This is a genomic window from Marinobacter profundi (assembly GCF_002744715.1).
Taxonomy (GTDB): domain Bacteria; phylum Pseudomonadota; class Gammaproteobacteria; order Pseudomonadales; family Oleiphilaceae; genus Marinobacter; species Marinobacter profundi.
The window spans coordinates 403,700-459,664 of the sequence record NZ_KZ319367.1 but is presented as its reverse complement, the minus strand read 5'-3'; the positions used below and the strand labels follow the sequence as shown (position 1 = coordinate 459,664).

General features: G+C 59.3%; 56 protein-coding genes and 1 tRNA gene (2 of these 57 only partly in view). 31 read left to right on the top strand and 26 right to left on the bottom strand.

Translation table 11 applies throughout. The features are described from left to right. The 4 genes from tgt to CLH61_RS02035 form a co-directional block, all read right to left on the bottom strand. Positions 1-985, bottom strand: partial view of a tRNA guanosine(34) transglycosylase Tgt gene (gene tgt / locus CLH61_RS02050; protein WP_099613223.1) — the 5' portion only. It extends 134 nt beyond the left edge of the window; the window shows 985 of its 1,119 coding nt (coding positions 1-985); the start codon lies at positions 983-985; its stop codon lies off the left edge, out of view. Positions 986-999: 14 nt separating this feature from the next. Further along, complete coding sequence (queA, locus tag CLH61_RS02045) at positions 1,000-2,076, bottom strand: tRNA preQ1(34) S-adenosylmethionine ribosyltransferase-isomerase QueA (RefSeq protein ID WP_099613032.1); 1,077 nt, start codon at positions 2,074-2,076, stop codon at positions 1,000-1,002. A 41-nt stretch (positions 2,077-2,117) separates the two neighbouring features. After that, positions 2,118-2,204 (bottom strand) — tRNA-Leu (locus CLH61_RS02040). Between the two features lie 116 nt (positions 2,205-2,320). After that, positions 2,321-2,893, bottom strand: coding sequence for a nitroreductase family protein (locus tag CLH61_RS02035; protein WP_099613031.1), 573 nt, complete (start codon positions 2,891-2,893; stop codon positions 2,321-2,323). A 143-nt stretch (positions 2,894-3,036) separates the two neighbouring features. Here CLH61_RS02035 and CLH61_RS02030 point away from each other — a divergent pair, with 143 nt between their 5' ends. Both CLH61_RS02030 and CLH61_RS02025 read left to right on the top strand, forming a co-directional pair. After that, entirely contained in the window at positions 3,037-3,348 is a 312-nt protein-coding gene (locus tag CLH61_RS02030; RefSeq protein WP_099613030.1) for an Mpo1-like protein, read from the top strand. 4 nt (positions 3,349-3,352) lie between these two features. Then, the gene (locus CLH61_RS02025) at positions 3,353-4,762 is read left to right on the top strand and encodes an adenylate/guanylate cyclase domain-containing protein (RefSeq protein WP_099613029.1); all 1,410 of its coding nucleotides are present in this window, start codon (positions 3,353-3,355) and stop codon (positions 4,760-4,762) included. Positions 4,763-4,847: 85 nt separating this feature from the next. Here CLH61_RS02025 and queF read toward each other — a convergent pair whose 3' ends face one another. From queF to CLH61_RS02010, 3 genes are read right to left on the bottom strand one after another with little or no spacing between them, the layout of a single operon-like run. After that, on the bottom strand, positions 4,848-5,672 hold the full coding sequence (queF, locus tag CLH61_RS02020; RefSeq protein WP_099613028.1) for an NADPH-dependent 7-cyano-7-deazaguanine reductase QueF: 825 nt from the start codon (positions 5,670-5,672) through the stop codon (positions 4,848-4,850). Between the two features lie 14 nt (positions 5,673-5,686). Beyond that, positions 5,687-6,460 (bottom strand): ABC transporter permease, encoded by a 774-nt coding sequence (locus CLH61_RS02015; protein ID WP_099613027.1) that lies wholly within the window; start codon positions 6,458-6,460, stop codon positions 5,687-5,689. Then, positions 6,457-7,419 (bottom strand): ABC transporter ATP-binding protein, encoded by a 963-nt coding sequence (locus CLH61_RS02010; RefSeq protein WP_099613026.1) that lies wholly within the window; start codon positions 7,417-7,419, stop codon positions 6,457-6,459. Before CLH61_RS02010 ends, CLH61_RS02015 begins: the two co-directional genes overlap by 4 nt. A 286-nt stretch (positions 7,420-7,705) precedes the next feature. Between CLH61_RS02010 and CLH61_RS02005 the strand changes: the two genes are divergently transcribed. After that, positions 7,706-8,812 carry an organic solvent ABC transporter permease gene (locus tag CLH61_RS02005; protein ID WP_099613222.1) on the top strand — a complete coding sequence of 369 codons (1,107 nt, stop codon included), beginning with the start codon at positions 7,706-7,708 and terminating at the stop codon, positions 8,810-8,812. Between the two features lie 27 nt (positions 8,813-8,839). Here CLH61_RS02005 and CLH61_RS02000 read toward each other — a convergent pair whose 3' ends face one another. After that, complete coding sequence (locus CLH61_RS02000) at positions 8,840-10,144, bottom strand: cyclic di-GMP phosphodiesterase (RefSeq protein ID WP_099613025.1); 1,305 nt, start codon at positions 10,142-10,144, stop codon at positions 8,840-8,842. A gap of 180 nt (positions 10,145-10,324) precedes the next feature. Next, positions 10,325-10,930: a hypothetical protein gene (locus CLH61_RS01995; RefSeq protein ID WP_228152498.1), complete on the bottom strand. Its 606-nt coding sequence runs from the start codon at positions 10,928-10,930 to the stop codon at positions 10,325-10,327. 272 nt (positions 10,931-11,202) lie between these two features. On the opposite strand from CLH61_RS01995, the gene CLH61_RS01990 reads away from it, so the two are divergent. Both CLH61_RS01990 and CLH61_RS01985 read left to right on the top strand, forming a co-directional pair. Then, positions 11,203-12,216: a Fe(3+) ABC transporter substrate-binding protein gene (locus tag CLH61_RS01990; protein ID WP_099613023.1), complete on the top strand. Its 1,014-nt coding sequence runs from the start codon at positions 11,203-11,205 to the stop codon at positions 12,214-12,216. Between the two features lie 106 nt (positions 12,217-12,322). After that, positions 12,323-14,014, top strand: coding sequence for an ABC transporter permease (locus tag CLH61_RS01985; RefSeq protein WP_099613022.1), 1,692 nt, complete (start codon positions 12,323-12,325; stop codon positions 14,012-14,014). A 48-nt stretch (positions 14,015-14,062) separates the two neighbouring features. Here CLH61_RS01985 and CLH61_RS01980 read toward each other — a convergent pair whose 3' ends face one another. Next, positions 14,063-14,545 (bottom strand): YiiD C-terminal domain-containing protein, encoded by a 483-nt coding sequence (locus tag CLH61_RS01980; RefSeq protein ID WP_099613021.1) that lies wholly within the window; start codon positions 14,543-14,545, stop codon positions 14,063-14,065. A gap of 179 nt (positions 14,546-14,724) precedes the next feature. After that, positions 14,725-16,392 carry an AMP-binding protein gene (locus tag CLH61_RS01975; RefSeq protein ID WP_099613020.1) on the bottom strand — a complete coding sequence of 556 codons (1,668 nt, stop codon included), beginning with the start codon at positions 16,390-16,392 and terminating at the stop codon, positions 14,725-14,727. Positions 16,393-16,678: 286 nt separating this feature from the next. Between CLH61_RS01975 and CLH61_RS01970 the strand changes: the two genes are divergently transcribed. The 3 genes from CLH61_RS01970 (at position 16,679) to CLH61_RS01960 (ending at position 19,426) form a co-directional block, all read left to right on the top strand. Beyond that, a complete protein-coding gene (locus CLH61_RS01970) occupies positions 16,679-17,653 on the top strand; it encodes an ABC transporter substrate-binding protein (RefSeq protein ID WP_099613019.1) in 975 nt (324 codons plus the stop codon). A 63-nt stretch (positions 17,654-17,716) separates the two neighbouring features. Next, positions 17,717-18,619: an ABC transporter permease gene (locus CLH61_RS01965; protein ID WP_099613018.1), complete on the top strand. Its 903-nt coding sequence runs from the start codon at positions 17,717-17,719 to the stop codon at positions 18,617-18,619. Between the two features lie 12 nt (positions 18,620-18,631). Continuing rightward, the gene (locus CLH61_RS01960; RefSeq protein WP_099613017.1) at positions 18,632-19,426 is read left to right on the top strand and encodes an ABC transporter ATP-binding protein; all 795 of its coding nucleotides are present in this window, start codon (positions 18,632-18,634) and stop codon (positions 19,424-19,426) included. Between the two features lie 60 nt (positions 19,427-19,486). Here CLH61_RS01960 and CLH61_RS01955 read toward each other — a convergent pair whose 3' ends face one another. After that, positions 19,487-20,299, bottom strand: a complete 813-nt coding sequence (locus CLH61_RS01955; protein WP_099613016.1) for a DUF6160 family protein — start codon at positions 20,297-20,299, stop codon at positions 19,487-19,489. Between the two features lie 615 nt (positions 20,300-20,914). On the opposite strand from CLH61_RS01955, the gene CLH61_RS01950 reads away from it, so the two are divergent. From CLH61_RS01950 to CLH61_RS01935, 3 genes are all read left to right on the top strand, one after another. Continuing rightward, positions 20,915-23,053 carry an adenosylcobalamin-dependent ribonucleoside-diphosphate reductase gene (locus tag CLH61_RS01950; protein ID WP_099613015.1) on the top strand — a complete coding sequence of 713 codons (2,139 nt, stop codon included), beginning with the start codon at positions 20,915-20,917 and terminating at the stop codon, positions 23,051-23,053. Between the two features lie 29 nt (positions 23,054-23,082). Then, positions 23,083-23,778 carry a TSCPD domain-containing protein gene (locus CLH61_RS01945; RefSeq protein WP_099613014.1) on the top strand — a complete coding sequence of 232 codons (696 nt, stop codon included), beginning with the start codon at positions 23,083-23,085 and terminating at the stop codon, positions 23,776-23,778. A gap of 797 nt (positions 23,779-24,575) precedes the next feature. Then, a complete protein-coding gene (locus tag CLH61_RS01935) occupies positions 24,576-25,115 on the top strand; it encodes a CPBP family glutamic-type intramembrane protease (RefSeq protein ID WP_099613012.1) in 540 nt (179 codons plus the stop codon). An 87-nt stretch (positions 25,116-25,202) separates the two neighbouring features. Here CLH61_RS01935 and CLH61_RS01930 read toward each other — a convergent pair whose 3' ends face one another. Further along, a complete protein-coding gene (locus tag CLH61_RS01930) occupies positions 25,203-25,526 on the bottom strand; it encodes a thioredoxin family protein (protein ID WP_099613011.1) in 324 nt (107 codons plus the stop codon). Between the two features lie 218 nt (positions 25,527-25,744). Between CLH61_RS01930 and CLH61_RS01925 the strand changes: the two genes are divergently transcribed. Then, entirely contained in the window at positions 25,745-26,179 is a 435-nt protein-coding gene (locus CLH61_RS01925; protein ID WP_099613010.1) for a GFA family protein, read from the top strand. Between the two features lie 97 nt (positions 26,180-26,276). Here the strand turns inward: CLH61_RS01925 and CLH61_RS01920 are convergent, their stop codons facing one another. After that, on the bottom strand, positions 26,277-27,923 hold the full coding sequence (locus CLH61_RS01920; protein ID WP_099613009.1) for a pyridoxamine 5'-phosphate oxidase family protein: 1,647 nt from the start codon (positions 27,921-27,923) through the stop codon (positions 26,277-26,279). 18 nt (positions 27,924-27,941) lie between these two features. Further along, positions 27,942-28,349: a VOC family protein gene (locus CLH61_RS01915; protein ID WP_099613008.1), complete on the bottom strand. Its 408-nt coding sequence runs from the start codon at positions 28,347-28,349 to the stop codon at positions 27,942-27,944. A 113-nt stretch (positions 28,350-28,462) separates the two neighbouring features. Here CLH61_RS01915 and CLH61_RS01910 point away from each other — a divergent pair, with 113 nt between their 5' ends. Together CLH61_RS01910 and CLH61_RS01905 are read left to right on the top strand one after the other, a co-directional pair. Then, entirely contained in the window at positions 28,463-29,362 is a 900-nt protein-coding gene (locus CLH61_RS01910; protein ID WP_099613007.1) for a LysR family transcriptional regulator, read from the top strand. 94 nt (positions 29,363-29,456) lie between these two features. Beyond that, entirely contained in the window at positions 29,457-29,846 is a 390-nt protein-coding gene (locus CLH61_RS01905) for a septal ring lytic transglycosylase RlpA family protein (protein WP_099613006.1), read from the top strand. Between the two features lie 63 nt (positions 29,847-29,909). On the opposite strand, the gene CLH61_RS01900 is transcribed toward CLH61_RS01905, so the two are convergent. After that, positions 29,910-30,260 (bottom strand): DMT family protein, encoded by a 351-nt coding sequence (locus tag CLH61_RS01900; protein WP_099613005.1) that lies wholly within the window; start codon positions 30,258-30,260, stop codon positions 29,910-29,912. 229 nt (positions 30,261-30,489) lie between these two features. After that, the gene (locus CLH61_RS01895; RefSeq protein WP_099613004.1) at positions 30,490-30,813 is read right to left on the bottom strand and encodes a thioredoxin family protein; all 324 of its coding nucleotides are present in this window, start codon (positions 30,811-30,813) and stop codon (positions 30,490-30,492) included. A 94-nt stretch (positions 30,814-30,907) separates the two neighbouring features. Here CLH61_RS01895 and CLH61_RS01890 point away from each other — a divergent pair, with 94 nt between their 5' ends. The 11 genes from CLH61_RS01890 (at position 30,908) to CLH61_RS01840 (ending at position 37,705) form a co-directional block, all read left to right on the top strand. Continuing rightward, positions 30,908-31,174, top strand: coding sequence for a DksA/TraR family C4-type zinc finger protein (locus tag CLH61_RS01890; RefSeq protein ID WP_099613003.1), 267 nt, complete (start codon positions 30,908-30,910; stop codon positions 31,172-31,174). A gap of 401 nt (positions 31,175-31,575) precedes the next feature. Continuing rightward, on the top strand, positions 31,576-31,908 hold the full coding sequence (locus CLH61_RS01885) for a YnfA family protein (RefSeq protein WP_211289046.1): 333 nt from the start codon (positions 31,576-31,578) through the stop codon (positions 31,906-31,908). Positions 31,909-32,000: 92 nt separating this feature from the next. Beyond that, positions 32,001-32,669: a dihydrofolate reductase family protein gene (locus tag CLH61_RS01880; RefSeq protein WP_099613001.1), complete on the top strand. Its 669-nt coding sequence runs from the start codon at positions 32,001-32,003 to the stop codon at positions 32,667-32,669. 4 nt (positions 32,670-32,673) lie between these two features. After that, complete coding sequence (locus tag CLH61_RS01875) at positions 32,674-33,156, top strand: VOC family protein (protein WP_099613000.1); 483 nt, start codon at positions 32,674-32,676, stop codon at positions 33,154-33,156. A 146-nt stretch (positions 33,157-33,302) separates the two neighbouring features. Beyond that, a complete protein-coding gene (locus CLH61_RS01870; RefSeq protein ID WP_099612999.1) occupies positions 33,303-33,761 on the top strand; it encodes a carboxymuconolactone decarboxylase family protein in 459 nt (152 codons plus the stop codon). 46 nt (positions 33,762-33,807) lie between these two features. Continuing rightward, positions 33,808-34,737 carry a sigma-70 family RNA polymerase sigma factor gene (locus CLH61_RS01865; protein WP_099612998.1) on the top strand — a complete coding sequence of 310 codons (930 nt, stop codon included), beginning with the start codon at positions 33,808-33,810 and terminating at the stop codon, positions 34,735-34,737. Continuing rightward, on the top strand, positions 34,730-35,143 hold the full coding sequence (locus CLH61_RS01860; RefSeq protein WP_099612997.1) for a PaaI family thioesterase: 414 nt from the start codon (positions 34,730-34,732) through the stop codon (positions 35,141-35,143). Before CLH61_RS01865 ends, CLH61_RS01860 begins: the two co-directional genes overlap by 8 nt. A 184-nt stretch (positions 35,144-35,327) precedes the next feature. Beyond that, positions 35,328-35,615, top strand: coding sequence for a hypothetical protein (locus CLH61_RS01855; protein WP_228152497.1), 288 nt, complete (start codon positions 35,328-35,330; stop codon positions 35,613-35,615). Further along, complete coding sequence (locus CLH61_RS01850) at positions 35,612-36,304, top strand: aspartate/glutamate racemase family protein (protein WP_099612996.1); 693 nt, start codon at positions 35,612-35,614, stop codon at positions 36,302-36,304. The genes CLH61_RS01855 and CLH61_RS01850 overlap by 4 nt, the downstream gene beginning before the upstream one ends. A 13-nt stretch (positions 36,305-36,317) precedes the next feature. After that, on the top strand, positions 36,318-37,067 hold the full coding sequence (locus tag CLH61_RS01845; protein ID WP_099612995.1) for an SGNH/GDSL hydrolase family protein: 750 nt from the start codon (positions 36,318-36,320) through the stop codon (positions 37,065-37,067). 35 nt (positions 37,068-37,102) lie between these two features. After that, positions 37,103-37,705, top strand: coding sequence for a class I SAM-dependent DNA methyltransferase (locus CLH61_RS01840; RefSeq protein ID WP_099612994.1), 603 nt, complete (start codon positions 37,103-37,105; stop codon positions 37,703-37,705). A gap of 67 nt (positions 37,706-37,772) precedes the next feature. On the opposite strand, the gene CLH61_RS01835 is transcribed toward CLH61_RS01840, so the two are convergent. Next, complete coding sequence (locus tag CLH61_RS01835; RefSeq protein ID WP_099612993.1) at positions 37,773-38,684, bottom strand: pirin family protein; 912 nt, start codon at positions 38,682-38,684, stop codon at positions 37,773-37,775. Between the two features lie 206 nt (positions 38,685-38,890). Here CLH61_RS01835 and CLH61_RS01830 point away from each other — a divergent pair, with 206 nt between their 5' ends. Further along, complete coding sequence (locus CLH61_RS01830; RefSeq protein WP_099612992.1) at positions 38,891-39,922, top strand: threonine aldolase family protein; 1,032 nt, start codon at positions 38,891-38,893, stop codon at positions 39,920-39,922. A gap of 54 nt (positions 39,923-39,976) precedes the next feature. Continuing rightward, on the top strand, positions 39,977-40,765 hold the full coding sequence (locus tag CLH61_RS01825; protein ID WP_099612991.1) for an alpha/beta fold hydrolase: 789 nt from the start codon (positions 39,977-39,979) through the stop codon (positions 40,763-40,765). 36 nt (positions 40,766-40,801) lie between these two features. On the opposite strand, the gene CLH61_RS01820 is transcribed toward CLH61_RS01825, so the two are convergent. Continuing rightward, on the bottom strand, positions 40,802-42,856 hold the full coding sequence (locus tag CLH61_RS01820; RefSeq protein WP_099612990.1) for a dehydrogenase: 2,055 nt from the start codon (positions 42,854-42,856) through the stop codon (positions 40,802-40,804). A 170-nt stretch (positions 42,857-43,026) separates the two neighbouring features. Between CLH61_RS01820 and CLH61_RS01815 the strand changes: the two genes are divergently transcribed. After that, positions 43,027-44,040, top strand: a complete 1,014-nt coding sequence (locus tag CLH61_RS01815; protein ID WP_099612989.1) for a class I fructose-bisphosphate aldolase — start codon at positions 43,027-43,029, stop codon at positions 44,038-44,040. Between the two features lie 43 nt (positions 44,041-44,083). On the opposite strand, the gene CLH61_RS01810 is transcribed toward CLH61_RS01815, so the two are convergent. The 7 genes from CLH61_RS01810 to CLH61_RS01780 form a co-directional block, all read right to left on the bottom strand. Then, positions 44,084-45,061, bottom strand: a complete 978-nt coding sequence (locus CLH61_RS01810) for an MBL fold metallo-hydrolase (protein WP_099612988.1) — start codon at positions 45,059-45,061, stop codon at positions 44,084-44,086. A gap of 133 nt (positions 45,062-45,194) precedes the next feature. Further along, a complete protein-coding gene (locus CLH61_RS01805; protein ID WP_099612987.1) occupies positions 45,195-46,160 on the bottom strand; it encodes a tRNA dihydrouridine synthase in 966 nt (321 codons plus the stop codon). Positions 46,161-46,295: 135 nt separating this feature from the next. Further along, positions 46,296-48,467: a catalase/peroxidase HPI gene (gene katG / locus CLH61_RS01800; RefSeq protein ID WP_099612986.1), complete on the bottom strand. Its 2,172-nt coding sequence runs from the start codon at positions 48,465-48,467 to the stop codon at positions 46,296-46,298. 540 nt (positions 48,468-49,007) lie between these two features. Then, on the bottom strand, positions 49,008-50,900 hold the full coding sequence (gene htpG, locus CLH61_RS01795; RefSeq protein WP_099612985.1) for a molecular chaperone HtpG: 1,893 nt from the start codon (positions 50,898-50,900) through the stop codon (positions 49,008-49,010). Between the two features lie 197 nt (positions 50,901-51,097). Then, positions 51,098-51,532: a PaaI family thioesterase gene (locus tag CLH61_RS01790; protein WP_099612984.1), complete on the bottom strand. Its 435-nt coding sequence runs from the start codon at positions 51,530-51,532 to the stop codon at positions 51,098-51,100. Further along, positions 51,529-51,999 (bottom strand): PaaI family thioesterase, encoded by a 471-nt coding sequence (locus CLH61_RS01785; protein WP_099612983.1) that lies wholly within the window; start codon positions 51,997-51,999, stop codon positions 51,529-51,531. Before CLH61_RS01785 ends, CLH61_RS01790 begins: the two co-directional genes overlap by 4 nt. Before the next feature lie 73 nt (positions 52,000-52,072). Then, the gene (locus tag CLH61_RS01780; protein WP_099612982.1) at positions 52,073-52,792 is read right to left on the bottom strand and encodes a DUF599 domain-containing protein; all 720 of its coding nucleotides are present in this window, start codon (positions 52,790-52,792) and stop codon (positions 52,073-52,075) included. Positions 52,793-52,947: 155 nt separating this feature from the next. Here CLH61_RS01780 and CLH61_RS01775 point away from each other — a divergent pair, with 155 nt between their 5' ends. The 3 genes from CLH61_RS01775 to CLH61_RS01765 all read left to right on the top strand — a co-directional run. Then, on the top strand, positions 52,948-54,225 hold the full coding sequence (locus CLH61_RS01775) for a M48 family metalloprotease (protein ID WP_228152496.1): 1,278 nt from the start codon (positions 52,948-52,950) through the stop codon (positions 54,223-54,225). A gap of 211 nt (positions 54,226-54,436) precedes the next feature. Next, positions 54,437-54,982: a hypothetical protein gene (locus tag CLH61_RS01770; RefSeq protein ID WP_099612981.1), complete on the top strand. Its 546-nt coding sequence runs from the start codon at positions 54,437-54,439 to the stop codon at positions 54,980-54,982. Beyond that, positions 54,982-55,965, top strand: the 5' portion of a protein-coding gene (locus CLH61_RS01765; RefSeq protein ID WP_099612980.1) for an iron-containing alcohol dehydrogenase. It continues 204 nt past the right edge of the window; the window shows 984 of its 1,188 coding nt (coding positions 1-984); its start codon is at positions 54,982-54,984; the stop codon falls past the right edge of the window. The genes CLH61_RS01770 and CLH61_RS01765 overlap by 1 nt, the downstream gene beginning before the upstream one ends.

Genomic DNA, 55,965 nt, shown 5'->3' with positions numbered 1-55,965 from the left:
TATTGAGCTGGGCGCCGAGCATTTCACCACACTTGTCGAGGTGGTGCAGATAACTGCGGGAGAAATGCTGGCAGGTATAACAGTCACAGCGATCATCCAGCGGGCCGGTGTCGTGTCGGTTACGGGCATTGCGGATCTTGACGATGCCGGTGGAGGTAAACAGGTAGCCGTTGCGCGCATTGCGGGTGGGCATCACGCAGTCAAACATATCCACACCACGACGCACAGCCTCCACAATATCCTCCGGGCGGCCAACGCCCATCAGGTAGCGGGGACGGTCTTCCGGCATTTTCGGCGGCAGAAAGTCAAGAATCCGAATCATGTCTTCCTTGGGCTCGCCAACTGACAGGCCGCCGATGGCGTAGCCGTCGAAGCCTATACCGGTCAGCCCTTCAAGGGACCGTTCACGCAAATCGGGGTACATACCGCCCTGCACGATACCGAACAGCGCCGCAGGGTTATCACCGTGGGCCGCTTTGCTGCGCTCAGCCCAGCGCAGGGATAGCTCCATCGATTCCCGCGCCTGCTTTTCGGTGGCAGGGTACGGCGTGCATTCGTCAAAGATCATCACAATGTCAGACCCCAGGTCGCGCTGGACCCGCATTGCGATCTCGGGGTTCAGCTCGACCGGCGAACCATCCACCGGCGAACGGAAGGTGACCCCGGATTCGGTGATCTTGCGCATCTCGCCCAGGCTGAACACCTGGAAGCCGCCGGAATCCGTGAGGATCGGGCCCTGCCACTGGGTAAAGTCGTGCAGGTCGCCATGGGCCTTGACGACTTCAGTGCCCGGCCGGAGCATCAGGTGGAAGGTATTCCCAAGGATGATTTCGGCGCCTATGGCCTCGATATCCCGGGGCAACATACCCTTGACCGTGCCATAGGTGCCGACCGGCATGAACGCCGGGGTTTCCACAGTGCCACGGGGAAAGGTCAGCCGGCCACGACGAGCGCGCCCGTCTTCCCCCAGCTTCTCAAACGACATAAAACAGGATTTGCTCACTTGGATTCTCCCGGACCCATATGCCCCCTCAGGGCGCCGAGACTCGGCTCCTGACCGGTAACAAACATTGCATCGCCATAACTGAAAAAGCGGTATCGCTCTGTCACTGCCTCGGCGTAGGCTGACATCACATTCTGATAACCGGCAAACGCGCTGACCAGCATGATCAGCGTAGATTCCGGCAAATGGAAATTGGTTACCATCGCATCCACGGTCTGAAACCGGTAACCGGGACTGATAAAGATATCGGTCTCGCCACGGAAGGGCCGCAGCACTCCGCCCCGACTGGCAGATTCCAGCGAGCGCACCGAGGTGGTGCCAACCGCAACGACCCGTCCGCCCCGGGCACGAGTCCGGTTAACCGCCTCCACAGTAGCTTCCGGCACGTCCACCACTTCACTGTGCATGACATGGTCTTCGATCCGCTCCACCCGCACCGGCTGGAACGTTCCCGCGCCGACATGCAGGGTAACAAATGCCGACTCCACCCCCTGCTCCGCCAGCCGCGCCAGCATTTCCTCATCGAAGTGCAGCCCGGCCGTGGGGGCGGCAACCGCACCCGCTTCCTTGGCGTACACGGTCTGATAGCGCTCGCGGTCCGTCGACTCGTCCGGACGATCGACATAGGGGGGAAGCGGCATGTGGCCGATCGCTTCGAGCAACTCGAGGGCCCTACGCTCACCTTCGCAGCGCAGGCAGAACAGCTCCCCTTTGCGACCGTCCATCACCAGCGCCGAGCCATCCTCCAGAAGGATGCGCTGCCCGGGCTTGGGAGATTTGGAAGCACGCACATGAGCAAGCAGTTCATGTTCACCGGTCAGCCGTTCAACCAGAATCTCGACCTGGCCACCGGTTTCCTTGCGGCCGAACAGGCGCGCGGGAATAACCCGGGTATTATTGAATACCAGCAGGTCGCCGGGCTGAAGCAGGCCGGGAAGGTCCTGGAAACTGCCATGGTGGATATTGCCGGTAAGGCCATCAAGGGCCAGCAAGCGGGACGCACTGCGTTTTTCCAGCGGATAGCGGGCGATCAATTCGTCCGGCAGGTCGAAGTGGAAATCTGAGACATTCATGGGCAGGGGGATTCACTGACGCCGCCGGAACGGCCTGTAAATGGTAGCGGTGGGCGGACTCGAACCGCCACGGGTTTTACCCCAACGGATTTTGAATCCGTCGTGTCTACCAATTTCACCACACCGCCATTTGAACCTGAAACTTCACCACCCCGGCATCGGAGAGTTCGGGGATTATACTGACCTGAATAATGAAAGCAATACGAACGCACCCCGCATCCAGGCATTCAAATACCTTCCCGGCTCAGCCGGCGTCGTCCGCCGGCCAACGGGCCACAAAGGACTCCAGCTCAGGCCGTGGCACCTCGGGCTTTTCCGAGACCACTGACCCGACATAGAGAAAGCCGGCAATCGATTCGTGATCAGCCAGACCCAACCCTTCACTTACGCGCCGATCCCGGGCAATCTCGCCGGTGCGCCAGATACCGCCATATCCGGCAGATTGCAGCGCCAGCAGCAGGTAACCCATTCCCACAGCCGCAGACATCTCCTGCTCTACCTGCGGTACCTTGGGGTGCGGCCGGGGCGATACGATACCAACGATCACCATCGGGGCACGCTGTGGCATCCGCTGCAACTTCTCCCGATCCTGCGCAAGGGTGGTACTGCCCTGGTCAGCCGTTGCCGCAAACAACTTGCCGAGCGACTCAAGGCCCTTGCCCTCAATGACCAGATAGCGCCATGGCCTCAACAGCGCATGATCCGGCGCCCGTGCGGCGCAGCGAAACGCCTCCTCCAACACGTCCGGGCTGGGAGCCGGCTCCTGCAGACGGGGCTCGGAGGAACGCTTGAGGATGGCATCAATTACCGTTGTCATAGCTATCTGTCCAGATTGAGTACAGGGACCACGTGACCGCCGGGCAGACCTGCGGTTGGGAATTGTGGCGGCTGAGCTTTGCTGTTAACCTTTGGATCTGACCGAGTCTACCTTAAAACTAAAAATTATCCGGTAGAAGCACAATGACCACAGAGCGCACCTTCCGTAGTTTTTCGGAATTCTACCCGTACTACCTCGAAGAGCACAGTGATCCCGTTTGCCGCAGGCTACACTACACCGGCAGTCTGCTGGTCATTGTCATTGCGGTCTTCGCCCTGCTCACCCGCCAGTATGCATACCTCTGGCTGTTACCGGTGACAGGCTACGGTTTCGCCTGGCTGGGCCATTACGGTTTCGAGAAGAACCGCCCCGCTACATTCAAGTATCCGTTCTACAGCCTGATGGGTGACTGGGTAATGCTTAAAGACATGCTGACAGGCCGGATCCGTTTCTGATTCCATGAGTGCAACCTTGAACGTAGGCAAATCAGCAGTCATCGATGCCAGCCAACCGGTGGCCATTCCTCCGCTGCCCGATTACAGCGGACGACTTCTCGGCTACACCGCCGCAGCGGTCATGATTGGCGTCGGCATCCTTGAAAACGTCTTCGCAAACTGGATGTACTGGCTGATTGCCGGCGCCCTGGTCTGGCCTCACATCACCTACGTCCTGACCCGGAAAACCTTCCTCAACCGCGTGCAGCGGATTCGCCAGCACATGCTCCTGGTCGACTGCGCTATCGGCGGCATGTTCATCGGGCTGTTGGGGCTCGTTGCAGTACCGTCGGTATCGGTCGCCCTGATGCTGATGTTCAGCTGCCTTATTGTTGGCGGCATCAAACAATGGACTTTCGGCGTGTTGCTGATGGTCATTTCGCTGATCATCGCCATAGGAATCCAGGGGCCGGCAGAGTCCTTCCAGTCCCCCTTGCTCACCAGCATCACCGCCATGGCGGCGACCGGCCTCTACATCTGCGTGACGGCATTCTATTCCCATCAACAGGCCCGCACCCTGCTGATGGCCAAAACCCAGATCCAGAATCAGCGGGAGCAGTCCATTGCGCTGTCCCACAAGCTGTCAAAGTACCTGTCGCCACAGGTCTGGCAATCGATCTTCACTGGCGAGCGGGACGTCCGGCTGGAGACCCAGCGCAAGAAGCTGGCGATCTTCTTCTCCGACATCAAGGGCTTTACCGAGCTGTCCGAGGAGATGGAGCCGGAAGCACTGACCGAACTGCTCAACCACTACTTTGACGAAATGTCGGCGGTCGCCCTCAAATACGGCGGCACCATCGACAAATTCGTGGGCGACTCCATCATGATTTTCTTTGGTGACCCAACCACCAAGGGGCAGCGGGAAGACGCCTTCGCCTGCGTCTCCATGGCCATCGAGATGCGCAAGCACATGAAGATCATGCGCCAGAAATGGCGAAGCCAGGGCATCAAGACGCCCCTGGAAATCCGCATGGGGATCAGTACCGGCTACACCACGGTGGGCAACTTCGGTGCCGAGAACCGGATGGACTACACCATCATCGGCAAGGAAGTGAACCTGGCGAGCCGCCTGGAGTCCCTTGCGGACGCCGGAGAAATCCTGGTGTCCTACGAAACCTTCTCGCTGATCAAAGACCGCATCATGTGCCGTGACAAGGGCGAGATCACCGTGAAAGGCTTCGGCAAGCCGGTGGCGATTTATGAAGTGGTGGATTTCCGGCGGGACATGGGCCCCAACCGGAGCTTCCTGGAGCACGAGCACAGCGGTTTTGCAATGTACCTGGACTCGGACAAGGTGACCGAGAAGGAACGCCGCTCGATTCTCCAGGCCCTGGAAGAAGCTGCCGACCGGCTGCGCAACGAAGACGACCTGTAGTACTCACAGCGGCATTCGCCTGCAGCACTCCCCTGACCAACCTCGCGACTCCAGCTCTTGCGCCGCCTGATGACGCTGGCCACCCTCATTGGCGGATCAGCCGCAGGCTGGGGGCAACCCCTGCGCGGGTACTGCGCCAGGGATTGATGTCCAGTCCGCCACGGCGGGTGTAGCGGGCACAGACCGTGAGCTCCGAGGGCTGACAACGGGCCATCAGATCGGTAAACAGGGTTTCCACACAGTGCTCATGGAAGTCCTGCTTCTGGCGAAAGCCAACGATGTACTTGAGCAGCCCGCTGCGGGACAGTTCAGGGCCGGTGTATTCGACGGTGACCGTGCCCCAGTCCGGCTGACCGGTTACCGGGCAATTGCTCTTGAGCAGATGCGAACAGAGTTTTTCCGACACCACCCGGGCACCACCTTCGATCGTCAGCGCCTCCGGGCAATAGTCATAACGCACGTCCGCCACAGGCTCATCGTCAATCAGCTCGAAGCCTTCCGGCCGGCCATGGGCCACACCGGACTCATCAACACTGTGCAACGCCACAGAAACTGCCGCGCCGGCTGCGCTCGACAAGTCCCGCTCGATCAACCCCACCAGCTGCGCCGACGATGAACAGGTCATCTGGTTCAGGGAGTTCAGATAGAGTTTGAGGGATTTGGACTCAATCAGTGATGCCGAAGCCGCCGGAATGCGGATTTCCGCCCAGGCCACGGCCGGAACCCCTCCCGGGCGCAACCAGGATACTTCCCAGGCCTGCCACAGGTCTTCTCCGAACCAGGGCCAGCGGCCATCAGCGAGGCCAATGCGTCGCCGGTTATCGTCCCGGGGAACCGGGAACAGCAGCTCCGGGTTGTATTGATCGGGGTATTCGCTGGATTTGCCCAGCGGCGCTTTATCAAGAGCCATAATCAGGTCCGCAATCAGTGACGGATGCCCTTGCCCCGGGCCAGCAAACGCAGGGCAACGGCAGCAAGCAGCACGATGAACACCAGGATCATTCCCAGTGCCACATAAACATTGACGTCCGACACGCCCAGAATGCCGTAGCGGAACGCATTGACCATATACAGGATGGGGTTAACCATCGAAACACCCTGCCAGAACTCCGGCAGCAGCTGAATCGAATAAAACACCCCGCCAAGATAGGTCAGCGGAGTCAGCACAAAGGTCGGAACGATGGAAATATCATCAAACTTGGTGGCCAGCATGGCGTTGATGAAGCCACCTATGGCAAACAGCGCCGACGTCAGGAACACCGTGACCACTACCACACCGAGGTGATGGATCTCCAGGCGGGTGAAGGCCAGGGACAGCAGTGTGACGATAACGCCGATGCCCAGGCCTCGGGCCATGCCGCCGGTGACATAGCCGGCCAGAATCACCCAATTGGGAATTGGCGACACCAGCAGCTCCTCGATGCTGCGCTGGAACTTCATCGAGAAGAACGACGACACCACGTTGGCGTAGGAGCTGGTGATCACCGACATCATGATCAGCCCCGGCACAATGAACGACATATAATCGAAGCCGCCCATCTGCCCGATACGGGAACCGATCAGGTTACCGAAAATAATAAAGTAGAGTGTCATGGTCACCGCCGGCGGCAGCAGTGTCTGCGGCCAGATTCGCGTAAAACGGCGAATTTCCCGGATGACAATGGTGTTGAAGGCGGTCAGGATCGCGGACGTTTTCATGCGCTGGCCCCCTTAGCGCCGGCCGCAGCGCTCTTGTTAGCCACCGCGTTTTCTTCCACCATGCGGATAAACAACTCCTCAAGCCGGTTGGCCTTGGTTCTCATACTCACCACCCGGATGCCAAGACCCTCAAGTTCGATAAAGACCCGATTCAGGCTCTGTCCCTTTTCCACGTCCACTTCCAGCGCACCCTCGTCATCCAGCCGGGTGACAAAACCGTCCAGCCCGGGAGCCCCCTCAAGAGGCTCTGCAGTGTCAAGCACGAAGGTTTCCACATGCAACTGCTGCAGCAATTCCCGTTTGCTGGTATTCCGCAGGATCAGGCCGTGGTCGATGATCGCAATATTGCGACACAGGGCCTCAGCCTCCTCCAGGTAGTGGGTGGTGAGGATAATGGTGGTGCCCTCACGATTGATCTCTTCCAGGAATGCCCACATCGAGCGCCGCAGCTCGATATCCACACCTGCGGTCGGTTCGTCCAGGATCAGCAAACGGGGTTCATGAACCAGCGCGCGGGCAATCATCAGCCTTCGCTTCATGCCGCCGGAAAGCATCCGCGCCGGCGTGTCCCGCTTGTCCCATAGGCCCAGTTTGCGGAGATACTTCTCCGCGGAAACCCGGGCCTGGCGCAGCGGAATCCCGTAATAGCCGGCCTGGGTGGTGACGATGTCGAAGACCTTTTCAAACTGGTTGAAGTTGAACTCCTGGGGGACCACACCGAGGTTCACCTTGGCGGCAGAGAGGTCGGTGTCAATGTCGTGGCCGAACACCTTTACGGTACCCGCACTCTTGTTTACCAGGGAGCAGACGATGCCCAGCGTGGTGGACTTGCCGGCGCCATTCGGTCCCAGGAGCGCAAAGAAGTCCCCTTCCCTGACTGTCAGGTCGATACCTTTGAGGGCCTGAAACCCGTCACCGTAGGTCTTGGTCAGACCTGCAATCTCCAATGCGTTGGACATAGCGATTCCTGCAAAGCATCACACCCGGCCGATGCGGCCAGGCGCGATAGATACATCAGTTGAATAAAGCGTAGAGCGTTATAAGGTTGTGCCGGATTCGCCTTTTTCAAGGGCCAAGGCATCCCGGGCGCTACGACCCGGCAGACCACCCCCCGCAAATCACCAAACTGCGACCGGTATCCCGATATGGCGGCATCCCCAAACCTATAATGCGGTTACAACAATTTACAAATTCAGCCCGGGCAGCGCAGTCCGAGGCGACCAACCGGGGATGGTACACCGCAGCATGAAATTCGCTCAGCTCATCTTGTTATCCGCCATTATTCCGCTGTCCGGATGCCTCGACTCCGGCAATTCTGGCACCAATGATGCCAGCGTTGGCCTGGTCACCCCTTCCGGCATCAGCGGCCTCAGCTATACGACGGCCAGCCAGCAAGGTACCACAACCGCAGACGGCAGCTATCGGTATTATCCCGGTGAGCAGCTCCGGCTGATGGCCGGCGACCTGGTTATTGCCGACGGCATTCCCGCCCGCGACGTGATCACGCCACTGGAGTTCATTGAAACCGTACGCTCCCGCCTGGGCACCCCCGGTATCGATGACGAAGGCCTGCTGACCCACCGAATCACAGAGCAGGATCTGCTGAACAACGTCCCCCTGATGAACATGACCCGGTTCCTGCTCTCACTGAACTGGGAAGATAATACCCGGGATGGCCGTGGCATCGAAGTACGCCAGCGGGTTATCGACCAGCTCAACGCCCGCCTGCCATACCTGAGTAGTCCCGTGGATTTCATGGCCGGCGAGACCACCTTTACCGCGGAAGGCGACACCCCCTCCCCGGCAAACCAGCTGCTGGCAGGAATCTGCTTCTACCCGGAGGACCACCGGTTGTGTGGCGAACCACCCAGCCAGGAGGAAATTGACCTGGCCCCGATCAAGCCTGCCGAGGACGCCCTGCGAGACCCCGACATCCTGTACCAGGACGACCTGCAGAATCTTCGCGACCAGATCCTGGCTGCCCGACGCACAGTTGGCGAAGTCAGCCAGCAGGATGCCCGCGAGTATCTGGCCCGGGAGCTCGACCTCGCCACCACGGGCCTTGCCAACCGCTATTATCTGGACGTGCACACTGCCAGCCACCCCGCCACCGACACAGCCATCAAGACGTTCAACATCCGGGCAATTGGCGGCACCCCTGAGCTGGAGGGGCTTGAAGCCATCAGTACGCGACCGCTGGACGTCCAGGTTCATGCCTGGGACCGCCAGTCGGCAACTGTCGATTATTTCGTTGCGGGGGCACCCGGAGCCGAATCGGAAATCCTCGTTAATTTTCGTCCGGCGGGCAGCTATCGGTGGGTAAGAAAATCACTGCGGGTTCTGGTTCGCTGACCGGAACCCGCGCAGAGTGGCCGGCGGTCAGGCGCCGACCAGCTTGGACAGACTCCAGCGCGACTCTGCACCAGTCACGTCGTAACGCTCCGGATCCAGATCCACCTCACCACTGGGCAGACAACCATTAATGTGGAGCGCTTCCTCGGGGGCACGGCCCTCATTGTAGCTGGCGAGGTTGATAATGGTGGCGGTCTTCAGCGGGCGATGCTGCTGATCGGTCATTACCATCACTTTCGGCCACAACCGGCGCTTCGGTGAGTGGGACACAATCACGCCACGCTGGCCATCGTTGAGTTCAACCAGCGTGCCGGTGGGATAGATACCGATCGCCTGGATAAAGTTCTCCACCAGATCTTCCTGGAACTCGATGTTGCGCATGTCGAACAGCCGTCCCACCGCCTGTGCCGGGGTCAGCGGCACCATGCCCTCGCGGGGCTCGATCATGGTTTCATAACACTCCACCAGGCCGGCGATGCGAGCCAGTAACGGGATCCGGTCGCCACGGATCTTCTGCGGGAAACCGGTTCCGTTATGGCGTTCACGGTGATTCTGGACAATGCCCAGCACCACCCGCGATATGCCACTGCCTTCGAGAAGCGCAACGCCCCGGTCGACGTAGGACTGGTAGAGCGCATAGTCTTCCGCAACGAGCGTCTGCTCGTTACGCAGCAATTCTTCTGGCAACTGGGCCTTACCGATGTGGGCCAGCATACAGCCCATCCCGAGGTGATTCAGCAACCCCTCGTTCAGGCCCAGGTGGCGACCGCACACCAGCCCCCACACTGCGGAGTTGAGCGCGTGCCAGTAGGTGTAGTTATCGTGTTTACGGGTGCGGGCAAGCCACAACATGGCGTCCTGATTGCGGATCACACTGGCCGTCATCAGGCGGACAACGCCGATCAGCGGCTGGACGTCCGGAATATGACCGGCACGTACACTGGCCAGCACGCCTTCCAGGGCCACCTCGGCATCACGGATCAGTGGCGCGGCCGACTTGAGTTCTTTCTTCAGGGTGGTTTCGGTCTGATAACTGACCGGCTCTTTGATATGCAAAGGCGGCAACTGCACCACTTCGGCATCCTGACGCCGGGATGGCCGGCGCGTGAATGCTGCCAGCTTGCTGTGCTCAAACGAGGAGGTGTCGCGGGTTTCGGCAACATCAATCTTTACCCATTTACAATGGGAGCTGACCGCCCGGACGTCGTCCTGGGTGCGAATATAGAAACCCTGAATAGGAAACGGAGTCTGATGCCAGGGCCTGTCCAGATCCGACACAAACATGCCGATCTCCAGATCCTGCGAAGCCACTTTCTTCTGTTGGACACCCATGAAACACCTCAAAAATCCTATTACGAGATATTGCCTATTGTGCCCGAGCCCCGGCCAGTGTCCATTACATTTTTGCAGCGCAAAGTAACCCGAATGCTACGTTATGTTACTGAAAGGTTGCGAAGGCAATCTTTTGTACCGCCGTGACACCAATCACATTATTGCAGCATCACGGCGCCGTCAGGAATGCTTGCACAGTACGTCATCCAGCTCTGGCAAGCGGTCGGCAGCGGAACCCCGCTCTACCCTGCGCACCGGGACCTGATAGGGCACCACCGAGGGCCGGACGTAGTCGGTATTGACCGCCTTGTCACCCTCGCCCTGCCGGGTACTCACTGGCTCGCAGTAAACCTGCAACTCCACCACGCCACGCAGGCCGGTAATACGCCCGTGGTCACCCGGGTTGATCGCCATACACATTACTTCCGCAGCTGCCGGCTGATTGGTGCCGGCAAGCCGGTCCATACGGGGCTCGGCACAGGCACCAATGTCTCCGCCGCAGGCCCGCGCCTCATCCTGCGAACTGTCGGAGAGGCGCCATACCCGCTCACTGCACTGGGTTTCCACCTTTATCGTGCTCGCTTTGTCATCGGCGAACCACCAGCCAGGATATTCAGCGGTTTGCCAGCTTATCCGCACCTGGCGCGCTTCTCCCGCCGAGTTCTCCGCCGGGAACATCGCAAAATGACTGTAATAGGAAGCACAACCCTGCATTCCAGACACCAGCATCAGCATCAAGCCGGTCCTCCGGATACGCCGGCCATACCCTTCGCCTGCCCTGATCATTCGTCCCCTGCACTCACGCCCGCAATCCTGTCAGAAATCATCGGTTCGCTAACTGCTGCCACCGTTGCCCAAACGGCCCATTGTCGCGCGGGACCCGCCGCCAAACCGCCTATCACTCCGCAAACCGGCAAAGCCGGCCACGGGCAAGCGCAGAAATTTTCTCCAGGTGTATTGACACTGCGACCAACAGAAATGAGAATGGTTGGCGTTTAATACATCGAACCATTCAGGTTACGGTTAACACATCTGAATCCGGTAAAGGACACACTGCTATGCGAATGAAACTGGCCGCAACTGCCGCAATGGCCCTGTCAGTCATGCCCCTGGCCGCCAACGCCGAAGGTGAGGTTAATATCTATTCCTACCGCCAGGCCTACCTGCTGGAACCGCTGCTTGATGCCTTTACCGAAGAAACCGGTATCAAGACCAACGTGGTATTCGCCAAAGACGGTCTGGCCGAGCGCCTTGAGCGCGAAGGTCGTAACAGCCCGGCAGACCTGGTAATGACCACCGACATCTCCCGCATCAACGAACTGGTCGAGCGGGACCTGGTCCAGGCCGTGGATAATGACGTCCTTGAACAGAACATTCCCGCCAATCTCCGCCATCCAGACGGCAAGTGGTTCGCACTCACCACCCGTGCCCGCCTGATCTTTACCTCCATCGACCGGGTTGAAGAAGGTGAGATCACCACTTACGAAGACCTGGCCGACCCAAAATGGAACGACCGCATCTGCACCCGCAGCGGCAAGCACCCCTACAACATCGCACTGATTTCCTCGATGATTGCCCATCACGGCGAGGAGAAAACCGAAGAGTGGCTGCGTGGTGTAAAAGACAATCTGGCCCGTAAGCCCCAGGGTGGCGACCGCGACCAGATCAAGGCGATTGCCGAAGGCGTATGCGACGTAGCTATCGGCAACAGCTACTACTATGGCAACATGCTGGCCGACGACAACCAGCGTCCGGCCGCCGAAGCGGTGCGCCTGGTATTCCCGAACGCAGGGGATCGCGGCACGCACATCAACATCAGTGGCGCAGCCCTGACCAAGAGTGCGCCGAACCAGCAGGAAGCCATCAAGCTGCTGGAATTCCTGTCCCGGGAGAAGGCCCAGCAGATCTATGCCGAAGCCAACACCGAATACCCGGCCAACCCGGCGGTCAAACCATCCGGCATAGTTGCCGAGTGGGGAGAGATCAACCCGGATTCGCTGTCGTTGCAGGAAATCGCTGAAAATCGCAACGCAGCGGTCAAGATGGTCGACCGGGTCGACTACGACAACTAAGATGTTGCCCCGATCCAGGATAAGCAACTGATTATGACCCGGGTCATTGCGACCCGGGTTTTGTGTTATCAGAATTGCAGCTTTTCAAACCGACAACAGGACGAGCATGGCCCAGGTAGCATTAACCGGCAACGAGCCTCGGGTGGAACAACCCACGCTGACCAGACGACCCTCCAAACGCTGGTACATCGCCGCCGCCCTGATTACCGCCATTGTCGCCCTGCCGGTTCTTTCGGTGCTTTACCTCGCCCTGTTTCCCGATGAGAACATCTGGCCTCACCTGCTGGAGACCACGCTCCCGCGGTATCTGATCACCACCCTGCAACTGATGGCGGGGGTCGCCATCATTACCCTTGGCATCGGGCTTGCCACGGCCTGGGCTGTCACCATGTGCGAATTCCCCGGGCGGAAGTTCTTCGAGTGGGCCATGCTGTTGCCGTTTGCAGTGCCGGCCTACGTGATTGCCTATGTCTACACCAGCCTGCTCGACTATGCCGGCCCAGTGCAGAAAGCCCTGCGGGAATGGTTCGGCTGGTCCAGCGCACGGGATTACTGGTTCCCGGAGATCCGCAGCCTCGAAGGTGCCACCCTGATGATCGGCCTGGTACTTTATCCCTATGTCTACCTGCTGGCCCGCGCCGCCTTCCTTGAGCAGTCTCCGTCGCTGTTCTCGGTCAGCCGCAGCCTGGGCCACTCGGCACTGAGCACCTTCTTCCGGGTGGTATTGCCCATTGCCCGCCCTGCCATAGCGGTGGGGCTGTCACTGGTTCTGATGGAGACCCTCAACGACTTCGGAACCGTAGACTTCTTCGCGGTCCAGACCCTTACTGCCGGACTCTTCGACACCTGGATGAACCTGGGCAATCTCGGGGGCGCTGCCCAGATTGCCACGACAATGCTGGCGTTCGTCGTCATTCTGGTAACCCTCGAGCGGTATTCCCGACGCCGTCAGGAACAGTTCGCCGCACGCGATAACCGCGACCCCATCCGGCGCTTTACCATGTCATTCCCGCGCCAGATGGTCTGCGTGGTGGTCTGCGCCATTCCAGTCGTCCTCGGCTTCGTAGTGCCTGCGCTCACCCTCGGCACCTACGCCCTGGAATACTTCGAGGAGAGCTGGAATAACGAATTCTTCCGCAATACCATCAACAGCCTGTTCCTGTCGGGAACCGCCGCGCTGACCACCCTGCTGGTTGGTATCACCCTGGCCTACAGCCGCCGCCTGCACAACACCCGCGGCATGCAGGTCTTGATGCGTCTTTCCAGCCTGGGTTACGCCATGCCGGGGGCAGTGCTAGCCGTAGGGGTCATCATTCCGCTGGCAGGGTTCGATAACTGGCTGGACAGCCTGATGCGGGATTACTTCAATGTGAGCACCGGGCTGTTGCTCAGCGGTACCGCGTTCGCCATGGTGTTCGCCTACACCGTGCGCTTCCTGGCGGTGTCGGCAGGCAGCGTGGAAAGCGCCTTGCAGAAGATCACCCCGAGCATGGACATGGCCTCCCGGTCCCTCGGGCACACCCCGGGCCAGACACTGGCCAGGATTCACCTGCCCATGCTGCGTGGCACACTGCTTACGGCGGCACTGGTGGTGTTTGTTGATTGCATGAAGGAACTGCCGGCGACGCTGATTCTGCGACCATTCAATTTCGACACCCTGGCCACCTATGTGTACCAGTTTGCCTCCGACGAGAAGCTTGCCCACAGCGCCCTGCCGGCACTGATCATCGTGCTGGCCGGCATCATTCCGATCATCCTGATGAGCCGCTCCATCGCCAGCTCCCGTACGTTTACCTGAAGCAACGGCCGCCCGGCGGACAGCGGAGGGCTGAACTGCTACCTGATGCTAGCGGATCGTAGTGCGCGCATCCTGAACCACAAACCGCCCCTCAAACGTCGCAGCAGGTGCCCGCACCGGCGACATGGTGGGTGAGCCACAGTAAACCTCGGAACGCAGGTTGAGCCGACCCTTGCCATGGCGGGCCAGGCTCTTGCGGAAGCGGGCCATATCGTCGGCACAGGGCAGCCGGCAGACCGCGTAGAAGTCGTCATCGACCGGTTCAAGGTATTCCATACTACCGATCTGGACCACCACGCTGCCTTCCAGCCCCCAGTCTTCAAGCGCCAGCTCTACCAATCCCCACGCCGCCACCACCGCAACCGCATACACGCTCCCGCCGAAACCGGTTCCCTGGTGATTGTGGTTGGGCTCCAGCGGTGCATTGACTACCAGCTGCTCGCCGTCGTAGGCAAACAGCCGGACCCCCAGACTGTTGGTCAAGGGAATCGACTCGTTGATCCGTTTCTGAAAACGCGCCAGTTGGGACATGATTCCTCCTTCTTTACCTATCCAGTTTAGGCCCGCCCATACACTTTCCCTATGCGACTTATGTCGGCTTTTTGCATCCATCTGTAGCGCCGGACCGGCACCGGATCACAACGGCAAAGGGCCCACCGAGGCGGGCCCTTTGAGGCACTTTCAGGAACAGGAAAGCTGGGATGATCAGACTACTGCCAGATCACCGGCTGACGGCGGGCGTACCACTCATCCACCTTGCTCTGGTAGGCGTCTTCCACCACATTCCGCTTGAGCTTCAGGGTGGGCGTCAGGAAGCTGTTCTCAATGGACCATTCGTCACTGACCACGGTAATGAAAGCCAGTTGCTCGTGGGGGTCCACCGCTTTGTTCACCTCACTGATCAGGTCTTTGAAGCTGGCTTCCAGGGATTTGCGGAATGCTTCGTCAGCCATCTTCGGCCGCACTTCTTCGCCCAGCATGACCAGGGCATGAGGCTGGGTCTGATTAGCCCCCGACACGCACACCATTTCGATGGCACCGTGGGACATCAGGCGGTTTTCGATGGGTGCCGGCGCAATGTACTTGCCTTTGCTGGTCTTGAAAATTTCCTTGATCCGGCCCGTCAGCTTGAGGCGACCCATCTCATCCAGCTCACCCTTGTCGCCGGTTTTGAGGAAGCCATCCTCGGTAAAGGTCTCGCGGGTTTTCTCCTCATCCTTGTAGTAGCCCATCATGGTCGCGGGACTCTTCACCAGCACTTCGCCCTGCTCGCTGATCTTCACCGCCACACCCGGCAGCGCCTCACCAACATAGCCGATGCGCGTACGGCCCGGCTTGTTCATGTGGGAATAGGCAAAGTTCTCGGACATGCCATAGCCTTCCAGCAACTCCAGGCCAAGGTTGCGGTACCAGGCCAGCACATCGCTGGACAACGGTGCCGAGCCACTGCCCGCCAGCTTGACCTTGTCGAGCCCCAGGCCCTTCAGCACCTTCTTCTTGATCAGCTTGTTGAGCACCGGGATTTTCAGCAGACGGTCCAGTTTTTCCTTGGGCACCTTCTGCAGCACACCGTGCTGGAATTTCACCCACAGGCGCGGCACCGAGAGGAACAGCGTCGGCCGCGCCCGCTGCAGGTCCTGTACGAAGGTGTCCAGCGATTCGGCAAAAAACAGCTGGAAACCTGCGTACAGTGAGCCCAGCTCAACAAAGGTCCGCTCAAACACGTGGGACAGCGGCAGGTAGGACAGCATCCGCTCACCGGGCCCCACGTTCAGGCCGCGAATACCGCCATCCGCTGCAAACGCCATGTTGGCAAAGCTCAGCATCACGCCCTTGGGACGGCCAGTGCTACCGGAGGTATACACGATGGTGGCCAGCTCTTCCGGGTCCCGCGGCGGGTTGCCTTCGAGGGGCGGATAGCGGGCAATGATGTCATCCCAGGTCTCATAGTCGTTGGGCGGGCTCAGCGGATAGGACACACAACGCAGGGAATCCGGCACCCCCGGCTTCATCATGTCCCAGTCATCAAGCTTGCCGACAAACAGCAATTCGCAGCCACTGTGTTCGAGTATGTAGCTTACGGTATCGGCATTGAGCGTCGGGTACAGCGGGACGGAAACGTGTCCGGCCATCCAGATGGCCCAGTCCGACATGATCCACTGCGCACAGTTCTTGGAAATGATGCCGATCCGGCTGCCCGCCGGCAGGTCGAGGGATTTCAGGTAGGAGGCCATCCGGCGCGCCTCCCCCACTGCCCGGCGCCAGGTGTATTCAGCCACCTTGTCACCACCCATCGGCTGGGTCATGTAGATCTGCTCCGCCTTTGCCGATTCCCAGTGGTAGAGCATTTCAAGGGGTTGTCTGAGCTTGTTGTCCATGGACTGTCCTTGCTTTGTGATTATTGTGGCTTCATTCGACTTTAGTAGCGTATTTCACCATACCCGGGGCCGTCAAAATGTGACGCAAATTAAACTCTTTCCGGCTCTTGGAGCTATTGACGCAAAAACCCGGAAAATGGTTCGCTCAGGCAGCATTTCGGGCACGCAATGGTGGTTTTTCAGCACCAAAGCCCACACCCTGTGATAAACTCCCGCTCCTTGAATTACCGATATCCTCGAGACATTTCAAAACCAGCTAACCCAATAGATTCAGGGAGACCGGCGTATGGCCAAGCAAACTCTGCGTACGATGTTCGGCGCGATGCTGCTGGCAGCTGTGGGACTTACCCAGGCAGCTGACCAGAAAACCGTTGCTATTACCCAGATCGTAGAACACCCCGCCCTGGATGCCGTCTACCAGGGCGTCCGCGATGAACTGGCAGAACGTGGTTATAAGGAAGGCGAAAACCTGAAGATCATGCACGAGAGTGCCCAGGGTAATTCGGCCATCGCGTCCCAGATTGCCCGCAAGTTCGTGGGCGAGAACCCGGATGTCATCGTTGCCATCGCCACGCCTTCCGCCCAGACCGTGGCCGCTGCAGCCCGCAACCTGCCGGTGGTGTTCTCCGCCGTGACCGACCCGGTCGCCGCCAAGCTGGTTGCCAGCCTCGAAGCCCCGGGCGGCAACATTTCCGGTGTAACCGACATGCTGCCACTGGATCGCCACATCGACCTGCTGCAGCGCCTGGTGCCGGATGCCAAGCGCATTGGCACCGTCTATAACCCCGGCGAAGCCAATTCGGTCGCCCTGGTCGAACTGCTTGAACAGAGCCTGGCCAAGCGCGGCATGGAACTGGTCAGGGGCGCGGCAACCAAAACCTCCGAGGTGCTGGGCGCTGCCCGCTCCCTGGTCGGCAAGGCCGATGCCATCTACCTGACCACCGATAACACCGTCATCAGTGCCGCCGAAGCGGTGGTGTCGGTCGGCGAGCGTGCCAAGATCCCGGTGTTTGCGGCCGATACCGCAACCGTCAGCCGCGGCGCAGTCGCAGCTCTCGGCTTCGACTACTACGATCTCGGCCGCCAAACCGGTGCGATGGTCGCGCGCATCCTCGAAGGCGCCAACCCCGGTGACATGCCGGTGGAGTCCATCGACACACTGGACCTCTTCGTCAACCCCGCAGCAGCCGAGAGAATGGGAATCTCCCTGTCTGAAGACGTGATCAGCGAAGCCGAGGAAGTCGTAAACAGCGACAAATAACCCGAACCTACCGGCGGGATTTCACAAGAATCCCGCCGGTACCCTGACAGCGAAATCTATCCCATGCTCAGTGAAATTGCTCTTTACGGTGCCATCGAGACCGGCCTGATCTACGGTCTTGTTGCCTTCGGCATCTATCTTTCCTTCCGTGTTCTTGATTTCCCGGACCTGACCGTCGATGGCAGTTTTCCGCTAGGTGCGGCGGTAGCGGCCGTCCTGATTATCGAGGGCGTCAACCCCTGGCTGGCGACCGGTGCCGCAATTCTGGCCGGCATGGCCGCCGGTGCGGTAACTGCCCTGCTCAACGTGAAGCTCAATATTCTCAATCTGCTGGCTTCCATCCTCACCATGATCGCGCTCTATTCCGTCAATCTGCGGATCATGGGTCGACCGAACGTGGCACTGCTGACCGAAGACACCGTCCTGACACCTTGGTACTCCCTGGGGCTGGAATTCCACCAGGTTCCGGTGGTGCTCTTTGCGATCGTAACCGTGGTGTCGCTGCTGCTGCTGTGGCGCTTCATGAAGTCCGAAACCGGTCTCGCCATGCGCGCCACCGGCGCCAATGCTCGGATGGCCCGGGCCCAGGGCATTGCCACCGGCGCGATGATTGTGCTCGGGGTGGCCCTGTCCAACGGCCTGGTTGGCATGGCAGGGGCCCTCTTTGCCCAGAGCCAGGGCGCCGCCGACGTCACCATGGGTGTAGGCGTTATCGTTATCGGCCTGGCATCGCTGATCGGCGGTGAAGCCGTGCTCACCCCCTCGACCGTGCTGCGCGCACTTATCGCCTGCGTCATCGGTGCCATCATCTACCGCCTGGCCATAGCCTTTGCGCTGAACGCCGATTTCCTCGGCCTGCAGGCACAGGATCTTAACCTCATCACCGCGGTACTGGTCACCCTGGCGATTGTCCTGCCCGGGGTGCGCAACTCGGTCCGTGCGCGCCTGACACGCAACAGCAACTGAGGGGGGTTAACCATGATCAGTGCAAGCAACCTGAAACTGACCTTTGGCAAAGGTACACCCCTGGAAAACCCGGCGCTGCGGGGCATGTCCCTGACCGTAAACCAGGGTGAATTCGTCACCGTGATCGGCAGTAACGGTGCCGGCAAGTCCACCTTCCTGAATGCCCTGGCCGGCGAAGTGCTGGTGGACAGCGGGCAGATCATCGTGGATGGCGTAGACGTCACCCGCTTGCCCACCCACAAGCGCGCCAACCGCGTGGCACGGGTGTTCCAGGACCCCCTCGCGGGCACCTGCGAAGGCCTCAGCATTGAAGAAAACCTGGCGCTGGCGATCAAGCGCGGGCAGAGTCGCGGCCTGAGTGCCGCCGTCAAGGCACGCTATCGCGATACCTTCCGCAACAGCCTGGCCAAGCTCAATCTCGGCCTGGAAAACCGTCTCGGCGACAAGATGGGGCTGCTGTCCGGTGGACAGCGTCAGGCCGTGAGCCTGTTGATGGCGAGCCTGACACCGTCCAGCATCCTGCTGCTGGACGAGCACACCGCCGCCCTCGACCCGAAAACCGCCGACTTCGTACTGGAACTGACCAAGGACATCATCTCCGAGCGCAAGCTGACTGCGCTGATGGTCACCCACAGCATGAAGCAGGCCCTGGAAGTGGGCGACCGCACGGTGATGCTGCATCAGGGCGAAGTGGTGTTTGATATTGCCGGTGAGGAACGGGAAGGCCTGCAGGTGAAGGACCTCCTGGCGCTGTTCGAGCAGCAGCGTGGCCTGACCGTGGACGACGACAGCCTTTTGCTGGGCTGACAAACCGGGCGGGGCCATTGCGGTCCCGCCCGACACCTCATCTTCGTGGTTTCACCTGGCTCAGTGGCCGTACACCAGCATATGGGTGTTGCTGATCACCAGGTCATCCATGAACACAGTGCCCACAGACACCCCGCCCACCAACACCCCGCCGATACCCACGTCTGCCGAAAACTCATGCAGATCGATGGCCAGGCTTTCCACGCCGGCGGCATTCGGTGCCTTGTAGATATCCAGGTTGACCCGCGCAAACAGGTCCAGTGGCTGCGGCGCCGACAAATCGTAGCCGGCACCCGTCAGGCTCAGATCCCGGATGCCCAGCGCCAGGAACGGCACATCAAAGTCCATCCGGTCGATGGCAAAATCCGTCCGTACACCCATCATGTCGGTCTGGGTGTCGACACGAATGGTGCCAGAGCCCAGCAGACCGTCCATCTGGAAGTTATCCAGGACCAGCGTGCTGTCCTGGGTGCCCGTCAGTTGCCAGGCGCCGGTACTGATACGGAAGTCCACCGCGCCGAACGTATTCGGCAGGATGTTGATGACCGCATCGCCGTCTGCCAGCACATCGATGTTGATACGGATATTATCCAGCAAATCGCTGGCCGGCATGTTGGTCATGTTGGTACCCAGCTCGGCAAACAGATCGGTACGGTTGGCACCGCCAATCTGAATGTTGTCAATCATCAGGGAACCTTCATCGGTGTAGATAAAGCGGTCGATGTTGAGCTTGGTCTCCAGCTCGATGGTGACACCTGCCTGACCGGTGATGTTGCCCATCGTCAGGTCATCCAGTAGCTGGATATCGGCCAGCGCGGCCGCAGGTAGTCCGGCAACCCCCAGCGCCAGCAGGGTTCTCTTCAGGCCTTTCATTATTGTCGTCCTTTTTTAATCATTATTTGGCATTCCCTGTGGGACGACTGCCAACACAATCCCACCCCGCTACTTTAACGACAGGTCACCACAGGCGGCGTGCTTGTAGTCACAGTTCGTTGAGTTTTCTAATGGTTGCAAGGGCTAACCCAGCCTGTTTTTTGACCACAACATCTAGTGTCGGAGGAGAAACCGGCGCCAACAGCCCCGTGGGGTGAGATTTTTCGCGGTTTCAAGAGCCTGCCAATTGATTTTGCATAAACCTGAAGCCCAACCGATAGTTCTCCTCTTCTTCACACACCACTATATCCTGTTATACTTCTCCGAAACGCACCCATATGTAGGGCCTCGAAGAAAAGCCAACGCGCTGCCTTCCGCCCCACACACGGGGCGAAGCTCGGCCAGAGAAACAACAAGAACCATAAAACCTGCCCCAGCGGGCAACCGGACCAGCACAAGATCAGCAACACCGTTACTACCACATATAGTGATCAGATAGTGGTCGGATAATGGTCATTTACAGTACAGACGTTACATAAAACAGGGGACAGAACCGCGCGCCAGTATGGACGAGCGTGGTTCTTTATCGGCAATATCGGAAGAATGAGGGTGGCAATGAACGCGAAGGCACAGGCAGTGGTAACCACGATCCCAATGCAGGAAGCATCACTTGATATCTGGAGCAGCAAGTATCAGCTCAAGACCAAGACCGGTGAGCCTGTCGACAAGAACATCGACGCGACCTACGAGCGTGTCGCCAGGGCGCTGTCCCAGGTCGAAGCCAAGGCTGACCGTACCCGGCACATGAAGGATTTCATCTGGGCGCTGCAGAACGGTGCCATCCCGGCCGGCCGGATTACCTCCAACGCCGGAGCCGAAGCCCACAAGCCGGCGACCTCCACCATCAACTGTACCGTTTCCGGGACCATTCATGACTCCATGAACGACATCCTGGAAAAGAACCACGAAGCCGGTCTTACCCTCAAGGCCGGTTGCGGTATCGGCTACGAGTTCTCTACCCTGCGTCCCCGTGGCGCCTACGTGGCCGGCGCCGGCGCTACCACCTCCGGACCGCTGTCCTTCATGGACATCTTCGACCGCATGTGCTTCACCGTGTCGTCTGCCGGCGGCCGTCGTGGCGCCCAGATGGCCACCTTTGATGTTCACCACCCGGACGTGATCGAGTTCATCCAGGCCAAGCGCGAAGATGGTCGCCTGCGCCAGTTCAACCTGTCCCTGTTGATCACTGAAGACTTCATTGAGGCCGTCAGGAATGACGCTGACTGGCACCTTTCCTTCCCGGTGACCACCAAGGAAGTCGAGGAAGAAGGCCTGGATGTGACTGACACCAGCAAATTCGTCTACCGCGACTTCCCGGTTGAAGACAGCTACGTCGTCAACAACGAAGGCAAGGTTGCCTGCCGCATCTACAAGACGGTGAAAGCCCAGTTCATCTGGGACACCATCATGACGTCCACCTACGACTACGCAGAGCCGGGCTTCATCCTGATCGACAAAGTGAACCAGATGAACAACAACTGGTTCTGTGAAGACATCCGTGCGACCAACCCCTGTGGCGAGCAGCCCCTGCCCCCTTACGGCAGCTGCCTGCTGGGCTCGGTGAACCTGACCAAGTTTGTCGACTTCCCGTTTACCGAGAAGGCCAGCTTCAACTACGAGAAGTATCGTAAGGTCGTGGCCATCTTCACCCGCATGCTGGACAACGTGGTCGAGATCAACGGCCTGCCGCTGGGCGAACAGCGCCACGAAATCATGCACAAGCGCCGCCACGGCATGGGCATCCTCGGCCTCGGCTCTACCCTCGCCATGCTGCGTATGCCTTACGGCTCCGACGAGTCCGTCCAGTTCACCGAAGAAGTGGTCCGCGAGATGGCCGTTGAAGGCTGGCGCCAGTCCCTGGCCCTGGCCGAAGAAAAAGGCCCCGCGCCGATCATGGATGAAGAGTTTGAAGTAACGCCCAAGATGCTCGCCAAGTGCCCGATGCTGGCAGAAGACGGCTTCAAGCTGGGCGACAAGATCAAGGGCCGCATCCTGCATGCCCGCTACAGCCGTTACATGCAGCGCATTGCCGAGGTTGAGCCGGAGCTGGTGGCAAAACTGGCCGAACAAGGTGGCCGCTTTACCCACCACACCTCCATTGCACCGACCGGTACCATCAGCCTGTCACTGGCCAACAACGCCAGTAACGGTATCGAGCCGAGCTTCTCCCACCACTACGCGCGGAACGTGATCCGCGAGGGCCGCAAGACCAAGGAGAAGGTGGACGTTTTCTCCTTCGAGCTGCTGGCCTACCGTCACCTGGTGAACCCGGGCGCCATGCCCTTCTCCCAGGACGAAGATAAGAAGCTGCCGCCGTACTTCACCACCTCTGATGACGTAAGCCCGGACCAGCACGTGGATATCCAGGCCGCGGCACAGAAGTGGGTGGACTCGTCCATCTCCAAGACGGCGAACGTACCAACCGACTTCCCGTACCAGGACTTCAAGAACATCTACATGTACGCCTTCGAGAAAGGTCTCAAGGGCTGCACCACCTTCCGCTTCAACCCGGAGGCCTTCCAGGGCGTTCTGGTCAAAGAGAAGGACCTGGAGAACACCCAGTATGAGTTCACCCTGGATGACGGCAGTAAAGTTGTGCTGAAAGGCAACGAAAAGGTCGAGTATGATGGCGAGATCCACTCCGCCGCCAACCTTTTCGACGCCCTCAAAGAAGGCACTTACGGTAAGTATTAATCCGGGACAACCGACACAGGACATTCACCATGACAGTTAAAATCAGCAACAAAATCGTCGGTTACCGGGTACTGAAAGCCGACGCAGATAACGAGCAGGCACCCGCACCCGCGCAGCCGGAAAACAAGCCGGTACTGATGAACGAAAACATCGAACGGCCGGACTTCCTGCTGGGGACCACCTACAAGATCAAGCCCCCGGTGGCCGAGCACGCGATGTACATCACCATCAACGACATCCTGCTCAACGAAGACACCGACCACGAGAGCCGGCAGCCCTACGAAGTGTTCATCAACTCCAAGTCGATGGAGCACTTCCAGTGGGTCATCGCCCTCACCCGCGTCATCTCCGCGGTGTTCCGCAAGGGCGGTGACGTCACCTTCCTGGTGGAAGAGCTGCGTTCCGTGTACGACCCGAACGGTGGCTACTTCAAGAAAGGCGGCGTATTCATGCCGTCTCTGGTGGCCGAAATCGGCGCCGTGATCGAGAAGCACCTGAAGGCCATCGGCCTGCTGGAAAGCGACGAGATGAGCGAAACCACCAAGCGCATCCTCGCCGAAAAGCGCGCCGAGTTCGAAGCCAGCCAGAGCACGGCCACCAACGACGAAACCAGCAACGACTACCCCGCCAACGCCACCATGTGCGGCAAGTGCAACACCAAAGCGGTTATCGTGATGGACGGTTGCGCCACCTGCCTGTCCTGCGGCGACAGCAAGTGCGGTTGAGGTGATTCAGTGGTGAGTTAGCAAGAAGGCCCGGGGTGAGAACTTCGGGCCTTTTTGTTTGTGGTTACCCGTCCCGAATAAGGTTTACACCTTCCTGCAAGATATTATGGAGGGTGTAAACCTTATTCAGGACGGGTCACGGCATTACTGCCGACGCGCTTCCCTCCGCTATACTTTAGAAAGCTCGCGGCCGAGTTTGGACTTTAGCTCTCTGATAAACCAATGTTTTGGTGGTTTCGGTCCGCCCGTCGAGTGAGTATAGTCTAAGAAAAGTATCTGACGCCCTTCTCTCAGCTTTCCTGCTAAAAGGTCACACCAAAATAAAAGCATGCAAAGGTAAAAAAAATGTTTATAAACCAAGAGGATGCGGGACTTTTCCAGACCTTTTCTAAAAAAATTCAGAAGGTCGAGGCATTGCAGGCTTATCGATATCTTGTTGGATGGGGCTTGGCGTCCAGCGAATATACTTGCTTTCCAAAACCGCAAGGGTATCTAGATAGTGTGAGGTTCTATCGAGGCAATTCCTGGGATTTCGCGTTTATCCCAAACCAGAAATGGCTTACTTTCTATTTTCGCAGGCCCTGTTTTAGTCTGCCGAAATACGCAACAGGAGCCATTCTCAAACGTTTTCCAGACGCCGAGGAAACTAGTGAGAACGAGTTCATTGTCCGTTTGTCAACTCTACAAAGCGCTACACAGATAGTCGTCTTTGTTGAGAGCTAACAAAACACGCAAGATTGAAACTCATATCACTGCCGGAAAACCAGTACAGATCTATTTTCTGAATCCGCAACCCCATGATTTCAGCAAAGCCCGTAAAGTGCCTCAGTAACAACCTTCGCCAGGGCTTTCTGACCTCCCCTTTTCAGGCCCCGTTGAAGGCCTGGGCTCTGATACCGATGTTCGCACTAATATCGGTGTCCGTTGGTTTCGGCGCCGGATTATTTCAATTCGGGTGGCTGGATTCGCCAATCACTCCCCTCCTCCCGATCATATTGTTCCTGTTCCCGTCGCTGCTTGAGGAAGTCTTCTTCAGGGGCGTGCTTATACCGAGAGATATCCTGGCATCGGGGCACGTAAAGGCTGCCTGGAGTGTGGCAATCAGCACACTGGTCTTCGTTCTGTGGCATCCGTTCAATGCGCTGGCGTTTAACCCCACTGCTATTCCTCTTTTCCTGGATCCGTGGTTTCTGGTTATCGTATGCGCTATGGGGGTTACCTGTGGCTACGCCTACGTGCTTTCCCGGTCTATCTGGGTTCCGGTGATCATTCACTGGGCTGCGGTAACGGTTTGGGTGCTTTTTCTTGGCGGCCGAAATCTTGTGCTGGAATTTTAAGCTTTTGCCCGTCTCAGCGGGGACTGCCAGCCGCTGTTTCTGGACTATTTTTCACCGTTTCGAGCCTCCGAAATTGCCAGCACGTCCTCACAGAATTTTCTTCAGTGCACCCTCGATGTCGCGGCTGTTTCCCGGGCGGACTAACCGCGCCATTTCTTCACCATCCTTCAGAAAAATCAGCGACGGCCAGAGCTTAACGCCAAAGGTCCGCCCCAACCTCCGGCCTTTGCCATCCTCAACTTTCACATGCGCAACGTCTGGGTGATTGTCCATGGCCGCCCTGATATCGGCCTGCGCACCCTGGCAGAAGCCGCACCAGTTGGTACCGAATTCGATGACCATCGGGCCCGTGCTCTGGTCCAGCTCGTCACGGCTGAGGGTTTCGGGTGTATATTGGCTGGTATAGGACATGGTGTTTCCTCGTTGGGTTATCGGCCACCTTGGAGCGCCTGCACTCGAATGATACCGTTTGGTGGTTTCAGTCATCCAGACTCCGGAGGAGCCCATGGCAGGTGGATGGTCACGTGATGGTGCGGGGGAAGGCCTTTGGCTTTAAGACTCTGAAACAACCGCTTATATTTGCACTTAACCCATACCGGGTCCTACTCCACTGTTAATCGGAATAACTAATGAACGGCGAATGCCTCTGCGGCGAAGTCCAATTCGAGATCCAGGGCGATCTCCCCAACCTCTACCAATGCCATTGCTCGCTCTGTCGCAAAGCTACCGGTTCCGCAGCCAACGCAGCCACCTTTGTCCACCAGCAGAACTTCCGCTGGCTGTCAGGCCAGGCCAGAGTCACCTCGTTCCAGAAACCAACCGGTTATCGCAGTGATTTCTGCTCCGTTTGCGGCAGCCCGGTTCCCAACCAGCTTCGGGACACCGAGCTGGTCTGGATACCCGCCGGTTTGCTGAGGGAGGATTTCGATGCGGCGGTGAATGTCCATCTTCATCTCGACTCGGCTGCGGCGTGGGAGGGCGATTCCCGGAACTGCCTCAGGCTGGGCGGCGGCCCTGAGAGCCTGGATGCCCTTTACAGGGCTTTAAAGGGGCCAAGCGACTGAGTCTCCTTCAGGTGTGAGGCTGGATGTAGTGGTTGGGCCGATCCCGGCCCACTCACGCTCCGAGAACCTGACTGTAAAATCTACCTGCCAAGGTATGTCAGAACGTTTCCGTGTGGATACGATCTGACTCAACGCCGCTCTCGCTGAGGGCAGCCACGGTATCGGCCAGGAAGCCGCTCGGGCCACACAGGTAAAAATCGGCATCCAATGCAGGAACCATTGCCGTTAGCAGATCAATACCGATGTGCCCGCGATGATCGTAATCTCTCCCCTGCCTGTCACTGTTACGCGGTTGGCTGTAGACGGTGTTGACGTGGACCTTGGGATGACGCTTCGCCAGTGCACGCACTTCGTCGGCGAAGGGATGGTGACTGCCGTTGCGCACCCCGTGGATAAAATACACCGGCCGTTCGCCCGCCTCCCGAGCCATGGCCTGCAGCATGCTGACCATGGGCGTCACGCCGACACCCGCACTGACCAGCGCGACGGGGCGTTCGCCGGGCGCCAGCACAAAGTCGCCCTCTGGCTTTTGCGCGTTAACGATGTCGCCTACGATGAGTTTGTCGTGCAGGTATCGTGACACCGTGCCATGGGGCTCGCGCTTGACGCTGATCCGGTAGCGGCCCTCACCCGGTGCATTGGACAATGAATAGGTCCGCTTGATCGGCTGTGCATGTCCCTCGATGTGTAATTCAATCGGCAGATGCTGGCCGGGCATAAAGTTGGCCAACTCTGCGTCGTCCTGCGCTACGAATTCGAAGGATGTTACGTCCTCGCTTTGCTTCGTCTTTTTGACCAGTCTCAGGGAATACAGGGGCTCTGGCGCGCTCCAGCGCAGCGGCAGTACGCCGTCGAGTTGTACAATCTGCTCGATATCGATTGCAACCAGGCGCTGCGCACCGGGATGCCGCGCAATTTCTGCGGAGTCCCAGTCGATAGTTGCCTTGCCGCTGATCTGCAGCAGACTGCCCTTCTCAAAGTCTACAAACAGCAGGGCTACGCGGGGATCTGCAACGAGGTTACCAATAGTGTTGAAGTGATTGTTGCCTGAATAATCGGGCAGGATCAGCTGCCTGTCGTCGGGCACTGCAACGAACCCCGGCGCGCCACCGCGATGAGAAGCGTCCATACCATAACCCGCGTGCCGTCCCTTGCCACGGTATCCGCTCCCGATAAACAGTGTGGTTGCCGATCCGATCCATGCCTGCATACCCCTGGTGAGCCGCTGGTAGTGGGTTGCGGACGCGTCCCCCGGCTTTACGTCGACCTGATGCCAGCTTCGCTCGGTGATGTATTGCGGGCAGTTGCCGAAGCACTGGCCGACCGTGAGGGTCAGGCCATTTATCCCGACCGCGTCAATCGTGCCATTCACCCGATTGCGTCGCCGCGTATGAAGCTCGATGCCGAGCAGACCGAGTTCCGCACCCGCAGTCAACGCGCCTTCCAGCGCATCCCCCGGCAATACTCGCGCTGCAATATGCAGACTCGTGGGATCGGGCGTGCTAACAAAACCGGGAGCGCCGGTGAGCAAGGTCACCCAGGGTCGCCCGGTAGCATCCCGTGCAGCGGCCACAACAAAAGGCAATTGCTTGAAGAACTCGCGATGCTGATCCGGTAGAAAGGCCCGGACCACCTGACGCGCCCAGGGCTCAATGGAGTCACGAACCCCAAGCCGCCTCTGCACCGCCTGCTCGCCATGATGGAACGGTGACGCGTCATCAGAGTGCCAATGCGGAGTTTGCATCAGTGCGTCCTCAGTTGGTCAGACGGCGATCAATTCGAGGCGGATATTGCCCGGAATACGACACATCATGTGCTGTAACCCGGAGCTGCCCAGCCCTTCGGGTGCGAACTCGATGTCCAGATCGTCGCGCTCCCGCAATTCCGCGTACAGCTGCTCGAGGTCCGACTTGTCACCGACGCGGAGCGCAAGGTGGTGAAGACCGATATTGGCGCGCCGGTCGAAGGGGGTGGCGTTAGCCGGATCTTCCGCCTGCCACAGTGTGATCATGGCCGAGCCGTCGTTCAGAAAAACCGCCGGATAATCGGCGACTTCACCTACCTGCTCGAAACCGAGAGCATCAACGAAGAAGGCCTTGGCAGCGGCGAGATCTGGTACGGTCAGGCCCACATGATGTACGCCCCGGGTTTTAGCGGATGTCTGGTTCATGGTGTTCTCCCTGGTGAGTTTGTCAGATGACTGATCTATCTTCAGGGAGAAGGCAGGTGCTGATAAATACCGCCACTCTGATAAGATTACTGCACCTGATGGAGCAATCGATTATGGATAAACTGGCCGCCATGCGGGTTTTCGTCGAAATCGTCGATCGGGGCAGCCTGACCGCGGCGGCAGAGGCGTTGGGTCGCTCACAGCCGGCCGTTGTCCGAACACTTGCCGCGCTTGAGGCCCATCTCGGGATCCGGCTGCTGCGGCGCACCACACGCCGCATGTCCCTGACGCCGGAAGGCCGCGACTATCTGGAACGCTGCCGTCGTATACTTGCCGACGTCGACGATGCGGAATTGGCCGTGGGCCAGAATGAAGCCGAACCGCGGGGAGACCTTCGCATCACGGCGCCGGTGCAGTTCGGGCAACTGCATATGATGTCGGCACTCTCCGACTTCCTTGCACGCCACGAGCAGGTTCGCGTCGATCTGCTGCTGCTTGATCGTGTTGTTGACCTGGTTGACGAAGGCATCGACCTGGCGCTACGTATCGGCCCACTGGCCGATTCTTCGATGATTGCGGTCCGTGTCGGAGAGGTGCGCCGGGTTGTCTGCGCCAGCCCGGCGCTGCTTGATCGAATCGGGGTGCCGGACCATCCACAAGCGTTGTCCAAACTGCCGTGCATACGTTTGCGGAATCTCTCCCCGACGAGTGCGTGGCCATTTCGTGAAGGCGGGCATGACATCGCCGTCAGAATGGGCGGGCGGTTGAGCTGCAATCAGATTGCAGCAGGCGTTGCCGCTTGCGTCGAAGGCGTGGGCTTTGGGCAGTTTCTTTCCTATCAGGTTCAGCAATTCATCAGTGAGAAAAGACTGCACAGAGTGCTCGAAGCGTTCGAACCCGAGCCCTTGCCGGTGCACCTGATCTACCCCGGCGGCCGTCTGGTAACGACGAGATTGCGGGCACTTATCAATGCGTTGAAGGACTCGCTTCGCAACAGTGAAGCACTCGGGTGATAAAGCGCGCCCGCCCGCGTGGAAACGTGAAATTCGGGCTTGGGAATATCAGCCATCATTGGCGTTGGTATAACGACAGCAGAAGACTCAGATTATGTTGGCAATGTTAAGAGCTTTATCGGTATTTGCATTCCTCAGCCTCATAGCAGGATGCTCAACTGCCCAACCCGCGGCCGGAGATAACTGGATTGGTTTCACTGAAACCGGGCAGGCATCCTATTATTCGGATAAGTTTCAGAACAGAAAAACCGCCAGTGGTGCCATTTATAAGCACGAGCTTCATACAGCGGCACATAAAAAGTTACCGTTCGGTTCAAAGGTGAAGGTAACAAACCGAAAGAGCGGCAAAAGTGTCGTTGTCACGATCAATGATCGTGGACCCTTTGTCAAAGGTCGCATAATTGATCTGTCAAAATCCGCGTTCAGCCAGATTGGCAGTACATCGTCGGGTTTAATCAACGTGAAAATTGAGGTGCTGAGGTAGCCCATGACAGGTTGTTGTCGGGTGGATTCTGGTGCGGCGGTGTTTCTGAAGGGCTGGGTTTCACTATACAAACTTGCTTCGGAAGGCAAAGTACACCGCCCCGACCAGGCAGAGACCAGCCCAGAGGTAATCCAGCTTCAGCGGCTCCCGCAGATAGAACACAGAGAACGGCACAAACACTGAGAGTGTGATCACCTCCTGGAGGATTTTGAGCTGGCCAACATTCAACTCTGTGTAACCAATCCGGTTGGCAGGCACCTGAAAGAGATATTCAAATAGCGCGATGCCCCAACTGACAAGCGCCGCAACGATCCAGGGCTTGTTATTGAGTTCTTTCAGGTGGGCGTACCAGGCAAACGTCATGAAAATATTGCTGCATACCAGCAGGCTGACGCTGATAAGGATCGGATTCATTAACGTGACTCAATCGAAAATATGGGTGGGATGGTCCAAGCTGCCAGATAACCAATGCGGAATATACTCCACTTTTCCGTGGTCCGCCTTAGCCCTGCTCCACCGGCACAAACAAGGGTTCAATCGCTTCAGTTCGGGGGGGGGAAGAAGATGCGTGCGGGGCCAGTGGTAGCTATGCTGTCTGGTTCATACCATCTCGATATTTACATCTGTCATTACCGGCACGTCCTCATAGAATTTTTATCAGTGCACCCTCGATGTCGCCGCTGTTTTCCGGGCGGACTACCCGCGCCATTTCTTCACCATCCTTCAGAAAAATCAGCGACGGCCACAGCTTAACGCCAAATGTCCGCCCCAGCCTGCGGCCTTTACCATCCTCGACCTTCACATGCGGAACGTCCGGGTGATTGTCCATGGCCGCCTTGATATCGGCCTGCGCCCCCTTACAGAAACCGCACCAGTTGGTGCCGAATTCGACCACCATCGGGCCCGTGGTCTGGTCCAGCTCGTCACGGCTTAGGGTTTCGGGTGTATATTGGCTGGCATAGGACATGGTATTTCCTCGTTGGGTTATCGGCAACCTTGGAGCGCCTGCACTCGAATGATACCGTTTGGTGGTTTCAGTCATCCAGACTCTGGAGGGGCCCATGGCAGGTGGATGGTCACGTGATGGTGCGGTTCAGGAACAGATCGACGCAAGCGTTGAAGATGAAATTCAGCGCGCACGCAGCCAGTTAGCCGGGGGTGAGAGCGCCACGGAATGCGATGAGTGTGGCGCGCCGATTCCGGAAGCCCGGCGCAAGGCCATTCCCGGTGTTCGGTTGTGCATCGAGTGCCAGTCGGCCCATGAAAAGCAGCAAATCCACTCTGGCGGCATCAATCGCAGAGGCAGTAAGGACAGCCAGCTTCGATAGCCTGTTGGGGTCGCGAGGCGTTGGGCGCCCCCATGGCAACCGGAATCTTAGCAACTGAGGTGCGCGGCAGCCCGGTGCACCAACCTGCCAATCCAGACCCACACTACTACTGAGCAGCACAACGAGTACAAGGGCAAGTACAAACTACTGGGTAAAGTCGTCCGGGAAATACCGGCGCCGGACAGCGACCGCAACTCTGTTCATCCCAGCGTGAAACAGCGGTAAGACAGCGGCTACCGCGACGATCCGATTGAGCAATGCATCAAGAAGCATGGGCAATGGCCACCCTTGTGGCCAACCAGTTGAGAGGCACCAAGTGCACTGGACCGGGCGTGACGCCCATCAGTAGACTGCCCCTTTACCCGGCTGAATGCCGCCCCCAGCAACAGGAGCCCCACCCCGTGGCCGAACTGAAAACCCTCGGTCTGTTTGTTGTGACCGCCCTGGCGGAGATCGTCGGCTGTTACCTGCCCTATCTCTGGCTTCGCGAAGGCAAGAGTATCTGGCTGCTCGTGCCCGGCGCGCTCAGCCTCGCGCTTTTCGCCTGGCTGTTGTCACTGCATCCGACAGCGGCTGGCCGGGTTTATGCGGCTTATGGCGGGGTCTATGTCTTCATGGCGATACTGTGGCTCTGGACGGTTGACGGTATCCGGCCTACCGGGTGGGACATCCTTGGCTCGGCCGTCGCCCTGCTGGGGATGGCGATCATCATGTTTGCGCCGAGGAGCAGCTAAGCTGATTCACGCCGGAAATAAAACCTGCTGTCGATTTTTCGGTGTCCCATGCGACTACTGGTTGAATGAAAGCAAACCAGGAGAATGAACCCATGAGAAAAGTGATTGTTGGTGCCATGGTGTCGCTGGATGGGGTGATGCAGGCCCCGGGCGGGCCCGAGGAAGATCCCACCGGCGGATTCGGCTACGGCGGCTGGGTTGCCCCGATGGTGGATGAGGTGTTTGGTGAAGAGATTGACCGCATGTTCGGCCAGCCCTTCGACCTTCTGCTGGGACGCAAGACCTACGAGATTTTCGCCGCCCACTGGCCGTATGCCGAGGACGGGCCGGACGATTCCATCGCCAGGGCCTTCAATTCGATCAACAAGTACGTTGCCACCCGGAAAGGGCTGGACCTGACCTGGCAGGGCTCGGTGGCCCTCAATGACGCGGCGGAAGATGTCGCCCGACTGAAACGGGAGGATGGCCCCGCGCTGGTCACGCAAGGCAGCTCGGATCTGCTCCAAACGCTGTTTGCGAACGACCTCGTCGATGAGATCAATGTGTTCACCTTCCCGGTGGTGCTCGGCCAGGGCAAGAAGCTGTTTCGCGATGGAGCCAAGCCGGCCGCATTCAAGCTGGCCGACAGCCGGGTGTCACCCGGTGGCATCGTGATTGGGCGGTATGTGCGTGATGGCAAGGTAGCAACCGGCGACTTTGCCATGAACCCGCCCACTCCGGCAGAAATCGCACGCCGGGAAAAACTTCGGCAGGAGGGCTGACACGATGAAACACGCAAAGAACACCATTTGCCTCTGGTTCAATGGCGGTGCCGAAGCGGCAGCCCGCTTCTACGCCGAGACGTTTCCGGATTCATCGGTAGGCAGGATCCTCCGCGCTCCGGGCGACTTTCCCTCCGGTAAAATGGGCGATGTGCTGACGGTGCAATTCACCGTGCTGGGTATCCCCTGCCTCGGGCTCAACGGCGGTCCCGCCTTTACCCACAATGAAGCGTTTTCCTTTCAGGTTGCCACCTCTGATCAGGAAGAGACAGATCGCTACTGGAACGCCATAGTCGACAACGGCGGAGAAGAGAGCGCCTGTGGCTGGTGTAAGGACAGATGGGGCATCTCGTGGCAGATCACACCGGTAGCTTTGACCGACGCCATCGCCGACCCGGATCCCGCTGCTGCAAAACGCGCGTTCGATGCGATGATGGAGATGGGCAAGATCGATATTGCGGCCATTGAAGCGGCGCGCAGGGGGTAATAAGAGGCACCGAACCCTTACCAGGAGGCCTCACAGGCCATAAAATTTTTCAGGCATGTCACAAAGCCTGACGACATTTCGTCTACCTCTGTAGAAAGCGGTGAAGATGATCCATCGACCACACGTGACGACAGAGGACCCAGATAATGGAAAAACGCCTGAATGCTTACCAAGCCAACCCCGAAGCCATCGCGGCCATGGCCAGGCTGGATGCTCATGTGCGAAGTTGCGGGCTGGAAGAAAGCCTCATCGAGTTGGTAGTCACGCGAGCATCCCAGATTAACGGCTGTGCCTACTGTCTCCACATGCACACCAGTGATGCCCGTGCCGCCGGAGAGAGTGAGGCACGGCTCTATCTCCTGTCCGCATGGCGTGAATCTGCCCTTTATACACCACGGGAGAAAGCCGCGTTGGGGTGGACCGAAGCGTTGACGAGACTGCCGGATACCGGGGCACCCACCCGGGATTACGAGATGGGACTGGCGCACTTCTCCGAAAGGGAGTTTGTGGATCTGACGCTCCTGATCGGCGTCATCAATGCCTGGAACCGGCTCGGAGTAGGTTTCAGGAACGTTCACCCGAACGACGTGGCGTCGGAAAACTGATGGGACGTGCCGGTTCTGTGACCGGGTTTACCAGGAGTCTTTGCCCATGACGGAGTGCGCTGCCCTGCAGTTCAATCAGTGGCGTCGATACCTGACCGGTGTTGCCTATCGCATGCTGGGCTCGGTAACCGAGGCAGAAGACGTGGTCCAGGACGCCTACCTTCGTTGGCGCGATGCCGATCACCCCTCGGTAACCGACGTGCGGTCGTACCTGACCACGGTCACCAGCCGGCTGTGCCTTGATCGCCTGAAGGCCGCTCACCGGCAAAGAGAGATTTATGTCGGCCCCTGGTTGCCGGAGCCTCTGATAGAGTCACTGGAGGCACCGATAGACCCCGAGGTTCTGGCAAGCGATGTCTCTTTCGCGTTGATGCTTGCGCTGGAGCGGTTATCGCCTCTGGAGCGCGCCGCGTTCCTGCTGCATGATGTCTTCGGGATCGATTTCGCTCAGGTTGCACTCAGCCTGGATCGAAATGAAGCCAGTTGCCGGCAGCTGGCCAGCCGGGCCCGGAAGAAGGTTCAGGCAGCGCGCCCGAGGTATCGGGTAACACCCCATGAACATGGTCAGTTGACTGAGCGTTTCTTCAGCGCCGCCCGCAGCGGCGATGTTAGCGAGTTGAAGGCGCTGCTGAGTGAAAGTGCCACCCTCCATACCGACGGCGGTGGCAAGAGAATTGCCGCGCGGCGCGTGATTTTCGGGGCTGACAAGATCAGCCGGTTCTTCCATGGCCTGGCCCGCAAGTCGTCGTCATCCGGGCCACGGTGGGTTAAGCCGGTTATGGTGAATGGACTGCCGGGCTGGTTAACCATCGAACGGGATGGACTGCCCCAGGTGATGACCCTGGAGATCACGGGGGAGCGTATCGAGGCTCTGTATATGGTTCGCAACCCGGACAAGTTACGCCATCTGGCGGACCAGCTACCGATGCAATTGGTTAAAGCCGATATGTCTGAGGAGACATCATTCAATGAGTGACTTACTGGAGTTTGGAAGAAAGATACTCAAGAACCAACCCTTCAGCGCCCTGCTCGGCACCGAACTGGAGGTCTTCGAGCCCGGAAGCGCTGTTCTCTCGCTCGCCATCCGGCCGGAGTTGAAACAACAGCATGGCTTTGTGCATGGAGGCGTGGTCAGTTACCTGGCTGACAACGCATTGACCTATGCGGGGGGCTCGGTCCTGGGCGATTCGGTGACTTCCGAATACAAGATCAATTACGTTCGCCCTGCAATTGGCGACAAGCTGGTCGCCAGGGCTACGGTACTGTCCTCAGGAAGGAATCAGGCGGTCTGCCAGTGCAGTGTTATTGCGATTGGAGAGGCCGGTGAACGCACGGTTGCGGTGGCCCAGGGTACGATCAACAAGGTTGAATCAGGAAAGTGACGACCTCCGAGTATAGCTGGTAGGGTCGATATTAACCTGGGGCTTGGTGAGGTTCTGGAGTTTACGGAAGGTGAAGCCAGTCCAGGTTATTAGTACAGACAGGAACCGAAACGGACCGAAAGCCTGAAATTTTTATAGGGCGGAGGCGGCATGAAGTTTCCTTCGAGTACAGGATTTGCAATTTTTGGGGCGGCTGTCCATGGGGCCCGTTTTACCCTTCATGGCGGTCTCGCTCGGGCAGGCAACCGGCTCACCTGTGGTGGGTATGCTGGTGAATGAATTCGGTTATGGCGATGCCTTTGCGATATTTGCCGCCATTGGCATTCTGGCGGCAATGCTGTCGCCATTTTATCCGCGCTCTATTGATGAGGAGTCCGAAGAAGAGGATGAAACCGGCCTTCAGGCTGCTTATGATAATCAGCTTCAGCTCGTGGAAGATGAATCCGTGAAAGTTACAGGTTCGACCGTATGAAAACCATTGGCCTGCTGGGCGGGATGAGCTGGGAATCAACCCAGACCTACTATCGGCTTCTCAATGAGGGCGTTAAAAGACGCCTGGGTGGGCTGCATTCTGCAAAGCTCATTCTGTACAGCGTAGATTTTGCCGAAATCGAGGAGCTCCAGCACCAGGGCAACTGGGCCGAGACAGGTAACATCCTGTCCCGGGCGGCTCGCGCGCTTGAACAGGCCGGGGCGGAGTTTCTGGTGATTGGCACCAACACCATGCATAAGGTGGCACCGGAGATTGAACAAACCATCGGCATTCCCCTGCTCCATATTGCCGATGCAACGGCCGGAGTCCTGAAGCAGGATGGCCTTTCCAGCGTGGGATTGCTGGGTACCCGGTTTACCATGGAGCAGGACTTTTACCGGGAGCGCCTGGAGCAGGCCGGAATCCAGGTGATCGTTCCGGAAGAGCCGGAGCGGGAAGTGATTCATCGGGTCATCTATGAGGAGCTGTGTCAGGGAGAGATCAACCAGGCATCCAAGCAGGCTTACCTGGAGATCGTTACGTCACTGATAGAACGGGGTGCGCAGGCAGTCGTCCTGGGCTGCACCGAGATCGGCCTGCTGATCCGGCAGGAAGATACCCCCGTTGCGGTCTATGACACCACGGAAATCCACGCCGCTCAGGCCGTTGAGAAGGCACTTGCTACTTGATTGAGGTTTACCCATGCACCTTCCCTTCTGGCTGACCACCGCACTGCTGTTCCCGGTACTGCTGTACCAGGGCAAACGTGCCCGGCGGGAAACGCCACGGCTCCCGGAAGCCCAGGGCTCCCCAGGCGGCCAGTACGGCGAAGGGGCGCCGGTGTTCCGGGTTCTGGTTATCGGCGAATCCACCGCCGCAGGCGTGGGTGTGTCCACCCATGACCAGGGCCTGGCCAGCCAGCTGGCATTGCAGTTGCACGAACACTCCGGGCAGACCATCGCCTGGCATACCTTCGGCGTGAACGGCATTCGTCTGGGCGAACTCAATAACAGGTTGGCAAATGCGGACCTGCCGGAGGCCGATGTGGTGTTGCTCAGCATGGGCGTTAACGACACCACCGGGTTCACCCCGAGGTACCGGTTCCGCCAGCAGCTGATGGACCTTCGTGACCTGCTCGTCCAACGCTACCCGGCACCGGTGTATTTGCTGAGCGTACCTCCGATGCACCTGTTTACTGCGCTCCCCTCACCCCTCAGGCATGTCATGGGCTGGCGGGCGCGGCAGCTGGATCGCCTGTACCAGGAACTGGCGCACCAGGCTCCGGAGGAGTTCCGCTATCTCACCTACCCGACCATCACCGACCCCTCGATGCTAGCCAGTGATGGCTATCATCCGAGCGAGAAAGGTTATCGGGCAATTGCCGGGGCGCTGGCAACGGGAGACCTGGAATTACCTTATTCCAACTTGAACTCAAGCACAGACGCCGCATAATCGGGTAAGTTTCCTTAACCAAAAACGGCGGCTTCATGAGCAAAGATTACTTCGCCCACAAGGCAGACACCTACGAACAGAATCGCGACCGCGTCGATAACGTCTCCAACATCGCCAACACCATCCTGGCGAAGGCGCATATCGAACCCTCCATGCATCTGATGGATTTCGGCTCCGGCACCGGCCTGTTGCTGGAGCGGATCGCCCCTCACGTGAAGAAAATCACGGCGGTGGATATTTCCCCTTCCATGAACCGCCAGCTCTCTGAAAAGCGGGCTTCTCTGAACTGTGAGCTGGAGATCAAGGAGATTGATCTGGAAAAGCAGTCCATCGACGAGCGTTTCGACGGCATCATCTCCTCCATGACCATGCATCACGTCAGGGATATTGACGCCATGTTCCGGCGTTTCCGGGAGCTGCTGAAGCCGGGTGGCTTTATCGCCATTTCGGATCTGGACAAGGAAGATGGCACCTTCCATAGTGAAGACACCGGCGTTTTCCATTTCGGTTTTGAGCGGGACCAAATCGCCCGCGCCGCCGAGCAAGCCGGGTTCTCGGGCGTTGAGGTAGTCTCCGCCAGCGCCATCGAAAAAGAGGATCGGAGCTATCCGGTGTTCTTGCTGACTGCGAGCCTCTGACAGAAAGGCCTGGTTTTCCGCCTTGGTCTCCTGCCGCTGAGCAGCAGGGCCAAGGCGGAACTGTTATTTAATAGGGAATGTACTCCGCCTCATCCCCCACAACTTTCGCAAACCGCCCTGCCCGCCAGTCATCCTTTGCCTGCTCGATACGCTCCTTACTTGAGGAGACGAAGTTCCACTCGATGAACCGTCTGCCCACAGGTGCACCGCCAATAAGGGCGATGCGGGTGTCTTCCATTGCGGTGATGCGAACCCCCGGCTCCGGGGCCAATACCGCCATGCTGTGGGTTGGCAGCTCCAAACCATGGGCCTTGAGGGACCCGCTCGCCACATAGACTGCCCGCTCAGGGGCATCCGGCAACTCCAGAGTCTGACCTACCTTCAGGGTAGCCTCCAGGTAAAGTGTTTCACTGAAGCTGCGCACCGGTGAGGTCTCGCCATAGGCGGTGCCGATCATCACCCGCACGGGGACACCGTTGATATCAGTCGCCGGGATATCGTCACCGGGGTAATGATGGAACGCCGGGTCGGTTTCCTCGTGTTCCTCCGGCAGAGCCAGCCACAATTGCAGGCCGTGCAGCCGGTGGTCTGTCGCGGTGACCTCAAGGCGTTCCCGTTCGGAATGGGCGATTCCCCGGCCAGCTACCATCAGGTTGATATCACCGGGCCGGATCGGCTGGTAACTGCCCACGGAATCCCGGTGCAGTATCTCGCCCTCGAAGAGGTAGGTCACGGTGGCAATACCGATGTGTGGATGCGGACGAACGTTGATGCCTTCGCCCGCGGGAAAATCCGCCGGCCCCATTTCATCAAAGAAGATCCAGGGGCCGACCATTCTCTGCTTCGCCGTTGGCAGCAGGCGCCGCACCGAGAACCCGCCAAGATCCGCGACCCGGGGGCTCAGGATCTTCTGGATGGCGCTGCATGGCGCTTCGATGGCATCGCATTGCTGCTCTGCGTACTTCAGGGTGTTACTCATGGCACCGCTCCGATGGGCTTGTTTTACTGATGTTGACTCACTGGAGGAGCATGCGGAATCCGTCACGCTGACTTCTCCTTTGTGATAATGGCGATCCCCAGGGTGAATCCCATAAGCTTAAACGATCGATGACACACATCAACTCGATGTCAGTTAGCAAAAAACGGTAATCTGTTACCTCAATCCCCAAGACAGGAGGCCCCGGCGTGTCCGATTCCGAACAGTTCGCCAGCGATAACTACAGTGGTGTCTGCCCCCAGGCCTGGGCTGCCATGGAGCAGGCAAACCGGATGGACGAACCCGCTTACGGGGAGGACAGCTGGACCCAGAAAGCCGCGGACGGCCTGCGTACGCTGTTCGATACCGACTGCGATGTGTATTTCGTGTTCAACGGCACCGCCGCCAACTCCCTGGCCCTGGCCTCCATCGGGCAGTCCTTCCACAGTGTGATCTGCCACGAGCTGGCGCACATCGAAACCGACGAATGCGGCGGCCCGGAATACGCCTCCAACGGTGCCAAACTGCTGCTCGGCGAGGGGTCGGATGGCAAGCTCACGCCGGAAAGCATCGAGCATCTGGTGACCAAGCGCACGGACATCCACTACCCCAAGCCCAAGGCCCTGAGCCTGACCCAGGCCACGGAAGTGGGTACGGTCTATACCCCGGAGGAACTGAAAGCCATCCGGGCCGTGGCAGACAAGCACCGGCTGAACATCCACATGGATGGTGCCCGCTTCGCCAATGCCGTGGCTGCGCTGGATGTGCACCCTTCCGAGATCACCTGGAAAGCCGGCGTGGATGTGTTGTGCTTCTCCGGCACCAAAAACGGGCTGGCCCTCGGTGAAGCCGTGGTGTTCTTCAACCGGGACCTGGCCGAGGACTTCGAGTGGCGTTGCAAGCAGGCCGGGCAGCTGGCCTCCAAGATGCGATATATTTCCGCGCCGTGGTGCGGGCTGCTGGAGAACCAGGTCTGGCTGGCCAACGCCCGCCACGCCAATGCCTGCGCCGCGCGACTGGAAAAGGGGCTGGCCGGGTTGCCGGGGGTGAGCCTGCGCTACCCGAGACAGGTCAACGGCGTATTCGTGGAGATGCCGGAACCGGTCCAGGCCGCACTGCGGGCGAAGGGCTGGCGCTTCTACAATTTCATCGGCGGCTGTGCCCGGCTGATGTGCTCCTGGTCCACCAGCGAAGCCCAGGTGGATCGTTTCCTCGCTGATCTTCGGGAATTGGTGGCCTGATTACGGCCATTCCGCCCGTTTGACCAGAAATTGAATGAATCTGGAGAACTTGTCTTGAACGTTCAGGACCGTTTTGTTGATGTTCCCGGGGGCGAATTGTTCGTTCGCTCCTGGACCCCCGCCGGAGCCGAAGACCGTGCGCCCATTGTGTTGTTTCACGACTCCCTGGGTAGTGTGAAGCTCTGGCGGGATTTTCCCGAGGCGTTGGCGCGCCGGCTGGAACGGCCGGTGATTGCCTATGATCGCCTGGGTTTCGGCCAGTCTTCCCCCCGTGAAGGGCTGCCTTCCCAACGCTTTATCGAAGAAGAGGCGGAGATCTATTTTCCGGCGCTGTGGGAAGCCCTGGGCTTTACCAGGTTCCTGCTGTTCGGCCACAGCGTCGGCGGCGCCATGGCGATCATCATTGCCGCCCGGTTTGCTGAGGACTGCGAACTGGTAATCACCGAAGCCTCCCAGGCCTTTGTGGAAGACCACACCCTGGACGGCATTCGGGCCGCCAAGGTCCAGTTCCAGAAACCCGACCAAATGGACAAGCTGGCTCGCTATCATGGCGACAAGGCCCGCTGGGTATTGGAGGCATGGACCGAAGTCTGGCTGGACCCGAGCTTCCACCACTGGAACCTGGAGCCTTTCCTGCAGCAGGTGCACTGCCCCGTGCTGGCCCTTCATGGTGACCACGATGAGTTCGGTACCCTGGAGTTTCCCCGGCGCATTGCCGAGGGGGTTCAGGGGCCCTCCGCCCAAGGCATCCTCGAGAACTGCGGCCATGTTCCCCATCGGGAGCAGCAGCCACATGTCCTGGATACCGTCGAGGCCTTCCTCGCAGAGCATCCGGGTCAATAATCGGAAACTGGCGCCGCCCAGCGGCGTGATGCCCGCTCAGGCGGGCCTGGTTGCCTGCAGCGCCAGGTTCCGCACCCGTTCGAAGTCCTCGTCGCTGAACACACCGTTGACACCGGAAATGGCTGCCAGCTCCATACCGTGGGCGAGGCCGAGCTTGTAGATTTCCCGCACCTTTTCCCACTCGATGTTGCGGCCAAGGGTGAAGTTCTCGAACCGAGCGGCCAGGGTCAGCACGATGGTTTCCGCCAGGCAGGCGTAGGCGATGCCTTTCGGCAAACCGATGTCTTTCATCCGCACGTCACCGGGCAGCTTGATCTCCCCGGATTCGATGACCAGGACATCCGGGCGCCTGGCAACATCTTCTGCCGGGATATCCAGCGGGCGGGCGACGTCGGTGATCACACAACCAGGCTTCACTTTCATGATATCCAGCACCCGTTTACCGGCACCGGAGGTGGCGGTTACCACCATATCCATGGCAGCCAGATCCTTGTCTGCCGCAGCGGAAAGGTGGACCACAGCGCCCGGGGTTTCTTTTTCGATGCTTTCCTTGAGGGCCAGTAACTTGGCCGCCTCAGGGGACACCAGGTACAGCTCGTCCACCGCTTTCGCCAGCAGCCGCGCACAGACCGATCCGATGGCACCGGTGGCCCCAACTACCATAGCCTTGCCCTGCATCTTGCCGCTGGGACCGATCTGCACCAGCCCCAGTTTCTTCATGGCATCGTGGGCCGCCCAGAGCGCCCCGGAGGCGCTGTAGCTGTTGCCGGTAGTGATGGGCAACGGAGCCCGCTTGGCCACGGTGATGCCGGCGTCCCCCACCACTTTGGTAAAGGCACCCAGCCCCATGATCTGGGCCCCCAGTTTCTTTGCCAGGTCGGCCGCCGCCAGCAGCCGCTTGTAGGTAAATTCCGGGCCATGAGCCATGATCTCGCGGGGAGTCCCGCCCACGGTTATCAGCCAGCCCTCGGCTTCATCACCGGTCGGTGACTGGATACCGCTGACTTTCGTGTAGATAAACGGCGGCGTGTAGGCGATGGCCTTTTCCACAAAGTTCATTACCGCCGGCGGCGATACGCTGGCAACCCAGTCCAGCGGTGGCGTCTTGGTCAGATATTGCTGGGACAACGGGTGGATCACAAACGCGAACCGGTTGATTCGACGGTAACCAGAGGGATACAGGATGCGGGGCTCCAGTCCCAGGGTGGCGATCACCTCCAGATAATCATCCGCTCCCAGTTGCTCCGGGGTGCGCGACAAAGCCGCGCTGATCATCGCTTCAAGCACATTCACGCCTACCGGGCGACCCGCCAGCCAGGGGCTGTAATCCACCACCATAGCCACCCGCAGTGCCTTGAGCCTGTCGAGAGACTCATCGGTAACCCGTGAGGTAATCAGGGTTTTGCCGTCCAGCTCTGCCACTCCAAGGCCTTCCAGCTCATCCATGGTAGCGACGATGACGTGGGCCTCACGTACCGCCTTATGCAGGGAGCCCTCGGTGAGCCGTTCACCCAGCCGGCCGACCGGATTGGCCATCAGGGTATCCAGCACCCGGCCGGTATAACTGTTTGCCAGCACCGACGCGGTCAGGGCGGTATAGCGCTCCAGCTGGTCAAGGGAGGTCAGCAGCCGGGGTATACCAAAATCCCGGTAGGGATCGGCAAACAACAGGTTTCCGGTATGTTCAGACAGTGCAGTAGCTACCCGGTACCCTGCTTTGCCGTTGAAGAAGAGCACGCGGGCATTATCAAAGAAATGGCCGAGTTCGGTCTGGGTATGGCGGATCGCCCACTCCTGCAGAATCCGTCGCAGACTGGCGCCGGTGGTCACGGGTCGGTCCGGTACGCAGGCTTCCAGCATCGCGGTGTCGGGGTCATCAACCCGCCGGTCACCCACCTGGTAATGGTCCGGCACCATACTGAGACCGATGGCATCGGCCTGTGGCCGGACCGACTCCAGTACCGCAGCCGCGTGGTCCAGGCTGCCATCGGCCCCCACCCTGATAACGCGGAAGGTCTGGCCCAGCAGCTCGGCCTCAATATCGTAGTCGTACTGGGACGATCCGAGGCTGACACTGACGACAGTTTTCATGATGTCTGGCTCCCTTGCGTTATTCTCCCGACAGTAAGCCATGACCCGGGCCCTGGTGTCTTTACCCAGATCAAGTTTCTTTCAGCATCTATACTGGAGTAACACAACGACACACGGTCGCCTCGGCGAGCGAGGCGCCACGAACCTGTCCGGCCAACAAGGAGCAGATTATGGAAATCAGGGACGCACTGGAAAGAACCATCGCCGAGGTGGTCCAGGAAGGCAAAGGGATTCTGGCGGCCGATGAGAGTGCCCCGACCATCGCCAAGCGCTTCAAGGCCATCGGGGTGACTTCGACCGAAGAGACTCGGCGGCAGTATCGTAGCCTGATTCTGTCCACCGAAGGCCTGGGGGAATTCATCAGCGGGGTGATACTGTTCGAGGAAACCCTCGGCCAGCATGGTGATGACGGCACACTGCTTCCGGCACTGGCCGCGGCCCGGGGCATTGTACCTGGCATCAAGGTGGACAAGGGCAAGATTCCCCTGGCCAACGCCCCCGGTGACGAGATCACCCAGGGCCTGGACGGTCTCGCTGAGCGCCTGGAAGGGTATCAGCAACAGGGAGCCAGGTTCGCCAAGTGGCGGGATGTGTACCATATCGGCCACCACAATCCGGGCCGTCTGGCGATCAAGACCAACTCCGAGGTACTGGCCCGCTACGCGGCCATCTGCCAGTCCCTCGGAGTAGTGCCGATTGTCGAGCCGGAGGTACTGATTGACGGCGACCACGCCATGGAACGATGCGCCGAGGTCTGCGAGGCGGTCTTGCACGATGTGTTCCATGCCCTGCACCGCCACCGGGTACAACTCGAATACATGATCCTCAAGCCCAGCATGGTGACGCCCGGCAAGGAGTCCGCTCAGCAGGCTACACCCGAACAGGTGGCCGAAGCCACCATCTCGGTGTTCCGCCGCACAGTGCCGGCGGCGGTGCCCGGGATCAATTTCCTGTCGGGAGGGCAGACGCCGGAGGAGGCCACTGCCAACCTCAACGCCATAAATTCCCTGGGCTGGCAGCCCTGGGAGCTGAGCTTCTCCTACGGCCGCGCACTCCAGGAACCGGCCCAGAAAGCCTGGGCGGGCGAGCCGGCCAACCTGATAGCAGCCCAGCAGGCCCTACTGAAACGCGCCCGGCTGAACGCGGCAGCCCAGCGCGGCCAGTACGACCCATCCATGGAATAACCGCGCCGGCCAACCAGGACCCGCTGCGCCCTGGCGCGGCAGCTCAGCAGCTCTCGATGCAGCTGCCGTTGCCGTCAAACGTCAGGGTCTTGCCACTCAGCGGGACGTGGACCGGAACCTTGCTCAGATCGATAAAGGTGCCGGTCCGGGTTCCGGCACGCACCGCGCCACCTTCTGTTGCGGCCTCGTTGGCGTGGGAGGCGATGACCGCTTTCGGCCGAATCATCTCATTCACCACATAGGCGGCCTCTTTCGGGCCGGTGGTGAAGGTGTCGCCGATATTCATCACCACCAGCTCGGCACCATAATGCTCTGCCACCACCTGCTTCTGCTCGGCGGTGATCCCGGTATCCCCGGACAGGTAGGCCACCAGGCCGTTACTGAAGGTGATCACGTAGCCGGTGGGCGGACCCGCGTAGGCAGCCACACCGGCAGCCTTCAGGTAATCCGCCAGCGGACCGCTCAGAAAGCTCGGGGAAATCCCGTTGCTGTGCACCGCCGGCACGGTGGTGATGGCCACCCCGTTAATGACCCGCTCGCCACCAAAACGCACCAGCAGGGAGTCGGCGGGGTCAGCACCAGCCTGCTTCAGTTTGGTGGCAAAGAATGCGGGCATTTCGCTGCCGGTAACGATCTTCGCTTTTTTGACCACCGCGATGTCGATGGTATTGGACTGGGGCAAAGTGACTACCGAGGCCTCCGGGCCATCGCACTTGCCGGCGTTGACCGCGGCAATCCGCCGGTCGCCGACGTGGTCGCCGTGCAGGTGCGACACCAGCACCACATCGACCTTGCCCAGCCGCGGATCATCCGGGCCCGCCACGGTTCTGCCGGCATCGTAGAGAATCCGGGTGCCGTTGGGATCTTCGAAGATCAGCGCCCGGTCCATCATGCAGAACTCACCGTCGTGGCTGCCGAGGGGGGTGACTTTTACCGCGCTTGCGGCGTCCGCAGCCAGCACCGGTGCGGACATTGCGGCGACCGCCAGAGTGGCAGCAAGGCCTTTGCTGAATGGCTTCATGTCAGTTCTCCCTGAATTGTTATTGCTGTTCTGTGGTACTCGGTTCAGTACGAACAGAACGACGGTCTGTACCAGTTTAGACCGCACAGACCGACACAACACGAATACGGGAGAGACTGGGAACGGGGCGGCGTCAGGCTGCTGCAGATGCCGCGACTATCTGGTCGAGGCACGCGAGCATGGGCGCCACCTCACGGTGTTTGCGGGCAGATGGCCACAGCGCCTCTGCCTCGGGGTAACCCTGGCGTAGGTAATTCAGCCATTGTTTGATGCGCCCGGTAACGTACTTGTCTTCCAGCCGCGTCTGCAGGGCCCGGGCATAATGGCGGACCAGTTGCACCACCTCCGGCCAGGTCATATCCGGCACTGACTCACCCCGTTGACTGGCGCGAATCTGCCGCGCCAGATCAGGCCGGGCGATGAGGCCACGGCCAATCATCACGTCGGCACAGCCAGACACTTCACGACAGCGCCAATAGTCTGCAACCGTCCAGATCTCACCATTGGCAATGACATGGCAGCTGACCGCCTCGCGGGCCCTGGCGATCTCTTCCCAGTACGCCGGCGGTTTGTATCCGTCCACCTTGCTGCGGGCATGAATGACGATCTCCCCTGCTCCGGCCGCTTCCAGCGCCTGGGCACAGGCTACGCCCATGGAACGGTCGTCATAACCCAGCCGCATTTTGGCGGTCACCAGCACATCCGTGGGCACCGCCCTGCGCACTGCAGCGGTAATCTCGTACATCAGGTCCGGCTCCCGCATCAGCACACAGCCGCCCTTGTGCTTGTTGACCGTTTTCGCCGGACAACCGAAATTGATGTCCACCTGGGTGGCACCCAGCTCTGCCGCTTTCGCACCATGGCGCCCCATCATCTCAGGGTCCGACCCCAACAGCTGTACGGCGACCGGTGTTCCCACTTCGGTCCGGGCCTGGTTGTGCAGTTCCGGCGCGTATTTATAGAAGATACGCGGCGGCAACATGCCGTGGGTCACGCGAATGAACTCGGTAACACACCGGTCAATCCCCCCGACCTTGGTCAGGGTTTCGCGGATGGGTGCGTCGACCAGCCCTTCCATCGGGGCAAGGATGATTCGCATGGAGGCTCCAGTTACTGGGAAAAATGGATCAGTGATGACTGATCAAAAATCAGGCGGAGCGGATTGTAAGGAATTTGGCGGGAAGTTGGTAGCCGGGCACCCCGTTATGGCAGTGCCCGGCGAAGGGGACAGGTCTTATTTCACGTCGAAGCGGTCGTTGTTCATGACCTTGGTCCAGGCGGCAACGAAATCGTTCACGAACTTCGCCTGGTTATCGTCCTGGGCATACAGCTCCGCGTAGGCCCGCAGGATGGAGTTGGAACCGAACACCAGGTCAACACGGGTCGCGGTGAACTTGGTGTTGCTGCTCTTGCGATCCACGATGTTGTAGGAGTTCTTGCCCGTGGGCTCCCAACGGTTGGCCATGTCGGTGAGGTTCACGAAGAAGTCGTTGGTCAGCTGGCCAACGCGATCGGTGAACACACCGTGCTTGGTGCCACCGTGGTTGGTGCCCAGCACCCGCATACCACCGAGCAGGACGGTCATTTCCGGCGCGGTCAGGCCCATCAGCTGGGCGCGGTCCAGAAGCATCTCTTCCGGCTTGACCACGTAGTCCTTCTTCTGCCAGTTGCGGAAGCCATCAGCCAGCGGCTCCAGTGGCTCGAAGGATTCAGCGTCGGTCATCTCGTCGGTGGCATCGCCACGCCCCTTCAGGAAGGGAACGTGGACGTCATGGCCGGCCGCCTTGGCGGCCTTTTCAATGCCCAGGTTGCCACCCAGCACGATGACGTCTGCAATGCTGGCACCGGTCTCGGCGGAGATCTTCTCGTAGACTTTCAGCACCTTGGCCAGGCGCTCAGGCTCGTTGCCTTCCCAGTCTTTCTGCGGAGCCAGGCGAATGCGGGCGCCGTTGGCACCACCGCGCATATCAGAGCCCCGGTAGGTGCGGGCACTGTCCCAGGCGGTGCAGACCAGTTCGTTGAGACTCAGCCCGGCTTCGTCGATTTTCTCTTTGACCACTTCTTCGATGTAGTTGGTCTCACCCTGCGGTACCGGATCCTGCCAGATCAGGTCTTCGGCCGGCACATCCGGGCCGATATACCGGGACTTCGGCCCCATGTCCCGGTGAGTCAGCTTGAACCAGGCTCGGGCAAAGCAGTCCTTGAAGTATTCGGGATCCTTCATGAACTTTTCACAGATCGGCCGGAAGGCCGGGTGCATCTTCATCGCCATGTCGGCGTCCGTCATGATCGGATTGTGACGGATCGACGGATCGGTGGCATCGACCGGCTTGTGCTCTTCCTTGATGTCGACCGGCTCCCACTGGTTGGCGCCCGCCGGGCTCTTGGTCAGTTTCCACTCATAGCCGAACAGCAGTTCGAAGTAACCCATGTCAAACTGGGTCGGGTTGGTGGTCCAGGCTCCTTCGATACCGGAGGTTATGGCGTTGGCAGCCTTGCCCTGCATGTTGGGATTGATCCAGCCCAAGCCCTGCTCTTCTACGTCCGCAGCTTCAGGCTCGGGCCCAAGAGCGCCGGCATCTCCGTTACCGTGCGTTTTACCAACAGTGTGACCGCCGGCGGTCAGAGCCGCGGTTTCTTCGGCATTCATGGCCATCCGGGCGAAGGTTTCCAGTACCTGGTCACCGGTCTTGATCGGATCCGATTGACCGTTAACACCTTCCGGGTTCACGTAAATCAGACCCATCTGAACGGCCGCCAGCGGGTTTTCCATGGTATCTGGCTTGCCAACGTCCTCATAGCGTGTGTCGGAGGGCGCCAGCCACTCCTTCTCGGATCCCCAGTAAATGTCTTTTTCCGGGTGCCAGATGTCCTCACGGCCGTAAGAGAAGCCGAAGGTCTTGAAGCCCATAGATTCGTAGGCAATATTACCCGCCAGGATAAACAGGTCGGCCCAGCTCACCTTGTTGCCGTACTTTTTCTTCAGCGGCCATAACAGCCGGCGCGCCTTGTCGAGGTTGCCGTTATCGGGCCAGGAGTTCAGTGGGGCGAACCGCTGGTTACCGGTACCGCCGCCACCGCGACCATCGGCCAGACGGTAGGTACCCGCAGCGTGCCAGGCCATCCGGATCATCAGGCCGCCGTAATGGCCCCAGTCCGCCGGCCACCAATCCTGGCTGTTGGTCATCAGCTCGTGCATATCCTTTTCAAGGGCTTCGTAGTCGAGCTTTCTGACCTCTTGCCGGTAGTCGAAGTCTTCGCCCATCGGGTTCGTTTTGCGGTCGTGCTGATGCAGGATGTCGAGGTTCAGGGATGCTGGCCACCAGGCGGTGACGTTGCCCTGGTCCTGAGTGTTGGAGCCGTGCATTACAGGGCACTTGCCCCCACTACTGTTACTCTGCGTCATGCTTATCTCCTTGATTGCACTGTTCTGATAACAACGTTATCGAGACGTTCGTACCACTCAATATAGTTCACAGCCCTGCGGCTGCCCGAAAGTATTTCTACTGCCTGAATAGACTCTGTCTATGGCTGCGCCCGCCCCTGAAATCTCCGCCAGTCCGAGGGCGGAGCTCTCCAGAATTTCCTACTGGGCAATGGCGTAATTGACCGAATAATCAACGAGCACCAGGTATCGATCTCGCCACGCTGATGACCAGTTCCGGATTGCGAATGACATTGTTCGACTCCTTGTCTGCCGCTGTCTTGTTAACCATAGAACAGGCTCTTCGGTTTGTTTAATCAATTAAGAGCAACGAAGTGATATCCAAAACCTATCACAAACCCAATAACAATAGCTTTCCGGGAAGAGGACTGCAGATGGCGGGAAACGACGAAAGTCAGGCCTGAACGGCGGGCGTACCGCTACCCCCACAGGCAGCGGGCATAAAAAAGCCGGGTACGGACTGAGTGTCCGTCCCGGCTTTGCAGGAAGCCTTGCTTTGGCTTAGTTAGCCAGCTCCAGCAGCAGGCGGTTCAGACGACTGACATAGGCGCCCGGATCCTTCAGCTGTTCGCCACTGGCCAGGGTTGCCTGATCCAGCAACACGGCAGACAGCTCACTGAAGCGCTCATCGCGCTGCTCGTTTTCAAGCCGCTGCACCAGTGGATGGTCCACGTTGATCTCGAAGATCGGCTTGCTCTCCGGTACCGGCTGGCCCGCAGCTTCCATGATCTTCTTCATCTGGGCGCCCATATCGAAGTCGCCCACCACCAGGCATGCCGGAGAATCGGTCAGGCGGTTGGTTACGCGCACGTCCTGAACCTTGTCCTCCAGCGCTTTCTTGATCCGCTCAAGCAGCTGCTGATGCTCCTTGGTGGCCTCTTCCTGGTGCTTCTTGTCTTCCTCGGTCTCCACGTCGCCAAGGTCCAGTTCGCCGCGGGCGACGTCCTGGAACTGCTTGCCGTCGTACTCATTGAGGTAGCCCATCATCCACTCGTCGATGCGGTCGGAGAGGATCAGCACTTCAATGCCCTTCTTGCGGAAAACTTCCAGGTGCGGGCTGCTCTTGGCCGCCATGAAGCTGTCTGCGGTGATGTAGTAGATCTTCTTCTGGCCTTCCTTCATCCGGCCGATGTAGTCATCCAGCGCCACGTTCTGGGCAGACTCGCCGGTGTGGGTGGAGGCAAAGCGCAGCAGGCCGGCGATTTTCTCGCGGTTGCTGAAGTCTTCAGCCGGGCCTTCCTTCAGTACGGTGCCAAACTCGCCCCAGAATTTCTGGTATTGCTCCGGCTCTTTCTTGGCCAGCTTGGACAGCATGTCCAGAACCCGCTTGGTGAGTGCGCTGCGGATGCTTTCAACGGTGCTGTCGTTCTGCAGGATTTCCCGCGAAACGTTGAGGGACAGGTCGTTGGAATCGACCACACCCTTGGTGAAGCGCAGGTACAGCGGCAGGAACTGCTCGGCGTCGTCCATGATGAAAACGCGCTGGACGTAAAGCTTCAGGCCACGGGGTGCCTCGCGGTTGTACAGGTCAAACGGGGCGCGGGCCGGGATGTACAGCAGGCTGGTGTAGTCCAGCTTGCCTTCCACCTTGTTGTGGGACCAGGTCAGCGGGTCTTCGAAGTCATGGCCGATGTGCTTGTAGAATTCCTTGTACTCCTCGTCCTTGACCTCTGTACGCGGCAAGGTCCACAGGGCTGTAGCGTCGTTGACGGTTTCGTACTGGCCCTTCTTGTCTTCTTCCTCGGACTCGGTCTTCATCACCACCGGGAAGGAGATGTGGTCGGAGTACTTCTTCACCAGGCTGCGCAGGCGCCAGCCGTCGGCGAATTCTTTTTCTTCCGGCTTCAGGTGCAGGACAATTTCGGTGCCGCGGTTTTCACGGGTAACCGGCTCGATGGTGAATTCACCATCCCCTTTCGATTCCCAGTGCACCCCCTCTTCCGCCGGAGTGCCGGCACGACGGGTGAACACTTCAACCTTGTCCGCCACAATGAACGCGGAGTAGAAACCCACACCAAACTGGCCGATCAGCCGGCTGTCCTTTTTCTCGTCACCGGACAGCTGCTTGAGGAACTCGGCGGTGCCGGATTTCGCGATGGTACCCAGATTCTGGATGACATCCTCGCGGCTCATGCCGATACCGTTGTCGGTGATGGTGACGGTGTTAGCCTCGGCATCGAAATCCAGGCGGATCTTCAGCTCGGAATCGCCCTCATACAGACCGTCGTTCTTCAGGGCGGCAAAGCGCAGCTTGTCTTCGGCATCGGAGGCGTTCGAGATCAGTTCGCGGAGGAAGATCTCCTTGTTGGAATAAAGGGAGTGGATCATCAGGTGAAGCAGTTGCTTCACTTCGGTCTGAAAACCCAGGGTCTCTTTGTTGGTTTCTACCGTCATGACTGTGTTTGTCTCCTGCTATTCAACGTTCCGTGGAGCGATGCGGGCCGGTAGCCTGCACCGCCCGACTCTTGAGTTGGGCTCGGGATCAACTCGAGGTCCGGGCAAGCCGGTGGAGCCGGCCTGCAACGGGACTTGAGATTCTGGAACCAGAGATGGGGCTACGCCGGCGCATTTCAACCCCGGAGACAGCAAAGTCAGTCGTCGAGCAGGAAATGCGCCCGCGCGGTGGCAATGGGCTGGGAACGGGATTTTTGCCAGGCGCTGATCATCACGTTGGCGACCCGGTTGCCCTGGCGGGTCAGGCGGCACTCCGCAAAGGTCTCGCGGTTAAGGCCGGCGCGCAAATAATCCAGGGAGAAGTCGACAATTCGGGGCATTCTGAGCACATCTTGCGACATCATCAGGTAGATCGCTGCAGATAGCTCCATAAAACCGCCAATCACCCCGCCGTGGATGGCCGGCAGTACGGGATTGCCCAGGTTCTGCTCCCGCGCCGGCAGGCGGAAAATCAGGTCGTCTCCGAAGCGGTCACACTCGATGCCAATCCAGCGGGCGTAGGGAATGCTCTCCAGCATGCGGGAGAAGTCGCCGGTTTCCTGCGTATAGCGGAGGATTTCTACCGTCGTCATGCCTCACCTCCGGTAATCGAATCACGATAGGACTTCGGCAGCGCTTCCTTGCCGATCCGCATGAACGTGGCCACGCAGTTGGCAATGGTCTCACCCTCTTCCTGGTAGGCTTCACAGCGGGTAAAGATAATGTTGCGGGTTACCCGGTAGGTTTCGGCTCGGGCGTAAACCGGCTTGTTCGGTTCTGCCGGGCGCATGTAGTCCACCCGCAGATCCAGGGTCGGGCACAATTCGAAGTCGTCCAGGGCACAAATGATGACGCACCCGGAGGTGGTGTCCATCAACGTCGTGATGGCGCCGCCATGAATTACCCCGGTTTCCGGGTCACCGATAATCTGTTCGCTGTAGGGCAGGCACAGGGTCAGGGTGCCCTCTGCCGCCTCTTCTACTGTCAGGCCAAGTTCCCGGGCCTGGTTAAGCGTTGCAATGAACCGGCTAACCCGGTCTCTGCGGATGGCATCCGTCATTGATTGAATCTCGATCTGTCTTTAGGGGGAAGTTTACATGGAGCGCTGCGTGACGCCCGGCACCGGGAGGCTGTCAGCCGTCACTGCGGGCGGCAGGTTCGTCAAACACCTTGCCGGATCGCAAGGCGACCAGGGCGTCGGAGCAGAATTCCCGACGATAGAGTACGACAACCACCAGGGTGGACGCCGCGATGAACACCAGGGGGTGGAAAAACCAGGCCACCACGGCCAGGGCGTAATAAAACGAGCGCAACCCCAGGTTGAAGGCGTCGCCGGCCAGGTTACAGACGGTGCCGGCACTGCGGGCAAAGGCTTCGCGGCCCGCCGGGCTTACCTTGGTATCCTCCGGAGCCGGAGCGCTGCCCACCATCACCGACACAAAGTTGTACATGCGCATGGACCAGGTGAACTTGAAGAACGCGTAGACAAACACCACCAGCAACACCACCAGCCGCAATTCCCAGATCTCCCGGCTGGGTACCTCGCTGAATGGCAGGGTGGCGAACACCTCCATCACTTCGGTGGTGTAGCCCAGCGCGGTGATGATACCTGCGAGGATCAGCAGGCAACTGGAGGCAAAGAATGCTCCGTTACGCTCCAGGTTTCCAACCACTGCGGTGTCGGACATACGGTTGTCCCGCCGCAACATGACCCGCATCCAGTCTTCCCGGTACATGTCGAGGGTGTTGGACAAACAGGCGCGGTCCGATGCCCGTCGCTTGGAATATTCGGTGTAACCCAGCCAGCAGATAAAAAACCAGAGCAACGCCAGAAATTCGAGGAGATTACCCATTGAAGGCCTTCGAATACGGGAATGAATTCGGGAAGAGTTGGCAACTGCTCCTATAATACGCCAAGACACCACGGCCCACCACTTGCACCCGGCATTTAAAGCCGCGCGCAGCCGTGTAATCATGTTTCAGGAACCTCACCTACAAGGAGTTAACAGTGCGAATCGCTGTCTTGCAACGCTGCTTTCCGGCCCTGGCCCTGGCTCTTCTGCTGGCAGGCTGTTCGGTTAACCCGGTTACCGGGAAGAAGCAACTGTCATTGATTTCCGAGAGCCAGGAAATGTCCATGGGCGCGGAGCAATACACGCCAACCCAGCAGACCCAGGGTGGCCAGTATTACCTGGATCCGGAACTGACCATGTACGTCCGCGAGGTCGGCCAGAAGCTGGCGCGGGTGAGCGACCGCCCTGACCTGCCTTACGAGTTCGTCATTCTTAACAACAGCGTACCTAACGCCTGGGCACTGCCCTCCGGCAAGATTGCGATCAACCGTGGCCTGCTGACCAAACTGGATGACGAAGCCCAGCTGGCCTCTGTGCTCGGCCACGAAATTGTTCATGCGGCGGCCCGTCACAGCGTCCAGCGAATGCAGACCGGGATGATCCTCAGCGCCGGCATGGCCGGACTCGGACTGATCCTCACCGACAACGAATGGGCCGGCATGGTGATGGGCGGTGCGGCAATCGGTGCCCAGATGGCCCTGGCCCAGTACAGCCAGGGCGACGAGCTGGAGTCGGACCGTTACGGCATTGAGTATATGGTGGAAGCCGGTTACGACCCGCAAGCCGCAGTGGAACTTCAGGAGCTGTTCGTGGAACTGTCCGAAGGCAAGGCCGCCGGGTTTGTCGAGGGCCTGTTCGCCACACACCCGCCGTCCCGGCAACGGGTCGAGGCGAATCGCAAACTGGCCGCGGCATACGGCTCCGGCGGCTATCGGGGCAAGGACGTGTACCAGCGCAAGCTGGCCTACGTGCGCAGCAAGCAGCCGGCCTACGATGCCCATGACAAGGCCATGGCACTGGCCGGCAAAGGGGATATGACGGGCGCCCTGGCGAACGTGAATGAAGCCATCCGCCTGGAGCCTCGGGAAGCCTCATTCTATGCCCTGCGCGGGCGCATCTACGACCACCAGAAGAATCCCGACAAGGCCGCCGCCGATTTTGACAAGGCGGTTTCGCTCTATCCGGAAATGTTTTCCTATCGCCTCTATAACGGTCTCAACGCCCTGCGGCAGAACAACCTTACCAAGGCCAAAGAAAACCTGACGCGTGCCAATCAGCTGGTGCCCACGTCCATCGCCTATCTGCGCCTGGGTGATATAGCGGTGAAGGAAAACCGCCGCGACGATGCCATCCGTTTTTACTCAACCGCCGCGGAAGCCGGCGGCGAGGTTGCCGAAGAGGCCAAGCGCAAGCTGGCCAGTCTCGCCCGCTGAACCGGCCCGACCGGCACGGAGCGCGTTCTCCGTGCCGGCGCTCTCCTCTTCGCGTCTCTCGTCTCTCGCCTCACCCCTTCACTCCGCCTGGTACCTGCGACTGCGCCAGTTTGTTGCCCTGCTGACGCACGACGGCTGTCATTGTTTGCATTGACTTCTAGAGCAATAACTCTAAAAATCAGTTCATACAGACAACAAACGGACCGTTGCCATGCTCGCAAAACGAATCCAACCGATGTTTTTCCAGGCCCGCCGGCTCTACGTGGAGCTGATGTTCCAGGTGATGGGACGGGCTCTGCAGGCCGTCAGCGAAATTGACGAAACTGTCCAACAGGAAGCCAACGCCCTGCCGGAGGGGTTCCTGTTCGAGATGATGGTGATGCCGGATGGCGCCCGGCTGATTGTGGAGCACACCGGAAACGGCCGGTTCCGTTATCTGGGTGACAGCGCACCGAGGGCCGTTGACCTGTCCATCCAGTTCAAGCACATAGCCCATGCCTTCCTGGTGCTGTCCTTCCAGGAGAAAACCTCGGTAGCCTTTGCCAATGACCGCATGCTGGTGGACGGTGACATCAGCCGCGCCATCCGCATGACGCGAATCCTGAACCGGCTGGAAGCCTTTATCCTGCCCAAGCTGATCGCCAAACGGGCCGTCAAGGAATACCCCGAGAACATCCACCTGCCCGAGAAACTGCTGAACGCAGCACGCATCTACCTGAAAGTAGCGACCAACTTCGTTGAGACGGTGAAAGCATAATGACTGACAAATTCTACGAGTTCTTCTGCCCGGTCAAAGTGATTGCCGGCAAAGCCGCCCTGGAGCACATCCCTTATGAGCTCTCCGGCCTGGCTGCAAAGCGCCCGATGATTATCACTGACAAGGGGGTTCGCGCCGCGGGCCTGCTCGATCCGGTGGTTTCCGCCTGCGAAGAAAGTGGCCTCGACATCGTGAGCATCTACGACGATGTGCCACCCGACTCGTCCAAGGCGGTCGTCAGGGACATCGCCGGCATCTATCGATCCGAGAAGTGCGATTCGATCATTGCCGTTGGTGGTGGTTCCGCCATTGATACCGCCAAAGCGGTCAATATCCTGGTGTCCGAGGGCGGCGACGACATTGCCAAGTACAGTGGTGCCGGCGTGCTGAAACACCCGCTCAAGCCGTTCTTCGTGGTTCCCACCACCGCCGGCACTGGTTCCGAAGTCACCGCGGTTGCGGTGATTGCCGACACCGAGAAGCACGTCAAACTGCCGTTCACGTCGTCGTTCCTGCTGCCCAATGCCGCCATTATCGACCCGCGGATGACCCTGACCCTGCCGCCCCACATCACGGCGGCGACGGCCATGGACGCCCTGACCCATGCCACCGAAGCGTTCACCTGCATGGCAAAGAACCCGCTCAGCGATGCCTACGCCACAGCCGCCATCAAGAAGATTACCGGCAACCTGCTGAAGGTGATGGATAGCCCGAAAGATGCCGACGGGCGCCTCGAACTGGCCCAGGCCTCGACCATGGCCGGCATCGCCTTCTCCAACTCCATGGTGGGCCTGGTCCACGCCCTGGGCCATGCCACCGGCGCCATCTGCCACCTGCCTCACGGCCTGTGCATGAGCCTGTACCTGCCCTATGTACTGGAATACAACCTCGAAACCATCCGCGAGCCGCTGGGCGAATTGCTGCTGTATCTCGACGGTGCCGACGTCTATGCCGCAACCCCGGCCAGTCGCCGTGCCGAGGCG

What these genes read in the sequence shown, in the direction of transcription:
- CLH61_RS01900 (WP_099613005.1), bottom strand. Translation starts at nt 30,260, where the DNA reads ATGAATCCGATCCTTATCAGCGTCAGCCTGCTGGTATGCAGCAATATT.
- CLH61_RS01995 (WP_228152498.1), bottom strand. Translation starts at nt 10,930, where the DNA reads ATGATCAGGGCAGGCGAAGGGTATGGCCGGCGTATCCGGAGGACCGGC.
- CLH61_RS01820 (WP_099612990.1), bottom strand. Translation starts at nt 42,856, where the DNA reads ATGAAAACTGTCGTCAGTGTCAGCCTCGGATCGTCCCAGTACGACTAC.
- CLH61_RS01890 (WP_099613003.1), top strand. Translation starts at nt 30,908, where the DNA reads ATGGCAGGTGGATGGTCACGTGATGGTGCGGTTCAGGAACAGATCGAC.
- CLH61_RS01920 (WP_099613009.1), bottom strand. Translation starts at nt 27,923, where the DNA reads ATGCAAACTCCGCATTGGCACTCTGATGACGCGTCACCGTTCCATCAT.
- CLH61_RS01840 (WP_099612994.1), top strand. Translation starts at nt 37,103, where the DNA reads ATGAGCAAAGATTACTTCGCCCACAAGGCAGACACCTACGAACAGAAT.
- CLH61_RS01785 (WP_099612983.1), bottom strand. Translation starts at nt 51,999, where the DNA reads ATGACGGATGCCATCCGCAGAGACCGGGTTAGCCGGTTCATTGCAACG.
- CLH61_RS02035 (WP_099613031.1), bottom strand. Translation starts at nt 2,893, where the DNA reads ATGACAACGGTAATTGATGCCATCCTCAAGCGTTCCTCCGAGCCCCGT.
- CLH61_RS01910 (WP_099613007.1), top strand. Translation starts at nt 28,463, where the DNA reads ATGGATAAACTGGCCGCCATGCGGGTTTTCGTCGAAATCGTCGATCGG.
- queA (WP_099613032.1), bottom strand. Translation starts at nt 2,076, where the DNA reads ATGAATGTCTCAGATTTCCACTTCGACCTGCCGGACGAATTGATCGCC.
- CLH61_RS02005 (WP_099613222.1), top strand. Translation starts at nt 7,706, where the DNA reads ATGAAATTCGCTCAGCTCATCTTGTTATCCGCCATTATTCCGCTGTCC.
- CLH61_RS01870 (WP_099612999.1), top strand. Translation starts at nt 33,303, where the DNA reads ATGGAAAAACGCCTGAATGCTTACCAAGCCAACCCCGAAGCCATCGCG.
- CLH61_RS01965 (WP_099613018.1), top strand. Translation starts at nt 17,717, where the DNA reads ATGCTCAGTGAAATTGCTCTTTACGGTGCCATCGAGACCGGCCTGATC.
- CLH61_RS01815 (WP_099612989.1), top strand. Translation starts at nt 43,027, where the DNA reads ATGGAAATCAGGGACGCACTGGAAAGAACCATCGCCGAGGTGGTCCAG.
- queF (WP_099613028.1), bottom strand. Translation starts at nt 5,672, where the DNA reads ATGGCTCTTGATAAAGCGCCGCTGGGCAAATCCAGCGAATACCCCGAT.
- htpG (WP_099612985.1), bottom strand. Translation starts at nt 50,900, where the DNA reads ATGACGGTAGAAACCAACAAAGAGACCCTGGGTTTTCAGACCGAAGTG.
- CLH61_RS02015 (WP_099613027.1), bottom strand. Translation starts at nt 6,460, where the DNA reads ATGAAAACGTCCGCGATCCTGACCGCCTTCAACACCATTGTCATCCGG.
- CLH61_RS02030 (WP_099613030.1), top strand. Translation starts at nt 3,037, where the DNA reads ATGACCACAGAGCGCACCTTCCGTAGTTTTTCGGAATTCTACCCGTAC.
- CLH61_RS01780 (WP_099612982.1), bottom strand. Translation starts at nt 52,792, where the DNA reads ATGGGTAATCTCCTCGAATTTCTGGCGTTGCTCTGGTTTTTTATCTGC.
- CLH61_RS01860 (WP_099612997.1), top strand. Translation starts at nt 34,730, where the DNA reads ATGAGTGACTTACTGGAGTTTGGAAGAAAGATACTCAAGAACCAACCC.
- CLH61_RS01945 (WP_099613014.1), top strand. Translation starts at nt 23,083, where the DNA reads ATGACAGTTAAAATCAGCAACAAAATCGTCGGTTACCGGGTACTGAAA.
- CLH61_RS01925 (WP_099613010.1), top strand. Translation starts at nt 25,745, where the DNA reads ATGAACGGCGAATGCCTCTGCGGCGAAGTCCAATTCGAGATCCAGGGC.
- CLH61_RS01875 (WP_099613000.1), top strand. Translation starts at nt 32,674, where the DNA reads ATGAAACACGCAAAGAACACCATTTGCCTCTGGTTCAATGGCGGTGCC.
- CLH61_RS01850 (WP_099612996.1), top strand. Translation starts at nt 35,612, where the DNA reads ATGAAAACCATTGGCCTGCTGGGCGGGATGAGCTGGGAATCAACCCAG.
- CLH61_RS01970 (WP_099613019.1), top strand. Translation starts at nt 16,679, where the DNA reads ATGGCCAAGCAAACTCTGCGTACGATGTTCGGCGCGATGCTGCTGGCA.
- CLH61_RS01845 (WP_099612995.1), top strand. Translation starts at nt 36,318, where the DNA reads ATGCACCTTCCCTTCTGGCTGACCACCGCACTGCTGTTCCCGGTACTG.
- CLH61_RS01790 (WP_099612984.1), bottom strand. Translation starts at nt 51,532, where the DNA reads ATGACGACGGTAGAAATCCTCCGCTATACGCAGGAAACCGGCGACTTC.
- CLH61_RS01985 (WP_099613022.1), top strand. Translation starts at nt 12,323, where the DNA reads ATGGCCCAGGTAGCATTAACCGGCAACGAGCCTCGGGTGGAACAACCC.
- CLH61_RS01960 (WP_099613017.1), top strand. Translation starts at nt 18,632, where the DNA reads ATGATCAGTGCAAGCAACCTGAAACTGACCTTTGGCAAAGGTACACCC.
- CLH61_RS01865 (WP_099612998.1), top strand. Translation starts at nt 33,808, where the DNA reads ATGACGGAGTGCGCTGCCCTGCAGTTCAATCAGTGGCGTCGATACCTG.
- CLH61_RS01990 (WP_099613023.1), top strand. Translation starts at nt 11,203, where the DNA reads ATGCGAATGAAACTGGCCGCAACTGCCGCAATGGCCCTGTCAGTCATG.
- CLH61_RS01835 (WP_099612993.1), bottom strand. Translation starts at nt 38,684, where the DNA reads ATGAGTAACACCCTGAAGTACGCAGAGCAGCAATGCGATGCCATCGAA.
- CLH61_RS01770 (WP_099612981.1), top strand. Translation starts at nt 54,437, where the DNA reads ATGCTCGCAAAACGAATCCAACCGATGTTTTTCCAGGCCCGCCGGCTC.
- CLH61_RS02000 (WP_099613025.1), bottom strand. Translation starts at nt 10,144, where the DNA reads ATGGGTGTCCAACAGAAGAAAGTGGCTTCGCAGGATCTGGAGATCGGC.
- CLH61_RS01810 (WP_099612988.1), bottom strand. Translation starts at nt 45,061, where the DNA reads ATGAAGCCATTCAGCAAAGGCCTTGCTGCCACTCTGGCGGTCGCCGCA.
- CLH61_RS02010 (WP_099613026.1), bottom strand. Translation starts at nt 7,419, where the DNA reads ATGTCCAACGCATTGGAGATTGCAGGTCTGACCAAGACCTACGGTGAC.
- CLH61_RS01895 (WP_099613004.1), bottom strand. Translation starts at nt 30,813, where the DNA reads ATGTCCTATGCCAGCCAATATACACCCGAAACCCTAAGCCGTGACGAG.
- CLH61_RS02025 (WP_099613029.1), top strand. Translation starts at nt 3,353, where the DNA reads ATGAGTGCAACCTTGAACGTAGGCAAATCAGCAGTCATCGATGCCAGC.
- CLH61_RS01950 (WP_099613015.1), top strand. Translation starts at nt 20,915, where the DNA reads ATGAACGCGAAGGCACAGGCAGTGGTAACCACGATCCCAATGCAGGAA.
- CLH61_RS01915 (WP_099613008.1), bottom strand. Translation starts at nt 28,349, where the DNA reads ATGAACCAGACATCCGCTAAAACCCGGGGCGTACATCATGTGGGCCTG.
- CLH61_RS01805 (WP_099612987.1), bottom strand. Translation starts at nt 46,160, where the DNA reads ATGCGAATCATCCTTGCCCCGATGGAAGGGCTGGTCGACGCACCCATC.
- CLH61_RS01955 (WP_099613016.1), bottom strand. Translation starts at nt 20,299, where the DNA reads ATGAAAGGCCTGAAGAGAACCCTGCTGGCGCTGGGGGTTGCCGGACTA.
- CLH61_RS01880 (WP_099613001.1), top strand. Translation starts at nt 32,001, where the DNA reads ATGAGAAAAGTGATTGTTGGTGCCATGGTGTCGCTGGATGGGGTGATG.
- katG (WP_099612986.1), bottom strand. Translation starts at nt 48,467, where the DNA reads ATGACGCAGAGTAACAGTAGTGGGGGCAAGTGCCCTGTAATGCACGGC.
- CLH61_RS01980 (WP_099613021.1), bottom strand. Translation starts at nt 14,545, where the DNA reads ATGTCCCAACTGGCGCGTTTTCAGAAACGGATCAACGAGTCGATTCCC.
- CLH61_RS01975 (WP_099613020.1), bottom strand. Translation starts at nt 16,392, where the DNA reads ATGGACAACAAGCTCAGACAACCCCTTGAAATGCTCTACCACTGGGAA.
- CLH61_RS01905 (WP_099613006.1), top strand. Translation starts at nt 29,457, where the DNA reads ATGTTGGCAATGTTAAGAGCTTTATCGGTATTTGCATTCCTCAGCCTC.
- CLH61_RS01935 (WP_099613012.1), top strand. Translation starts at nt 24,576, where the DNA reads ATGATTTCAGCAAAGCCCGTAAAGTGCCTCAGTAACAACCTTCGCCAG.
- CLH61_RS01930 (WP_099613011.1), bottom strand. Translation starts at nt 25,526, where the DNA reads ATGTCCTATACCAGCCAATATACACCCGAAACCCTCAGCCGTGACGAG.